Raw genomic sequence first — 55,745 nt, 5'->3', positions numbered from 1 at the left:
CGTTGACGCAATTCGGGCCATACGCCTGAGGGGCTGCGTCTGGATCGTCACCTTTCCCCGGTGACGGTCCCCTGCGTTTGCGCAACGGACCTCCATCCCCGCGATGGCCGGTCCGTTTTTTTATGCCCGGCGTATCGTTTTTGTAGGAGCGGACTCCGTCCGCGATGTGCCATCGGCCAGCTCTGAGTGGACGGGAGTCGATCGCGGACGGAGTCCGCTCCTACGCAAAGGCTGCTATCTGGCAATCCACAGCAGGCACAGGGAGAGCGTCACCAACGAACCCAGGGTAGACACCAGAATGCTCCGCGACACCACCGCGGCCTCGCGCTGGTAATACTCGGCGAGCATGAACGGCCCGGTGCCGGTGGGCAGCGCGCTGAGCAGCAGCGCCGAGTCCGCCCACAGCGGCGGCAGGTCGAAGACCTGGTAGGCCAGGAACCCGGTGAGCAGCGGCTGACCGACCAGCTTGATCACCACCAGCGGCCAGGCGCCGACCTGTTCGCCCTCCTGCTTCTGCGCCAGGAACAGGCCCAGCGACACCAGCGCGCAGGGCGTGGTGGCCGCGGCGAGCATGTCGAGGAAGTGCAGCAGGGGCTCCGGCAGGCCGACGCCGGACGCGGCCCACAGGCCGCCTATGATGGGCGAGACCACCAGCGGGTTCTTGCCCAGCGCCTTGGTCACCACCCACACGGCACGGCCGATGTGTTTCTCGGTTTGCAGGCCCACCTCGATGAACACCACGGCGATGGCGAACAGCACGCAGACCACCAGCAGCGAGGCGATCAGCGCCGGCTCCAGGCCGTCCTGGCCGAACACCAGCAGGCACAGTGGAATACCCATGTAGCCGGTGTTGGCGTAGGACGCGCTGAGCCCGTCGATGCTCGCCGCCGGCAAGGCGCGGCCCTGCACCAAGCGCCAGGCGAGGGTGGCGAAGAACACCAGCAGGCAGCCGCCGGTGAAGGCGGCGAGGAAGCCCGGCTGCCAGATTTCCGCCCAGGTCGCGGTGGCGGTGACCTTGAACAGCAGCGCCGGCAGGCACAGCCAGACCACCAGCCTGTTGATCTCCGAAGCCGCCTGCGGTCCGAGGCGATTGCTGCGCCGGCACAGCCAGCCGACCAGGATCAGCGCGAAGATCGGCAGGACGACGGACAGGACGTGGGGCATGACGGCAGAACCGGACTACAGGACAGCTGGCGAGCATAGGGGCCGAGGCCGCCACAGTCCAATGCGACCTCGGTCGGGGTTCAGACGCGCCCGGTGACCGGAATGCACGCGCCGGTAATGGCCGCCGCCGCATCCGAGGCGAGGAACAGCAAGGTGGCCGCCAGTTGATCCGGCCTTACCCAACGGTCGAATTCGGCGGTGGGCATGTCGGCGCGGTTCTGCGGAGTGTCGATGATGCTGGGCATCAGGGCGTTGACGGTGATGCGCGCGTCCTTGAGTTCTTCCGCCAGCGCTTCGGTCAGGCGCATGACGCCGGCCTTGGACGCCGCATAGGCGCCCATGCCCAGGGCCGCGCGGCTGGCGGCCGCGGCGGCGATATTGAGGATGCGTCCATGCCCGCGCGCCTTCAGGTGCGCCAGCGCGGCCTGGCTGGAAACCACCGCGGTGCGCAGGTTGATGCGGTACATCAGGTCCCAGGTGTCGATGTCGCCATCGCCCAGGGTTTCCCAGTGGAAGCCGCCGGCCACGTTGATCAGCGCGTCCAGGCCGCCGAAATGCTCGTTGACCTGCTCCAGCGCGGCGCGGGCGGCGGCCGGATCGGTGAGGTCGATGCCGCCGACGGACAGCGCGCCGGCCTGTGGATAACGCGGGCCAACGGCGCGGTCGAGCAGGGCGACCTTCCAGCCGGCATCGGCGAACGCCTGGCCGACCACGCTGCCCAGATGGCCGAAGCCGCCGGTGATGGCGACGATCCTGTTCATGCTGCTACCTCGTGACGGTGGGAGAGGCGTTCTTATAGGGGTAGCAGGGGTTGCGGGAAAGGTCGCGGGCGCCAGACGGGGGGACGGATCGGGACGGCAGGAAAAAACCCTCTCCCGAAGGGAAAGGGTCAGGGCCGGCTCTATTTCACCAGCCGCGCATCCAGGCTGTTCTGCGCCAGCCGCTGCGCCTGCGCCTGAGTCATGCCCAGGTGCTTGTGCAGCGCGTGGAAATTCTCGGTGACGTAGCCGCCGAAGTAGGCCGGGTCGTCCGAGTTCACCGTCACCTTCACGCCGCGCTCGAGCATGTCGAGGATGTTGTGCTCGCGCATGTGGTCGAACACGCAGAGCTTGATGTTGGACAGCGGGCAGACGGTCAGCGGGATCTGCTCGTCGATGATGCGCTGCATCAGCCGCTCATCCTCGATGGCCCGCACGCCGTGGTCGATGCGCTCGATCTTGAGCAGGTCCAGGGCCTCCCAGATGTATTCGGGGGGGCCTTCCTCGCCAGCGTGAGCGACGGTCAGGAAGCCTTCGCTGCGGGCGCGGTCGAACACGCGCTGGAACTTGCTCGGCGGGTGGCCGACCTCGGAGCTGTCCAGGCCGACGGCGATGAAGGCGTCGCGGAACGGCATGGCCTGCTCGAGGGTCTTGAACGCCTCTTCCTCGGACAGGTGGCGCAGGAAGCTGAGGATCAGGCCATGGCTGATGCCCAGTTGCTTCTCCCCGTCTTTCAGCGCGCCCTGGATGCCACGCAGCACCACCTCGAAGGGCACGCCGCGGTCGGTGTGGGTCTGCGGGTCGAAGAAGGGCTCGACGTGGATGACGTTCTGCGCCTTGCACTTCTGCAGGTACGCCCAGGTCAGGTCGTAGAAGTCCTGCTCGGTGCGCAGCACATCGGCGCCGGCGTAGTAGAGGTCGAGGAATTCCTGCAGGTTGTTGAAGGCATAGGCCCTGCGCAGGCTCTCGACATCGCCCCAGGGCAGGGCGACCCTGTTGCGCTCGGCCAGCGCGAAAAGCAGCTCGGGTTCCAGCGAACCCTCCAGGTGCAGGTGCAGTTCGGCCTTGGGCAGGGCATTGAGCCAGTCGTACATGGTGAGGTCTCGTTATCAGGCGGTCGGGGAAATTATCGCACGACCGGGCGCAGCTGCTGGCAAAGATGCCGTGATCCGACGGCCGCTGGTGCGCCTTCTGAGCATTGCCTAAGATGGCGCATTCGCTTTTACCGGAAATGGATAGCCCTCGATGCTACGCGCGCTCAAAGAAGAAAAATTCCTCCTCCTCGCCTTGCTGGTAGCGCTCGCGGTCTACCCGCTGGAGCACAGCCTGCTGAGCGGCGGCAAGCTGCTCGCGGGGATCACCGCCAGCGCTTTGCTGGCGGTGATCATCGGCGTCTCGCTGCGGGTGGCGCACCACGCCGAAATCCTCGCCGAGAAGGTCGGCGAGCCCTACGGCACCATGATCCTGACCCTGGCGGCGGTGCTGGTGGAGGTGGTGATCCTGGCGATCATGATGGGCCACAACCATTCCCCGACCCTGGCCCGCGACACCATCTACGCCGCGGTGATGCTGGACATGAACGGCATCCTCGGCCTCGCCGCGCTGCTGGGGGGCCTCAAGCACGGCGAGCAGTCGTACAACGACGACTCGGGCAAGACCTACGTGACCATGATCCTCACCGCCGTGGGCATCTCCATGGTGGTGCCGGAGCTGATCCCGGCCGAACAGTGGAAGCTCTACTCCTTCTTCACCATCGGCTGCATGGTCATGCTCTATGCCCTGTTCCTGCGCATGCAGACAGGCCAGCACAGCTACTTCTTCAGCTACAACTACGCCACCCACGGCGAGCATGCGGAAGGCCACGAGGCCGCCGGCAGCAGCAAGCAGTCCATGGGCCTGCTGGTAGTTGGCGTGGTGCTGATCGGCGCGCTGGCCGAAGTCATGTCCAAGGCCCTGGACGTCGGCCTGGAAGGCAGCGGCGTACCCCCCATCGTGCCGGCGCTGCTGGTGGCGGCGATCTCCGCCAGCCCGGAAATCCTCACCGCCCTGCGCGCGGCGATGGCCAACCGCATGCAACCGGTGGTCAACATCGCCCTGGGCGCCTCGCTGTCCACCGTGATCCTTACCGTCCCGGTGATCGAGGCCCTGGCGCTGTTCAAGGGCCAGCCGATCCAGATGGCGATGACGCCGCTGCAGACTGGCATGATGTTCATCACCCTGATGGTCGCCGGCTACAACCTGCATGACGGCAAGACCAACGCCATCGAAGGCATGACCCACTTCGTGCTGTTCGCCACCTTCCTGATGCTGTCGTTCATGGGACTCTGACCATGCTCAAGATCTACCTCGCCGGCCCCGACGTGTTCCGCCCCGATGCTTTCGCGCAGGGCGAGCGGCTCAAGGCCCTATGCGCCGAGTTGGAGCTGCAGGGCCTCTACCCGCTCGATCACTCGGTGCCCGAAGGCATCGCCAATCCGCCGGAGCAGGCGTTGTGGATCTACCAGGCCAACCTCAACCTGATTGCCGAGGCGGACGCGGTATTGGCCAACCTCAACCCCTTCCGCGGCGCCGAGCCGGACAGCGGCACGGCCTTCGAGCTGGGCTATGCCGCCGCGCTGGGCAAGCCGCTGTATGGCTATATCGAGGAAGGCGGCAACTGCGCCGAGCGCCTGCCCTGTGAATGGCGGGGCGAGGAACCGGGCCGCGACCGCGACGGCAACCAGATCGAAAGCTTCGGCCTGCCGCTGAACCTGATGCTCGGCGTGCCGGTGCGCATCGCCGTGGGTGGACCCAGGGAAGCGCTGGAACTGGTGCGGGAAGAAATGCTCTCCTAAGAGCGGATGCCGTCCGCGATGAGGCGCCACAGGGAAGAAGGCCAGCCATTGGCCTGCAGGAGCGAGCCTGCTCGCGAACCGTCCAAATGGCGGAGTCGCCGGAAAGCCGTTGGCGAGCAAGGGCTGCGCCCCTCGATCCTTCAAGAAGCACTCCGCCGGAAATAGAAAACGCGCCCACGGGCGCGTCTTTCATTGGCTCGCCGCCTTCAGCGGCGACGGCCCTCGAGCTTGAAGAAGAACACCTTGGTCGCCTGTCGCGCGACGATCCGGCCCCCGCTGACGCGGGGCTCGAAGCGCCATTTTTCCATGGCGTCGCGCACGGCGTTGTCGAACATGCGCGGCGGCGTGGACTCCAGCACCTGGATGTCAGCGATGCGGCCATCGCTGGTGATGGTGAACAGCACCTTCACTCGGCCCTCGATGGAACGGTTCAGCGCCATGCGCGGGTAGACCGGCGGGTCCATGCGCAGCGGCTTGATGTCGCTGTCGTTCAGGCTGCCGGTGGGCAGGCCGGCGGGGCCTTGCGAGCCGGTCGGTGCGGCCTGGGCGCCCTGGGTGAACTGGCCAACGGTCGGCGCAGCGGGCGGCGGCGGTGCAGCCGGGGTCGGCGGCGCGGCGGCTTCCTCGGCAGGCTCTGGATCCGGCTCCGGCTTGGGTTTCGGCTTGGGCTTGGGCGATACCTTGGGCACGGCCTTCTCGACCGGCTTGGGTTTGGGCTTGGGCTTCTCCACCGGCTTGGGCGGCTCGACCGGTTTCGGTGGCTCGGGCTCCGGCGGCGGAGGGGTAGGCGCGGCGGCGGGCGGCTGCTGCACGTCGGGCTTGGGCGGCAGGGTAACGACGCTGACCTGCATGGCCTTGGGCATTTCGCCGGCCCCCAGATTCAGCTCAGCCGGGGTGGGCATCACCCAGACCAGCGCGGCGACAATGGCCACATGCATGGCGATCGCCAGGCCGGACGACTTCCACCAGCCACCGGGAGGCGGCGGCTGTTCGCCGTCATCCACCCCTTCGACCGGGGCGGCGTAGGGAATCAGGACCTCTTCGGGAATCACTTCCTCGTCGCGTCGGGGGCCGGCACAACTGACCAGCCGCAGGTTGGCCTCATTGGCGCGCTGGGCGTTCACGCTGGGCAAATGGACGCCGTCATCCGCCGTGGCGGAAGTGAACAGCTGTTCCTCAGCGTCCAAGGCGGGACTCGCGTCCGCCGCTTGGCGCGGTTGGGGTAACGACATGAGAAAGCCTGCGGGAAGAGTTCACGAAGCAATATCTTCTGATAATTATTATCATTCACTCGCCCCGGGAGGGCAACCTTATCTGTCAGCCGGGTGCGATGGCGCAGCGCAAAAGGCCGTCCTGCAAGGCCTGGGGATCAAGCTCGGCGGCCAGGATCAGCTCTATCCGGCTGTCCTTGCGCCAGGCGCTGGGCGTCCAGGGCGCCGGATCGACGGTACGGTTGCAGGCCAGCCAGGCGTCCTCGGCGTGCAGCACCGCCTTGGCCCGCAACAGCCCGGGAAGCCCGGCCAGCCAGGCGTCCAGCTCGGACGTACGGAAGCGCCAGTCGCGGTGGAAGCGCCAGCCGACCGCCTGTCTTCCCTCTTCGACGCGCACCTGGCGTAGCGGCGATTCGCGGCGCAACAGCATCGCAGGTTCGCCAGACGAGGCGCCCTGCGGCAAATCAGCGCCCACCGCTTCAAACGGCACACTCGGCAACTCGCCCAGCGGCAGACGGCCCTGGCTTGTCCAGCGCAACGGCACCTTGGGCAACTGCGCCACCAGGACCGCACGCGCTGCGTCATCCACGGCTTCGGACTTGTTCATCAACAGCAACGCCGCCTCGCCCAGCGCCAGCTGCTGCGCTTCGGGTAAAGGCTGACCGGCGGCCAGCGCGGCAGCATCGAGCACCATCACCATCGGCTGCACGGCCAGCACACCCTGCCAGGGCACGGCGCGCAGTTGCGCCAGCAACTGCGCGGGGTGACCGAGGCCGGATGGCTCGATGAACAGCCGCTGCGGCCTGGCCTTGCGCAACAGCCGGCCCAGGCCGACCTGGAACGGAGCGCCGTTCACGCAGCACAGGCAGCCGCCGGCGACTTCGCCCAGGGCGATGCCGTCTTCGTCGCGGGTCAACAGCGCCGCATCGAGGCCTACCTGACCGAATTCGTTGATCAACACGGCCCAGCGTTCCCCCGCCGGGCGTTGCGCCAGCAAGTCCTGCAGCAGGCTGGTCTTGCCCGCCCCGAGGGGGCCGGCGATGAGATGAGTCGGGATCTGCTTCAACATTCGCCCATGGTGCCGCCTGACGCTCGCCGGGAAAAGCGCTAGAGTCGCGGCTTCTTCACGCCACCCCCGGATCGACCATGCGCCAGCTGCTGCTCCTCGCCCTCGCCTGCCTGCCCCTGCTCGCCCACGGCGAGGCCTGCGTGGTGCACACCCAGGGCAAGGACGTCGACGTGAAGGTCTGCCAGCAGAACCGCACCATCCCGGAAAAGCTCTTCCGCGAGGGCTTCTGCCAGCCGCAGCTGAAAGACCAGAAGGTCGAGGTGACCTACGCGCAGAGCTGCCCCAGCGGCGCCTTCGGCGTCTGCGAGAATGCACAGGTACAAGGCGTGCCGTACCGCCAGGACATCCACTACTACGGCGTGGCCAGCGACGCACGCATCCTCCAGCCATTCTGCGAGAGCCAGAGCAACGGCCACTGGCGCAAACCGCAATAGCGGTCATCGCCCTGTCACACGGCTCGGGCTTACTGTCGGCGGGTACCTCACACCCTCCCGGCACCCCACGCCGGACATGATCTTGGTGAATTGGGCCGCTCTCCCCGGGTGGCCCATTTTTTTGCCCGCACACGGTATTTCCCGCTTGCGTAGGAGCGGACTCCGTCCGCGATTGCTCACAGCCACTGCGCATTCCAGAAGGGATAATCCCCAACTCGCCTGACCAGTCCCGCTCGTATCGGGTTGACGACAATGTAGCGCGCCGCCGGCAGCACCTCTTTTTCATTGCGTAACGCGTGATCGTGGAAAGCGGCAGTCCACACCGGCGTCCGTCTTCCAGACTGCCGATTCAACTGGCGTGCGCTGACAGCCTTCAATCGTCCCACACTGGTTTCCAAACGCTCGCCCTCACCCAGTTGCAGTAACCAATGCGCATGGTCAGGCATCAACACCCACGCAAGCAGATGATTTTCGCCGAGGCACAATCGACTTTCGAAACACCGGGCTACGCAGCAGGCATTCGAAAAATCTGCAAATAGCGGCTCCCGACACAATGCGGTGACGGTCAACAGATAGATCTGGCCGACAATGGATACCCTCCCTCTTCGCAGGGCCTGGTGGCCTGCGAGCCAGGAAGGTTCTCTGGGTCTGCTCATGGCTCAGCCTCCGAGCGGAGACGTGACTATCGCGGACGGAGTCCGCTCCTACACAAAGGTCGGGTCCGTAGCAGGTGTAGGCAGATTCAGATGAACATCAGGCGCTGGCCTCCCAGGGTTCGAAGGGATCGGGCAGGCGCTTCCAGCCCGTGGTGCCGGCGGCCATTTCATCGTCGTCCAGCAGGCAATGGTCCAGTTCGCCGAACAGTCGCGCAAAGTCCAGGTTCTGACCGATGAATACCAGCTCCTGGCGGCAATCGCCGCTGTCCTCGCGCCAGTGGCGTAACACGCCCTGCAGCTCGGTGGTGTCCTGCGGCCAATGCTCGCGTGGGACGAAGCGCCACCAGCGCCCGGCCAGGCCGTGGCGCATCAGGCCGCCGGCCTGCGACCAGCTGCCCGCCTCGCGGTAGCGGCTGGCGAGCCAGAAGAATCCCTTGGAACGCAGCAGCCGTCCGTTGCTCCAGGGCTGGGCGAGGAAGTCGTGGAAGCGCTGCGGGTGAAAGGGCCGGCGCGCCCGGTAGACGTCCGAGGAGATGCCATAGGCCTCGGTCTCCGGCAGGTGCTCGCCGCGCAGCTCCTTGAGCCAGCCCGGCGCCCGCTCGGCGCGCTGGAAGTCGAAGCGGCCGGTGTCGAGGATGGTCGCCAGCGGCACCTGGCCCATGACCATGGGCTGGATGTCGGCGTCGGGGTTGAGCCGGCGCAGGATCGCCAGCAGTTCCTCGCGCTCGGCGCTGGCGATCAGGTCGATCTTGCTCACCAGGATCACGTCAGCGAACTCCACCTGCTCCACCAGCAGGTCGCTGAGCGAGCGCTCGTCGTCCTCGCCGAGGGTTTCGCCGCGCTCGGCGAGGCTGTCGGCGCCCTGGTAGTCGGCGAGGAAGTTCACACCGTCGACCACCGTGACCAAGGTATCCAGCCGCGCCAGGTCCGACAGGCTGCGGCCCTGCTCGTCGCGAAAGGTGAAGGTCTCGGCCACCGGCAGCGGTTCGGAGATGCCGGTGGACTCGATCAGCAGGTAGTCGAAGCGGCCTTCGCCGGCGAGGCGGCTCACCTCTTCCAGCAGGTCTTCGCGCAGGGTGCAGCAGATGCAGCCGTTGCTCATCTCCACCAGGCGCTCCTGGCCCCGGTTGAGGCTGACATCGCGCTGTACCTCGCGGCCGTCGATGTTGATTTCGCTCATGTCGTTGACGATGACCGCGACCTTGAGGTTTTCGCGGTTCTTCAGCACGTGGTTGAGCAGCGTGCTCTTGCCGGCGCCGAGGAAGCCGGACAGGACGGTAACGGGAAGTGGGGCGTTCACGGTGGGCTTCTCCAGGAAATTCAGGCTTCGCGGACGTGCAGTTCGCGCCGTTCCTGGCGCTCCTTGGCCTCGATGCACAGCGAGGCGGTGGGGCGCAGCAGCAGGCGGCGCAAGCCGATCGGTTCGCCGGTTTCCTCGCACCAGCCGTAATCGCCCCGGGCCAGGCGCTCCAGCGCCTGGTCGATCTTGTCGAGCAGCTTCTTCTCACGTTCCAGCAGGCGCAGTTGCCACTGGCGCGACTCCTCGCGACTGGCGACATCGGCTTCGTCGCTGGCCCGCTCGGGGTCCTGCAGTGCCTGGAATTCTTCTTCGATGCGGACCTGCAGCTCGTCGCGCTGGTCCAGCAGCAATGCGCGGAAATAGCCCTGTTGCGCCTCGCTCATGTAGGCCTCGCCGGGCTGGGCGAGCAGTTCCTGTTCGGTCATGACCGTCTCCGGAAGGGAGTGATCTTTTATGTTATATTATAACAATGCACACTCGACAATAGCCTGCCGACGTGCGATATCGACGCTTCGCTCCACCCGCCTGCCGAGACCCTCAATGCTGCGCCGCACCCTGCTTCTCTGCCTGTTCGCTCCCTTCGCCCATGGCAGCGGTACCGCGCCGCTGCCGTTTCCCGGCGAAAAGCCGGCGCGCTGCGCCTGGTCAGCCTCGGTGCTGGCCTGCATGGACGATTCAGGGAATCTCTACAGCGTCGCCACCCAGGGCCACGACACCTACCTGCGTGGCTTCGAGGCGAGCAGCGGACGGCGCTGGGCGCAGACCGGCACGCGCTACGGCAGCCTGACCTTCTTCAGCGGCGTAACCAGCGATGGCCAGGTGTGGGTTGGTACCAGCCGCGGTATCGGCTGGACCAACATCAGCCGCTTCAGCAGTTCCTCGGGCGACAGCGCGCGCCTGACCTGCGGCCGGGTCAGCGGCTGCAAGCAGCAGCCTCGCTAAAGACCATTGCGGGATCGCCGGGAAGCAAATACGTTATATTATAACAATTGCCGATCGTGACCCGCCCATGACCTCCCTGCTCCCGGACATCGCCTGCCAATCCACCCGCCTGCCCATTCCGCTCGATTGGGTCGGCATGCAAGGCATCGCCGCGCCGCTGCGTATCGCGGGCGAGCGCGTTGCCGCGTATGCCGATGCCGGCGTCAGCCTCGACGAAGCGGAGGCGCGCGGCATCCACATGTCACGGCTGTACCTGGCGCTGGAGGCACTGGCGGAAGCGGAGCTTTCACCCACCCTGCTGCGTGACCTGCTCAAGCAATTTCTCCGCAGCCACGCGCAGCTCTCCCGCCGCGCCAGCCTGGCACTGCGTTTCGAACTGATGCTGCGACGACCGGCACTGGTCAGCCCGCTGAGCGGTTGGAAGCGCTATCCCTGCGAGATCCATGTGCAGCTTGAGGACGATGCGCTGCAGCTGGAGTTGCGTCTGAGCCTGCCCTATTCCTCGACCTGCCCGTGCTCGGCGGCACTCGCTCGCCAGTTGATCCAGGAGCGCTTCGACAGCGACTTCGCCGGCCGACCACTGAAGGCCAGCGAGGTCCGCGCCTGGCTCGGCAGCCCGCAGGGCATAGTCGCCACGCCGCACAGCCAGCGCAGCGAGGCACAGCTGAAGGTGCAACTCGGTCCGACCGCGCGGGCATTCGCCTTCAGCGAGCTGATCGACCAAGCCGAAGAAGCCCTCGGCACCGCCGTGCAGACGGCGGTGAAACGCGCCGACGAACAGGCCTTCGCCCTGGCCAACGGGCAGAACCTGATGTTCTGCGAGGACGCCGCACGCCGGCTGCACCGGGCGCTGCTGCAGCGCGAAGAAGTGTCAGGTTTCGAGGTGCGCGTGGTGCATGCGGAAAGCCTGCACGCCCACGATGCGGTAGCGGTGAGTCGCTGGAGGCGCGACTAGGCGCCGAGGTCGAGCGCCAGGCGAATCTGGTCGCGACACTGGATGCCATTCTCGTAGATCGGCTCGGGATAATGCCGCACGAAGTGATCCGTCTCGATGCCAACGATGCGGAAGCCCAGGCGCTGGTACAGGCCGAGTTGGGCCAGGCTGGAGTTGCCGGTGGCGATGGTCAGGCGCTGCAAGCCGGCCTCGCGCGCCTGCTCGATGGCCGCCAGCAGCAGACGCCGGCCCAGGCCGCGCTCTTGCCATTCGTCCTCCACCGCGAGGCTGGTGATCTCGGCGACGCCAGGCTCGCGGGGCGTCAGCGTCAGTACGCCACGGACGGAGTCCGCCTCGTTCAACGCCAGCAGGCGGGAGTCAGGCAGGTAGCTCTCGATCTGTTCGCGGCTGGGATCGGCCTTGAGCAACAGCGACCAGGGCGCCTGCTCGGGCGAGAGTTCGACAAGGGACAGGTCCGGGAAGAAATTCACCATGATTCGTCTACCAAAGAGTCAGTGGGGAAAGGGGGTTTAGCCTCCCGAGCCCCTCGATGCAAGCCTTTTGCTCCACGCCGGAAATGCATCGGGCCCGGCAAGCCGGGCCCGATGGCAGTCCCTGAACAGGCTCAGGTGTAGAGGTCGCGGCGGCTCCAGGGCACCTCGTGGCCGCCGTCGGCGTGCGGCTTGCTGGCGAGGATCTGGTGCAGGTTGATCCAGCCTTTCTTGAAGCCATAGGCGCAACCGGCGAGGTAAAGCCGCCAGATGCGCAGGGCCTGCTCGGGCACCAGTTTGGCTGCCTCGGCCAATTTCGCCTCGAGATTGGCACTCCAGAAATCCAGGGTGCGCGCGTAATGCAGTCGAAGGCCTTCGACATCGACGACTTCGAGCCCCGTCTCGCTCATCCGCGCGACAGCCAGAGACAGGTGCGGCAGCTCGCCATGGGGGAACACGTAGCGGTCGATGAAGTCCCCGGCGCCGCGCCCGACCGGCCGCCCCTCCGTATCGCTGGAGGTGATGCCGTGGTTCATCACCAGCCCGCCCGGACGGACGGCTTCGTACAGATGCTGGAAATAGAGGCCGAGGTTGGCATGGCCGACATGCTCGAACATGCCGACGCTGACCACCTTGTCGTAGCGGCCATCGCGCGGCAGGTCCCGATAGTCCAGCAACTCCAGCGTCACCTTGCCTTCCAGGCCGTCGGCCTTGACCCGCTCGCGGCCCAGCTTGAGCTGCTCTTCGCTCAAGGTGATGCCGTGCACCTGCGCGCCGAATTCACGGGCGGCCAGGCGCGCCAGCCCGCCCCAGCCGCAGCCGACATCGAGCAGCTTCTCACCCGGTTTCAGGCGCAGCTTGCGGCACAGGTGGCGCAGCTTGGCCAGCTGGGCCGTGGCGAGGTCTTCGTTGCCGGTCTCGTAGTAGGCGCAGGAGTAGACCATCTCCGGGTCGAGCCAGAGCTGGTAAAACGCGTTGGACAGGTCGTAGTGGTAATGGATGGCTTCGGCGTCCGTCGCCTTGTCGTGACTTTCGCGCACATAATCGGCGTCGCCGTCGTCATCGCCCAGCGCCGCACTCAAGGCGTCGGCGGTAGCGATCACTTCGCCGATCGGCCCCTCGATGTCCATGCGGTTCTCGACGTAGGCACGACCGAGCATATCGAGGCTGGGATGGGTGATCTCGGTCAGCAACGTGGGATCGCGAACCACGAGAGTTACCTGCGGGTCGGGGCCCAGGTCGAACGCCTGGGCCTCGCCGATGCGGATGCGCAGCGGCAACTGCAGGGACAGCAACTCAGAGGGCAGATTGGCTTTCATGCAAACCTCCTGGTCACAGGGCTGAAAAACTATAGACCAGCTACTCCATAGTCTTCCCCTATGGCCCGGTCCGCAAAAAACTATCGGGCTCCGGCCCGCCGATACCTCTGCAGTGGAGTCCGGCGAACCCCAGGGCGTTCCAAAAAAGAATGCGCCGAACGATAGCTCGCTACGCAAGCGTAGCAGTCGCTGTGTCGATCATCATTGCCAGCCCTGAGATAGAGCCTTTCCCGGTCAGCAAGGATGACACCGGCGTGACAGTTCGTCGCTCCATTGCACTACACTGACGCCCCTCCGCATGCATTCCGGCCGGAGGACCTCTGCCGTCCAAGGGGGCTGTCTTGACTACCTTCTCCGCGCCGCGTCCAGCGGTCCGCACCGTGCTGGTGGGACTGATGCTGGCGATCTTCCTCGGTGCGCTCGACCAGACCATCGTCGCCGTGTCCCTGCCGGCGATTTCCGCAGGCTTCGGCGATTTCGACCTGCTGGCCTGGGTCATCTCCGGCTACATGGTGGCGATGACCATCTCCATGCCGATCTACGGCAAGCTCGGCGACCTCTACGGCCGCCGCGTGCTGATGCTCTTCGCCATCGGCCTGTTCACCTTCGCCTCGCTGCTCTGCGGCGCGGCCCAGAGCATGGAGCAGCTGGTGCTCGCCCGCGTCCTGCAGGGCATCGGCGCCGGCGGCATGATGTCGGTGAGCCAGGCGATCATCGGCGATATCGTCCCGCCGCGCGAACGCGGCCGCTACCAGGGCTATTTCAGCAGCATGTACGCGGTGGCGAGCATCGCCGGCCCGGTGCTGGGCGGGCTGCTCACCGAGTACCTGTCGTGGCGCTGGGTGTTCCTGATCAACCTGCCGGTGGGCCTGGTCGCCCTCGCGGTGTCGCGCCAGACCCTGCGCGGCCTGCCAGTGCCGGGGCGCAAGCCGGTGATCGACTACCTCGGCACGATGCTGATGATCGCCGGCCTGGGCAGCCTGCTGCTGGCGATCACGGAGGTTGGCCAGGGCGCGCGCTGGAACGACCCACAGATGCTCGCGCTGTTCACTGCCGCGCTGCTGCTGATCGCCTTGTTCGTCATGCAGGAGCGGCGCGCGCCGGAACCGCTGGTGCCGATGCACCTGTTCGGCATTCGCGCCGCCACGCTGAGCTGGCTGATCAGTTTCTTCGCCAGCTTCCAGGTGATCTCGCTGTCGGTGCTGGTGCCGCTGCGCTTCCAGTCGGTGACCGGCGCCGGCGCAGACAGCGCCGCGCTGCACCTGCTGCCGCTGGCCATGGGCGTGCCGATCGGCGCGTACTGTTGCGGCCGGTTGACGGCGATCATCGGCCGCTACAAGCCGCAGATCGTCGGTGGCGCGCTGCTGATGCCGCTGGCGATTGCGGGCCTGGCGCTGACGCCACCGAGCGCGTACTGGCTCTCGGGCATCTGCATGCTGCTCACCGGCATCGCCGCCGGCACGCAGTTCCCCACCAGCCTGGTGGCGGCGCAAAGTGCGGTGGAGATGAAGCACCTGGGCGTAGCCACCAGCAACATCACCTTGTTCCGCTCACTGGGCGGCGCGGTGGGGATTGCCCTGATGTCCGCGCTGCTGCTGGCAATGCTGCAACCATTGGCGGGCGAGGCGGATCACGGGTTGTCGGCCAGCGCGCTGCTGGCCAGCCTGAGCGGCGAGGGCCATGAGGAACAGCGGCAGGCGTTGGACGGGGTCTTCGGGCACCTGTTCCTGGTCAACGCCGGCTTCGGCGCCCTGGCCCTGCTGATTGCGTTGTCGCTGCCCGACCATGCCTTGCGTGGCCGGGGCAACGACTAGCGAAGTGCGCGGGGTCAGTCCTCGTCGTTGAGGTAGCTGACCTTGCGCAGGTCCGGCAGCAGCAGGCAGACCAGCAGCGCCACACCGCACATGGCCGAGACGTAGAGGTAGAACACCTCTTCCATGCCCATGCTCTTCAGGCCCAGCGCGGCGTATTCGGCCGAGCCGCCGAAGATCGCGTTGCCCACCGCGTAGGAGAGGCCCACACCTAGCGCGCGAATCTGCGGCGGGAACATCTCCGCCTTGATCAGGCCGCTGATCGAGGTGTACAGGCTGACGATGGCCATTGCCAGGATGATCAGGCCGAACGCGGCATATGGGCTGCTGACGGTCTTCAGCGCCGTGAGAATCGGCCAGGTGCACAGCATCCCCAGAGCGCCGAACCAGAGCATCGAGGTCTTGCGCCCGATGCGGTCGGACAGCGCGCCGAACAGCGGCTGCATGCACATGTAGCAGAACAGCGCGAAGGTCATGACGCCGCTGGCCACCTTCGGGTCCATCCCGGCGGTGTTCACCAGGTATTTCTGCATGTAGGTGGTGAAGGTGTAGAAGATCAGCGAGCCGCCGGCGGTGAAGCCGAGCACGGTGAAGAAGGCGCGCTTGTGGTGGGCGAACAGTTCGGTGAGCGTGCCCGACTCCTTGCGCTTGAGGTTGGATTCCTTGGCCGTCTCGTTCAGCGAGCGGCGCAGGTAGAAGGCAATCACCGCGGTGATGGCGCCGACCACGAAGGGAATCCGCCAGCCCCACTCGCGCAGCTCCTCGGTGGTCAGCAGCTGCTGCAGGATCACCACCACCAGCACGGCCAGCAACTGGCCGCCGATCAGGGTCACGTACTGGAACGAAGCGAAGAAGCCGCGCTGGCCCTTCAGCGCCACTTCGCTCATGTAGGTCGCGCTGGTGCCGTACTCGCCGCCCACTGAGAGGCCCTGGAACAGCCGCGCAAGCAGCAGCAGCGCGGGCGCCGCCACGCCGATGGTGGCGTAGGTCGGCATGACTGCGATTGCCAGCGAACCGCCGCACATCATCAGCACCGAAATCATCATCGCGGTCTTGCGGCCCTTCTTGTCGGCGATGCGGCCGAACAGCCAGCCACCGATCGGGCGCATCAGGAAGCCTGCAGCGAACACCCCGGCGGTGTTGAGCAACTGCACCGTCGGATCGTCCGACGGAAAGAAGGCATGGGCGAAGTACAGCGCGGTGAAGGCGTAGACGTAGAAGTCGAACCACTCCACCAGGTTGCCCGACGAGGCGCCGACGATGGCCAGGATGCGCGAGCGGCGCTCGTGGGCGGAATACTGCGGTGCGGCAGGTGTGTTCATGGGGATTCTCTTGTCAGTTATCGCTCTTGCGGGTCCTTGCGACGTCGATGTCCATGGACGGAAATCCCTCTGCCGCCCCGTATCTGCATCTGACCCCAACGACGGGATTTTTCGCCGACACATTCGGAAACAGTATAGACACCTCCGATAGCCGGCTAACGAATTCCGCGGATTTCCCCCGCCTTTCGGTTCGAATATCGGACAGTTGTGAACGAGCGTTTGTCGTTTCCGATTGACCGGCCAGTAGCCAGCTTCTATCGTTGGCCCGCTCCCGGCCCTGCGGGAGACTTGTCAGGTACCCCTCGCAGGGCAGGAGCCCGACCTTGTCCACAAGACAAGGTCGATTTCCATTCCCCTCGTGTAGCGGCTCAAGCCGCCTGGCCTCGGTGCCCCGTCCACACCCCCGGACGTGCAGGCACCGGGGGAATGTTGATCCCCTTCCCTTTGAACCCCGTGTCCCATAAACGAAAAAAGGCCCCCGAAGGGACCTCTTTGTCGTCACGCCTGAGCGCGCCTGTTCCAGCCTCTAATGCTCATTCCACCGTCACGGATTTCGCGAGATTACGCGGCTGGTCGACGTCAGTGCCCTTGAGCACGGCAACGTAGTAGGACAGCAGCTGCAGCGGCACGGTGTAGAGGATAGGCGCAAGGCAATCGTGGATCGCCGGCATGCCCACCACATGGGTGCCTTCGCCATTGGCGATGCCGCTGCCGCCTTCGGCGAAGACCACCAGTTCGCCGCCACGGGCGCGGACCTCCTGCAGGTTGGACTTGAGCTTCTCCAGCAGTTCGTTGTTCGGCGCCACGGTGACTACCGGCATGTCGGCGTCGACCAGCGCCAGCGGGCCGTGCTTGAGCTCGCCGGCCGGATACGCCTCGGCGTGGATGTAGGAGATTTCCTTGAGCTTCAGCGCGCCTTCCATCGCCACCGGGTACTGCGCGCCACGGCCCAGGAACAGGGTGTGGTGCTTCTCGGCGAACAGCTCGCTGACCTTCTCCACCACCTTGTCCATTGCCAGGGCTTCTTCCAGGTGCGTCGGCAGGCGGCGCAGCTCGTTCACCAGCTCCGCCTCCACACCGTCGCCCAGGCGCTTCTGCACCTGGCCGATGCCGAGGGTCAGCAGCAGCAGGGCGACCAACTGGGTGGTGAAGGCCTTGGTGGACGCCACGCCGATTTCCGGGCCGGCATTGGTCAGCAGGGTCATGTCCGACTCGCGCACCAGCGAGCTGGTGGCGACGTTGCAGATCGCCAGGCTGGAGAGGAAGCCCAGCTCCTTGGCGTAGCGCAGCGCGGCCAGGGTATCGGCAGTCTCGCCGGACTGGGAAATGGTGACGAACAGCGAGTCCGGGTGCACCGCGACCTTGCGGTAGCGGAATTCGCTGGCGACCTCGACCTGGCAGGGAATGCCGGTCAGGCTCTCCAGCCAGTAACGGGCGACCATGCCGGCGTGGTAGCTGGTGCCGCAGGCGACGATCTGCACGGTGCGCACCTTGGCCAGCAGCTCGCGGGCCTGCGGGCCGAAGTTGTCCACCAGCACCTGCCCGCTGCCCAGGCGGCCTTCGAGGGTGCGCTGCACCACCGCCGGCTGCTCGTGGATCTCCTTGAGCATGAAGTGGCGGTAGCCACCCTTGTCGGCTGCCTCGGCGCCTTCGTGGTAGCGCACTTCCTCTCGCTGCACCGGGTTGCCGTTAACGTCCCACAGTTGCAGGCCGTCGCGGCGGATTTCAGCAATGTCGCCCTCTTCCAGATAGATGAAGCGGTCGGTGACCTGGCGCAGCGCCAACTGGTCGGAGGCGAGGAAGTTCTCGCCGTGGCCCAGGCCCACCACCAGCGGGCTGCCACTGCGGGCGGCGAGGATACGATCGGGCTGCTTGCTGCTGATCACCGCCAGGCCATAGGCGCCGTGCAGTTCCTTGACCACAGCCTTGAGCGCGACGGTCAGGTCGCCCAGTTCGCCCAGGCGCAGGTGCAGCAGGTGGGCGATGACCTCGGTGTCGGTCTGCGAGGTGAAGACGTAGCCACGCGCCTTGAGCATTTCGCGCAGGGGTTCGAAGTTCTCGATGATGCCGTTGTGCACCACCGCCACTTCGCCATGGGAGAAGTGCGGGTGGGCGTTGGCCTCGGTGGGCGCGCCGTGGGTCGCCCAGCGGGTATGGGCAATGCCCAGACGGCCGAGCAGCGGCTGCTCCTCGATGGCCAGTTCGAGGCTGGAAACCTTGCCTGCGCGACGCCGGCGATCCAGCGCGCCGCTGTTATCGATCACCGCCACACCGGCGCTGTCGTAACCGCGGTACTCCAGGCGCTTGAGGCCTTCGACGAGGATCGGGGTGATATTGCGCTCGGCGATGGCGCCTACGATTCCACACATGGCTTGGGTCTCCTGTCAGTCTTCGCAGCGCGCGCGGATCACTTTCACGCCGCGCGTCTGGATCAGTTCGAACGCTTCATCGCTCAGGCGTTCGTCGGTAATCAGGGTCTGGACGCTGCTCCAGGGCAGCTCCAGGTTGGGAATGCGCCGGCCCAGCTTGTCGGCCTCGGCCATGACGATCACCTCGCGGGCGACCTCGGCCATGACCCGGCTCAGGCCCAGCAGTTCGTTGAAGGTCGTGGTACCGCGCTCGATGTCCAGCCCGGTGGCGCCGATGAACAACTGATCGAAATCGTAGGAGCGCAGCACCTGTTCGGCCACCTGGCCCTGGAACGACTCAGAGTGCGGGTCCCAGGTGCCGCCGGTCATCAGCAGTACCGGCTCGCGCTCCAGTTCGCGCAGGGCATTGGCCACGCTCAGGGAGTTGGTCATCACCACCAGGCCGGGCTTGCGGCCCAGTTCCGGGATCAGCGCGGCGGTGGTGCTGCCGCTGTCGATGATGATCCGCGCGTGCTCGCGGATGCAGGCAGCCGCGGCGCGGCCGATGGCCTGCTTGTAGCGCGACAGCGGCTGGCTCGGCTCGGCGATCAGTTCATGGGGCATCGGCACCGCTCCACCGTAGCGGCGCAGCAGCAGGCCGTTGCCTTCCAGGGCAGCCAGGTCCTTGCGGATGGTCACCTCGGAGGTGGCGAAGCGGCGCGCGAGATCGTCCACGCTGACCTCGCCCTGTTCGGCAAGCAGCGCCAGGATGTCATGGCGGCGTTGGGGAGTATTGCGTTTCGACATGAACGATTAAGTTTCGATTAGAAAGATAAGCGTGCGAATCAAAACTCAAGTTCTTTCGTTCGTCAAGAATTTCCGGGACGAAAGGAAGCGAGCTTCTGTATGAGCGGACTTCGTCCGCGAGGCTGCCGGCAGCGGCGTGGGTCGCGAGCAGGCCTGCTCCTACAGGAAGCGCCGTGGGCTCAATCGACTTCGAGGCGATTGCGCCCACCGCGCTTGGCGCGGTACAGCGCCTGGTCGGCACGCTCGAACACCGCTTCGGCGCGTTCGCCGTCGCGGAAGGCGGTCAGTCCCGCCGAGCAGGTGATGCTCAGGCGCTCGCCCTTGAAGTGGAACGGGCAGGCCTCGATGGCACCGCGCAGCACGTCGAGCAGTTGCTGCCCGCCCGCCAGCGGTGTGGCCGGCAGCAGCACGACGAACTCTTCGCCGCCGTAGCGGGCGATGAAGTCGGTCTTGCGCACACGCTTGGCCAGTTCGTTGGCGATGATCTTCAGTACCTTGTCGCCGGCCAGGTGGCCGAAGTCGTCGTTGATGCGTTTGAAATGGTCGACATCGATCACCGCCAGCAGCAGGTCGCCGCCGTGGCGCTGCCAGCGCGAAACTTCCAGCTCCAGGCGCTCGGTGAGGGCGGCGCGGTTGGGCAGGCCGGTCAAGGGGTCGGTCATGGCCTTCTGGCGCTGGTCCTCGATGTTCGCCTGGAAAGTGCGGGCTTCCTCTTCCATGCTGGCGACGCGGGTCACCAGCGACTGGATGCGCTCGCCCACTTCGCGTTCACGGACCTCGCGCTCCTCGCGGAAGCGGTCCATGGTGCCGACCAGACCCTGCAGGCGCGACTCGACGTTGCGCTTGAGGCCCTCCAGGTCGGTGGCCTCCAGCACGCTTTCCTTCAGGCCGCTGACCTGCTCGCGCAGGGTGTCGTCCAGCGCGCGCGCGCTGGAACGGGTGCCGCTATGGTTTTCCTGCACCGCCTGCAGGCCGTCGAGAAAGGCCCCCAGGCGGTCGTTGAGCTGATGCAGGTAGCCTTCGAACTCGCGCTGACCGCTGTCGTTGAGTGAGAGGACCAGCACGCCGAGATCGTCCAGCACCGGCACCAGTTCGTACCAGTTGAGGCTGCCATGGATGCGCGAACGCAGGGCCTCGGCCTGGATCTGCTGGGCGGCCGGCAGGTGCATTTCATCAAGCAGCCGCAGCAGGCTCGCCTCGATGTGCGGCGCCACGGCGCTGTAACCGGGCTCCGGGCGCGGCGGCAGGGCGTAGGGATCATTCGCCTGCTGCGCGTCCTCGCGCGTACCGAACAGGCCGGGCGGGAGCGGCAGGCTGTCCAGCAGCGCCGGTTCATCGCGGCCGGCCGGTTCTACGGTCGAAGCCAGGCCGGGCACCGTCGTTGGCGATTCTGCAGGCGCGACCGGCGAAGGCTCAGCAACGGGCTTTGCAGTCACGGCCGGGACCACCGCTTCCGCCGGGGTCGCGATGGGCGCAGCCACCGCTTCAACCGCAGCGGACTCGGCCAGTGCGGGTGCGGCTGACGGCGATGAGACAGGCGACGGCTCCGCTTCCGGTTCCGCGCCGAGCGCGGCAGCCGCCGCAGCGGCAGGCTTGGCGCGCGGCGCTTCGGGCGCTTGCGCGTCATCACTGTCTCGGCTGCCGAACAACCGCTGGAGGAAGCCGGGGCGCTGCTCGCCGCCGCCATCGCCAAAATGGTCCAGCACCTGGCGCTGCAGGCGGCTCAGCTCGCTCAGCAGCGCCGGCAGCTCCCGGGAGGTGCTGGCGCGACTGGGGATGTCCTTGGCCAGGCGCTTGAGCGGCTTGCGCACATCACCCGGCATGTCCACGGTCAACAACTGCTGGGAAAGCTGACTCAAGGCGGCAATGTTCTGTTCGACGCGCTGCTGGCGGCGCTGCTCGGAGTCGAGTACGGCCTTCTCCAGCTGCGGGATCAGGCGCGACAGGCCGGCGTCCATGTCGTCGCGGCGCAGCACCTCGCGCAGCTCCTTCATGCAGGCATCCACCACCTTGTCGCTGCCTTCGGCAGCCAGGCTGCTGCGCACCAGGCCGCGGCGCAGCAGGTCGAGGCGGGCATCCCAGCGGCGCTCGAGCTTTTCCTGCTGCTCGAGGTTATCCAGGTATTTCTGCTTCCAGCGTTGGTCGTCGTCGCGACTCATTCAGGGGCCTCGCCGCGCAAGGCGAGCGACGAGGACGAACGCAGGGCATCCGGCAGGCGGATTTCCACGGCCACCGGCAGGTGGTCGGAAATCGGATGCGGGAGGACACTGACGCGCTCCAGCGCCAGCTCGGAACTGAGCAGTATGTGGTCCAGGCAGCGCTGCGGGCGCCAGCTGGGGAAAGTAGCCTCGACCTGCGGGGCGATCAGCTGGAGGTCGCGCAGCGGCGAGCTTTCCAGCAGGTCGGTGGCATGGGTGTTCATGTCACCCATCAGCACATGGTGGCGGTAGTCCTGCAGCAGTTCGCGGATGTAGGCCAGCTGCCGGGTGCGGGTCCGCGCGCCGAGTGCCAGGTGCATCATCACCACGGCCAGCGCGTCCTTGCCTTCGCCGAAGCGCATCAGGATCGCGCCGCGTCCGGGCGGGCCGGGCAGCGGATGGTCTTCCAGGGCGGTGGGCTGCAGACGGCTGAGCAGGCCGTTGCTGTGCTGGGCAATGCGCCCGAGATTGCGGTTGAGCTGCTGGTACCAGTAAGGGAAGGCACCGAGCTGGGCCAGGTGTTCGACCTGGTTGATGTTGCCGGAGCGGATGCTGCCGCCGTCGGCTTCCTGCAAGGCGACCACGTCGTAGTCGTGGAGCAGCTCGCCGATGCGCTGCAGGTTGCTGGCGCGTCCGGCGGCCGGCAGCAGGTGCTGCCAGCCGCGGGTCAGGTAGTGGCGGTACCTTTCGGTACTGATACCCACCTGGATATTGAAGCTGAGCAGGCGTAGCCGGCCGTCGTCGGGCAGGCCGGCGGGTGTGCCATGGGCGGCGTTCACCCGCGGGACACAGGCCCCTGCGACACGATCACGAGTCCGCCGGCGCAGCATCGTCGTCGGACCTTACTGAGCGGCCTTGGCGCTGGCGCGTTCCTTGGCGATCAGCTGGTCAGCCAGCTGCAGCGCCTCGTCCGGGCCACCGGCCGAGCCGATGTCGAAACGGTACTTGCCATTGACCACCAGGGTCGGCACGCCGCTGATCTGGTAGGCCATCGCCAGCTTCTTGGCCTTCTCGATCTGGCCCTTGATGGCGAAGGAGTTGTAGGTGCTGAGGAACTTGGCCTTGTCCACGCCCTGTTCGGCGACGAAGTCAGCCATTTCTTCCGGGGTGGTCAGGGCTTTCGGGTTGTTGTGCAGTTTCTCGAAGATCGAGTGGTGCACCTTGTTCTCCACACCCATGGATTCCAGGGTCAGGAACAGCTGGCCGTGGATGTTCCAGAGGCCGCCGAACATGGCCGGAAGGCGCACGAAGTGAACGTCGGCCGGCAGCTTCTCAATCCACGGGTTGATGGTCGGTTCGAACGCGTAGCAGTGCGGGCAACCGTACCAGAACAGCTCCACCACCTCGATCTTGCCGGGCTGCGAGACCGGGACGGCCTGGTTCAGCTCGGTGTAGTTCTTGCCCGCTTCGAAGTCGGCGGCGTTCGCGTTGACGGCGAACAGGCCGGCGAAGGCAAGAGCGGCGGTGAAAATCAGGTTACGCATGGTTCACTCCTTGGCTGAGCGGAACCGCCACGCTGTGCGAGGCGGGATGAAGCGGTTTGACCGTAGGGGCCAGACACGGTTCGAAGCATTGTAGTGGGGGCGGATGCAAAAAAGGGCAGCCGAAGCCACCCTTTTTTTCGAAGCAGTTTTCGTTCCGGCGTTTGCGCCGGAGGCTGCTTAGTGCAGGCCTTCGATGTAGCTGGAGATCGCGGCGATGTCCTTGTTGGACAGCTTGGCGGCGATGCTGCGCATGATCATGGCGTCGCCGTCGTTGGTGCGCTCGCCTTCGCGGAAGGCGGTCAGCTGCTTGGCAGTGTAAGCCGCGTGCTGGCCACCCAGGTGCGGGAAGCCGGCTTCGGCGTTGCCCTGGCCAGCCGGGTTGTGGCAACCGGTGCAGGCCGGCATGCCTTCGGCGAGCTTGCCGCCACGGAACAGGGCTTCGCCCTGGGCGACCAGCTTGGGATCGGCGGCGCCGACGCTGCCGTTCTGGCTGGAGAAGTAGGCGGCGATGTCTGCCAGGTCCTGATCGCTCAGGTTGGTCAGCAGGCCGGTCATTTCCAGCACGGTACGCTTGCCGTCCTTGATGTCGTGCATCTGCTTGAGCAGGTAACGCTCACCCTGCCCGGCCAGTTTCGGGAAGTTGGGCGCCATGCTGTTGCCATCGGCGCCGTGGCAGGCCCCACAGACAGCAGCTTTCGCCTGACCGGCCTTGGCATCGCCAGCGGCGTGCGCCACACCGACAAGACCCAGGGTCAACAGCAGACTCACGATCAATTTGTTCATCAGCTAATCCAATAACGGCTAAGGGTGAAAGAGTAAGGCCTGGGAGTTACTTCGACATCCACTGGATAATTGTCTGGTAATCCTCGGCGCTGCAGTCGGTGCACAGGCCGCGAGGCGGCATCGCGTTGAAACCGTTGGTCACGTGTTGCACCAGCGTGTCCATGCCCTTGTCCAGGCGTGGCTTCCAGGCGGCGGCGTCGCCCTTCTTCGGCGCCACTGGCAACTGACCATTGTGGCAGGCGCCACAGGCTCTGTTGAAAACGGCTTCCGGATCTTGGGCCGCCAGGGCGCTGGATGCCAGCGCGGCAACGATGGCTGCGAACAGCAGTTTCTTCATGATTATCCTCATCGCAGGGAACATCCGCGTTCTTGTTTGCGCGGACTCCAACGTTCCCGTGTGGCTCGACCCTGGGGGATAAAGCGCACACAAAATCCGCGGCATTATATACTTCCGATGCCCAAACGGAAACGAAACCGCCCCCCGCGACACCGCGTCGCACCCGCTGCGAAGTCACTCATGTCCTCGAAGAACGCTACGAAAAACCCGATTCTCGGCCTCTGCCAACAGGCCACTTTCCTTATTTCCGCCGCCAAGGTGAACCAGTGCCCGGAAGACTCCGGCCTGGAAGTCGCCTTCGCCGGCCGCTCCAACGCGGGCAAGTCCAGCGCGCTGAATGCGCTGACCCACGCGAACCTCGCGCGCACCTCCAAGACCCCCGGCCGCACCCAGCTGCTGAACTTCTTCCGCCTGGATGACGAACGCCGCCTGGTCGACCTGCCCGGCTACGGCTACGCCAAGGTGCCGATTCCGCTGAAGCTGCACTGGCAGCAGCACCTGGAAGCTTATCTCTCCAGCCGCAATGCGCTAGCCGGCGTGGTGCTGCTGATGGATATCCGCCACCCGCTGACCGATTTCGACCGCCTGATGCTCGACTGGGCCCAGGCCAGCCAGCTGCCGATCCACGTGCTGCTGACCAAGGCCGACAAGCTGGCCTATGGCGCGGCGAAGAATGCGCTGCTCAAGACCCGCAAGGAAATCCTCGACGGCTGGGGCGATGTCGCCACCCTGCAGTTGTTCTCGGCACCCAAGCGCCAGGGCGTGGAAGAGGCGCAGCTGGTCCTGGCCGGCTGGCTGGGTCTGCTGGACGAGGAAGAAGAGGAGGCCGCCGAGGAGGCCTGAGGCCAAATCGCAGGCAAAAAAAACCCCGAGCTTCGTATGGGGAGGGGGAAGTTCGGGGTTTAAGTCCGGACCGCTAGGGCGGGGTCCAGTAATCTGCCAACACTAAACACTGCAAAGGAGCATCGAAGGGCTTCACCAGCCATTCACGAGTTCTGACTCGGCTCTTCGCGGGAAAGTTCAGCGGGTCACGGAAGATTTTTTCAGGCTCACGCCAAAGGACCCGAACAATCGTGCCAGGAGGCCCGGCACGCGGGCCCTCTGACCGTTCGTCCGGTCGTCAGTGCGCCTCGTCCCAGTTCGCCCCGACGCCCGCTTCGACGACCAGCGGTACGTCCAGCTGCGCCGCGCCGCTCATCAGCGGGCGGATGGCGTCACGGACCTGATCGACCAGGTCCTCGCGCACTTCCAGCACCAGTTCGTCGTGCACCTGGAGGATGACGCGGGCATCGATGCCGCTGTCCTGCAGCCAGTTATCCACAGCCACCATGGCGCGCTTCATGATGTCCGCGGCCGTACCCTGCATCGGTGCGTTGATCGCGGTGCGCTCCGCCGCCTTGCGCATGGCGCCGTTCTTCGAGGCAATCTCCGGGAGGTACAGGCGACGGCCGAACAGCGTCTCGACGAAGCCCTGCTCGGAAGCCTGGGCGCGGGTGCGCTCCATGTACGCCAGCACGCCCGGGTAGCGGGCGAAGTAGCGATCGATGTAGGCCTGGGCCTCCTTGCGGTCGACACCGATCTGCTTGGCGAGGCCGAAGGCGCTCATGCCGTAGATCAGGCCGAAGTTGATCGCCTTGGCGCTGCGGCGCTGGTCGCCCGTCACCTCGTCCAGCGGCACGCCGAAGACTTCGGCGGCGGTGGCACGGTGCACGTCGCGGTCGTGGCGGAAGGCGTCCAGCAGGCCTTCGTCCTTGGCCAGGTGAGCCATGATGCGCAGTTCGATCTGCGAGTAGTCCGCCGCCAGCAGCTTGTAGCCCTTGGGCGCGACAAAGGCCTGGCGGATGCGACGACCCTCGGCGGTACGGATCGGGATGTTCTGCAGGTTCGGGTCGCTGGAGGACAGCCGACCGGTTGCGGCCACCGCCTGGTGGTAACTGGTGTGAATGCGTCCGGTGCGCGGATTGATCTGCTCCGGCAGCTTGTCGGTGTAGGTGCTCTTGAGCTTGCTCATGGAGCGATACTGCATGATCACTTTGGGCAGCTCGTAGTCCTGCTCGGCCAACTCGGCAAGAACGTTCTCGGCCGTGGACGGCTGGCCAGTGGCGGTCTTGGAGAGCACCGGCAGGCCCAGCTTTTCATAAAGGATGGCGCCCAGTTGCTTGGGCGAGCCGAGGTTGAACTCCTCACCCGCCAGGTCATAGGCCTGGCGTTGCAACTCGACCATCTTCTCGCCCAGCTCGACGCTCTGCTTGCCGAGCAGGTTGGCATCGACCAGCGCGCCGTTGCGCTCGATACGCGCCAGCACCGGTACCAGCGGCATCTCGATCTCGGTGAGGACCCTGGCCAGCGACGGGATGGCCTCCAGCTTCTGCCACAGGGTCTGGTGCAGGCGCAGGGTAACGTCGGCATCCTCGGCGGCGTAGGGGCCGGCCTGTTCCAGGGCGATCTGGTCGAAGGTCAGCTGCTTGGCGCCCTTGCCGGCAATGTCCTCGTAACGGATGGTGCCGTGGCCGAGGTATTTCAGCGCCAGGCTGTCCATGTCGTGGCGGGTCGCGGTGGAGTCCAGCACGTAGGACTCGAGCATGGTGTCGAAGGCGATCCCCTGCACGGCGATGGGCGTCGAGGCGTTGGCCAGGACGTTCATGTCGTATTTGGCGTGCTGGCCGATCTTGCGCTTGTTCGGGTCTTCCAGCAGCGGCTTGAGCGCGCGCAGCACGGTGTCGCGGTCCAGCTGGGCGGGCACGCCCATATAGCTGTGGGCCAGAGGCACGTAGGCGGCCTCGCCTTCCTGCACGGCGAAGGAGACCCCCACCACCTGCGCCTGCTGGGCGTCGATGCTGGTGGTCTCGGTGTCGAAGGCGATCAGCTCGGCGGCTTCCAGCTTCTTCAGCCAGACATCGAATTCCGCCTGCTCAAGAACGGTGTCGTACTTCGCAGTGGCCTGGATGGACACGGTCTCGGCATCGCCGCCGCCCTCCTCCTTGGCCTCGCGCAGCAGGTCGTCCAGCCAGTTCTTGAATTCCAGTTCGCGATACAGGCCGATCAGCGCCTCGCGCTGCGGCTCGCCGGGGTGCAGCGCGTCAACTTCGACGTCCAGCTCGACGTCGGTCTTGATGGTCGCCAGTTCATAGGAGAGGAAGGCCATCGCGCGATGTTCCTCCAGCTTGGCCGGCAGGCCCTTGGCGCCGCGGATCGGCAGTTCGGGGACCTTGTCGAGGCTGGCATACAGCACGTCCAGGCCGCCGCCGACGCCCACCAGCAGGCCGAGCGCGGTCTTCTCGCCGACGCCGGGCACGCCGGGAATGTTGTCCACCTTGTCGCCCATCAGCGCGAGGTAATCGATGATCAGCTCAGGACCGACACCGAATTTCTCTTTTACGCCATCGGGGTCGAGCACGCTTCCGGTCATGGTGTTGACCAAAGTAATGTGCCCGTCGACCAGCTGCGCCATGTCCTTGTCGCCGGTGGAGATCACCACCGCGCGCCCCTGCGCCGCGCTGCGTCGGGCCAGGGTGCCGATCACGTCGTCCGCCTCTACGCCGTCCACGCACAAGAGCGGCAGGCCCAGCGCCCGCACGCTGGCGTGCAGCGGCTCGACCTGTACGCGCAGGTCATCCGGCATCGACGGGCGGTTGGCCTTGTACTCGGCAAACAACGCGTCGCGGAAGGTCGGCCCCTTGGCATCGAAGACCACCGCGAAGGGGCTGTCCGGGTATTGCTTGCGCAGGCTCTTGAGCATGTTCAGCACGCCCTTCACCGCGCCGGTGGGCATGCCGGTGGAGGTCATCAGCGGCGGCAGGGCATGGAAGGCGCGATACAGGTAGGACGAGCCGTCCACGAGGACGAGGGGTGCTTGGCTCATGAGGGGAATCAACCTTTTCAGAAGGGCTCGGGCTAAAATGTCCGTAGCCAATTCGACAAAGGGACAAGGTTATCATGCGTACGTTGAACCGCCTGTTGCTCGCCGCGCTGCTGGGCCTTGGCACGACCACCGTGTTGGCGGCGGACGATGCCCCGACGCCGGAACCGGATGTGACCATCCGCCAGGAAGGCGACAAGACCATCCAGGAATACCGCGTGAACGGCTTTCTCTATGCCATCAAGGTCATCCCCAAGCATGGCAAGCCGTACTTCCTGGTGCGCCAGGACGGCAGCGATGGCAATTTCATCCGCTCGGACCAGCCCGACAAGCTGATCCCGCAGTGGCAGATCTTCAGCTGGTAAACCCTCCCCTCCACGACGCTCCAGAGGATTGAGCATGTCGGTATTCACCCCTCTGGAACGTCCGGTCCTGGAAGATTTCCTCGCCCCCTACGGCCTCGGCCGCCTGCGCGACTTTCGCGGCATCGCCGAAGGTTCGGAGAACAGCAATTTCTTCGTCAGCCTCGAGCGCGGCGAATTCGTCCTGACCCTGGTGGAGCGCGGGCCGGTGCAGGAGATGCCGTTCTTCATCGAACTGCTGGACGTGCTGCACGAGGCCAACCTGCCGGTGCCCTATGCCTTGCGCACCAAGGATGGCGAGGCGTTGCGCCAGCTCGAAGGCAAGCCGGCGCTGCTGCAACCGCGCCTGGCCGGCCGCCACGAACGCTCGCCGAACAACCATCACTGCCAGGAAGTCGGCGACCTGCTGGCGCGCCTGCACCTCGCCACCCGCGAGCGGATCATCGAGCGTCCCAGCGACCGTGGCCTGAGCTGGATGCTGCATGAAGGCGAGGCGATGCAATCGCACCTGTCCGGCAACGCCGCGACCCTGCTGGGCGATGCCCTGGAGGAAATCGCCCGCCTGCTCGCCGAACAACCGGCCCTGCCCCGCGCCAACCTGCACGCCGACCTGTTCCGCGACAACGTGCTGTTCGACGGCCCGCACCTGGCGGGGGTGATCGACTTCTACAACGCCAGCTCCGGCTGGATGCTCTACGACCTGGCGATCACCGTGAACGACTGGTGCTCGACGGACGACGGCGCCCTCGATGGGCCGCGCGCCCGCGCCCTGCTGGCGGCCTATGCGGCCAAGCGGCCGTTCACCGCACTGGAGGCCGAGCTGTGGCCGGAGATGCTGCGGGTGGCGTGCGTGCGTTTCTGGCTGTCACGACTGATTGCGGCCGAGGCGTTTGCCGGGCAGGACGTGCTGATCCACGACCCGAGCGAATTCGAGCAGCGCCTGGCGCAGCGGCAGAGCGTGGGGATTCATCTGCCGTTCGCGTTGTGAAACCGGATTTGATCGCGACGCGGGATCTGTAGGGGCGAGCTTGTCGCTTCTACAAAAGAGCAACCCCGTGTGATGCGTGATTGAAGATCTGAATCGGAGCTGGCATCCCTGCCGGTGTTCCTTTGCTCAAGTTCAGCCCCGGCCTGGCCATCCATGGCCAGGCGTTCGCGGGGCGCCGCATGCGTCGCAGAGCCTCCCGCTCACCCGCACTTGCTATGCCCGCAGTTCAGACAGGTGGCGCAGCCATCCATCTGCACCACCGCCATGGTGTTGCACTTGCCGCACAACTGGGCGCCGGCGGGGAAGCCTTCGCCGGGTTCGGCCTTGTTGGTGCCCTGGGCGGCTTCGTAGGCGGCGCGCTTTTCGGCGAGGTACAGGCGCTGCTCCTCGTCCAGCTGCGGGCCTTCCATCAGGCCGATGGCGACCAGGTGACGCTCCACCACCGCGCCGATCTCGGCCACGATCGACGGCATATAGATGCCGCCGCGCTTGAGATAGCCGCCGCGCGGGTCGAACACCGCTTTCATCTCTTCCACCAGGAAGGTGCAGTCACCGCCCTTGCGGAACACCGCGGACATGATCCGGGTGAGCGCGACGATCCACTGGAAGTGGTCCATGTTCTTCGAATTGATGAAGATCTCGAAGGGCCGGCGCTGCTCGTACGGGGTGTCCGGGTTGAGCACCACGTCGTTGATGGTCACGTACAGCGCATGCTCGAACAGCGGCGACTTGATCTTGTAGGTGGCGCCCACCAGCAGCTCGGGGCGCTGCAGGGTTTCGTCCATCTTCACCACGGCGGCGGCCGCGGCGGCTTCCACGCGGGCCTTTTCCTCGGCCACGTCCACCACCTGGAAGCCTTTGATCTTCTGGTTGATCTTGACGCTCATAGCATTCTCCAGGGGTATCAGTACTTGCCGTAATAGCCTTCTTTCAGGGCGTCGAAGAGGTTGGCGGCGGTATGGATCTCGCCGTCGTACTCCACTTCCTCGTTGCCCTTGAGTTCCACCACGCTGCCATCTTCCAGTTCGAAGCGGTACAGCGTCTTCTCCAGGTCCGATTCCTTCACCAGCACGCCCTGGAAGGCCGCCGGGTTGAAGCGGAAGGTGGTGCAGCCTTTCAGGCCCTGGCGCCACGCGTAGAGGTAGATGTCCTTGAAGTCCTCGAACGGGTAGTCGGTGGGGACGTTGGCGGTCTTGGAGATCGACGAGTCGATCCACTTCTGCGCGGCGGCCTGGATGTCCACGTGCTGCTGCGGGGTGATGTCGTCGGCGGTGATGAAGTAGTCCGGCAGGCGGTGCTTCTCTTCCTCGGCGCCGGGTACGGCGTGGTTGTCCACCTGGTCGCGGTAGGCCAGCAGCTCGTAGCTGAAGACCGAGATCTTCTCCTTGGTCTTGCGCCCCGCGCGGATCAGGTTGCGCGAATAATGGTGGGCGAAGCTCGGCTCGATGCCGTTGGAGGCGTTGTTGGCCAGGCTCAGGCTGATGGTGCCGGTGGGCGCGATGGAGCTGTGGTGGGTGAAGCGCGCGCCGTGCTCGGCCAGTTCCTCGATCAGCTGCGGTGCATGCTCGGCGACACGCTGCATGTAGCGCGAGTACTTGGCATGCAGCACACGGCCCGCGACCTTGTCGCCGACCTTGATGCCGTCGGCCTTCATTTCCGGGCGCTTGCGCAGCATCTCGGCGGTGACTTCGTATTCCTTTACCAGGGCCGGCGCCGGACCTTTCTCGCGGGACAGCTCCAGCGCCACTTCCCAACCCACCAGGGCCATCTCGCGCGCCACTTCCTCGGTGAACACGCAGGCTTCCGCGCTGCCATAGCGCAGCTTGAGCAGGGTCAGCGCCGAGCCCAGGCCGAGGAAGCCCATGCCGTGGCGGCGTTTGCCGAGGATTTCCGCGCGCTGCTGTTCCAGCGGCAGGCCGTTGATCTCCACCACGTTGTCGAGCATGCGGGTGAACACCCGGACCACTTCGCGGTAGCGCTCCCAGTCGAAGCGTGCGTTGTCACCGAAGGCGTCGACCACGAAGCTGGTCAGGTTCACCGAGCCCAACAGGCAGGAACCGTAGGGCGGCAACGGCTGCTCGCCGCAGGGATTGGTGGCGCGGATCGCCTCGCACCACCAGTTGTTGTTCATCTCGTTGACCCGGTCGATGAGGATGAAGCCGGGCTCGGCGTAGTCATAGGTGGACACCATGATCATGTCCCACAGGTGCCGCGCCTTGACCCGCCCGTAGACCTTGCAGGCCACGCGGCCATCGTCGCCCACCAGGTAGTCGTCGTGCAGCGGCCAGTCGCGCCAGACCACTTCCTCGGGGTTCTTCAGGTCGACTTCGTCGCGTTCCTTCTGGTGGATCGGGAACACCAGCGGCCAGTCCTCGTCGTTCTCCACGGCGTTCATGAAGCCGTCGGTGATCAGCAGGCTGAGGTTGAACTGGCGCAGGCGGCCGTCTTCGCGCTTGGCGCGGATGAACTCGCGCACGTCCGGATGGCTGACGTCGAAAGTGCCCATCTGCGCGCCGCGCCGCCCACCGGCGGAGCTGACGGTGAAGCACATCTTGTCGTAGATATCCATGAACGACAGCGGCCCGCTGGTATGCGCGCCGGCACCGGAGACGTAGGCGCCGCGCGGGCGCAGGGTACTGAATTCGTAGCCGATGCCGCAGCCGGCCTTGAGCGTCAGCCCGGCCTCGTGGACCTTCTCCAGGATGTCGTCCATGGAGTCGCGGATGATCCCGGAGACGGTGCAGTTGATGGTCGAGGTGGCCGGCTTGTGCCCCTGGGCGCCGGCGTTGGAAATGATCCGTCCGGCCGGGATGGCACCGTTGCGCAGGGCCCAGAGGAAGCGCTCGTACCAGTGCTCGCGCAGGGCCTTGTTGGCCTCGACGTCGGCCAGGGCGCGGGCGACGCGCTGCCAGGTCTCGTCGACGCTGCCGTCGATGGGGTCTCCGCTCTTCTGCTTGAGGCGGTACTTGCTATCCCAGATGTCCTGCGAGGCAGGCTGCAGGGCGAGAACTCCTGAGTTGGCGCCGCGTTGGCGCGCATCGGTCTTGGCCATCCGGGAAATAACCTCCTGTCGGTTGGGTGGCAGGGCGCAATGGAGCGCGAGTAGACCCAATATGTAGGCATGAAAGACTGATCAGCATCAATATCTAGTGCCAGCCAGGCCCACCCTCAGACGATAGACGGTTGAACGGAAGCCGCAGGAAAAGAGCCATGCAGCCGACGACTGGCGAGGCGTTGGTCGCGAAAAGGAAGGAAATTTCAGGCGAGAGCGGTGCGACGATCAGGCGCGGCGATGGGCTTTCGCAGGAGGGGACTTCGTCCGCGATGTTGTCCGGCGCGAGGCGAACCTATCGCGGACGAAGTCCGTTCCTAGGCTCGGGGTTCAGAAACGCAGGACGGTTTAAGCGGAACGCCTTATCCGCCCTCCGAGGCCCGGCGGCGGATAACGCCCGAGGCGTTATTCGCCCACAATCCGGGAAACTCCGGCAGCAGCCCGATTCAGAGCTTCTCCAGGCACCCTGCGAACTCATCCGCCAGGTTGCCCAGCAGCTTCTCGTAACCCTGGGCATCCACCTTCACGCCCACGCCCAGGTCATCCAGCTCGGCCAGGCGCACCGGCAGGCCCTGGCTCAGGGTGTCGGCCAGGCGCGGGCGGATCGGCGGTTCGCTGAAGATGCAGGACGGGCCGGCCTTCTGCAGTTGCGCGCGCATGGCGGCCACGTGACGGGCGCCCGGCTGCACATCGGCGGACACGGCGAAGGCGCCGGCATGGCGCAGCCCATAGGCCTCCTCGAAGTAGTCGAAGGCCTCGTGGAAGACGAAGAATGGCTTGCCCTTGAGCGGGTCGATGCGCTGCTTCAGGCGGGCATCCAGGGTCTCCATGCGCTCATCGAAGGCCTTCAGGTTGGCCTGGTAGCGGCTGGCGTTGGCCGGGTCGGAGATGGCCAGGTCCTCCGCCATGCGCGCCGCGATCACCTGCGCATTGCCCGGCAAAAGCCACAAATGTGCGTCGATCATGCCGGGGCGGTGATCATGGTCGTGGCCCAGGTCATCGTGGTCATCGTCATGGTCCGGGTGGTTGGACTCGCTGAAGTTGGCGAACTTGCGCAGGTGCATGCCGGCCTGGTCCTGCAGGGCGACGCTCGGGCCCTTGCGGCTGTCCAGCACCTTGGGCAGGAAGTTCTCCAGGTCCGGGCCGACCCAGTAGAACAACTGCGCATCCCGCACACGGCGGATATCGGACGGGCGCAGCGAGTAGCTGTGCGGCGAGGCGCCCGGCGGCAGCAGCACGTCAGGCGTGCCCTCGCCGTCCTGGATGGCGGCGGCGATCAGTTGCAGTGGCTTGATGCTGGTCAGCACGCTGACCTCGGCACGCACGGGGAGGCTGAGCAGCAGCGCGCAGGCAGCGGTCAGCAGGGCGACGGGACGGAAGGACACGGCGGCACTCACACAGGGGAGACATGAAAGAGTAATATAATAACGTCTCTGACCCCGAGCGTCGCCGCGCATGTACAAGATCGCCCCCAAGACTCCCCTCGCCTGCCGTCCGCACGACCACGCCCACTGCGTGGCCAGCGCCCTGGCCGACGCCGATGCGCTGTGCGCGCGCCAGGGCGTGCGCCTGACCGAACTGCGCCGGCGCGTGCTGGAGCTGGTCTGGGCGAGCCACAAGCCGCTGGGCGCCTACGACATCCTCGCCGTATTGAGCGAGGAAGACGGCCGCAAGGCGGCGCCGCCAACGGTCTACCGCGCGCTGGATTTCCTCCTGGAAAACGGCCTGGTGCACCGCATCGCCTCGCTCAACGCCTTCATCGGCTGCGCCCACCCGGAGCACGCCCACGAAGGCCAGTTCCTGATCTGCCGTGCCTGCCATACCGCCATCGAGCTGGAGCAGCCGGCCATCAGCGAGGCCATCGTCAACGGCGCCAAGGGCGTCGGCTTCGCAGTGGAAACCCAGACCGTCGAGATCGTCGGCCTCTGCGGCGCCTGCGCCCCCGGCCAGCGGGAGGCGTGATGAGCGACGCCCTGATCCGCCTGCAAGGCGTCGGTGTCAGCTATGCCGGCCAGGCGGTGTTGCAGAACGTCGACCTGACCATCGCTCCCGGCGAGATCGTCACCCTGATCGGCCCCAACGGCGCCGGCAAGACGACCCTGGTGCGCAGCGTGCTCGGCCTGCTCAAGCCCGACACCGGCAGCGTCTGGCGGGCGCCCAAGCTGTCCATCGGCTACATGCCGCAGAAGCTCCACGTCGACCCGACCCTGCCGCTGACCGTCTTCCGTTTCCTGCGTCTCGTTCCCGGTGTGCAGCGCTCCCACGCGCTTGATGCACTGAAGGAGGTCGGTGCCGCCCACGTCATCGACAAGCCCTTGCAGAGCGTTTCCGGTGGTGAGCTACAGCGCGTGCTGCTGGCCCGCGCCCTGCTGCGCAAGCCGGAACTGCTGGTGCTCGACGAACCCGTGCAGGGCGTCGACGTCGCCGGGCAAGCCGAGCTGTACCGCCTGATCGGGCGCCTGCGCGACCGCCTCGGCTGCGGCGTGCTGATGGTTTCCCACGACCTGCACCTGGTGATGAGCGCCACCGACAAGGTGGTCTGCCTGAACCGCCACGTCTGCTGTTCCGGGCACCCGGCACAGGTCAGCGGCGACCCGGCCTTCGTCGAGCTGTTCGGCCAGGACGCCCGCAGCCTCGCGGTCTATCACCACCACCACGACCACTCCCACGACCTGCACGGCGAGGTGGTGAAACCCGCTTTCCCCGCCGGCACCCGCTTCACTCCGGTCCACCAGCACGGCCCCGACTGCAACCATGGCTGATTTCCTGCTCAACGCCCTCCTCGCCGGGCTGGCCCTGGCGGTGGTTGCCGGGCCCCTGGGTTCGTTCGTCGTCTGGCGACGCATGGCCTACTTTGGCGACACCCTGTCCCACGCCGCCCTGCTCGGCGTGGCCCTCGGCTTCCTGCTGGACGTCAGCCCGACACTGGCCGTGACCGTCGGCTGCGTACTGCTCGCCGTGCTGCTGGTCACCCTGCAGCAGCGCCAGCCACTGGCCGCCGATACCCTGCTCGGCATCCTCGCCCACAGCACACTGTCGCTGGGCCTGGTGACCCTGAGCTTCATGAAGGAAGTGCGCGTCGACCTGATGGCCTACCTGTTCGGCGACCTGCTCGCGGTCAGCCAGACCGACCTCCTGTGGATTGTCGCCGGCAGCGCCCTGGTGCTGGGGCTGATCTGCTGGCTGTGGCGGCCGCTGCTGGCGATCACCGTGCACGAGGAACTGGCGCGGGTCGAAGGCCTGCCGGTCACCGCTATCCGCCTGGCGCTGATGCTGCTGATCGCCATCGTCATCGCCGTGGCCATGAAGATCGTCGGCGTGCTGCTGATCACTTCGCTGCTGATCATCCCCGCCGCCGCCGCCCAGCGGCATGCGCGCAGCCCTGAACAAATGGCCTTCGGCGCGAGTCTGATCGGCCTGGTGGCGGTGTGCGCCGGGCTCTCGCTGTCCTGGTTCAAGGACACCCCCGCCGGTCCCTCCATAGTCGTCAGTGCGGCGGCCCTGTTCCTGCTGAGTTTTGTCCTGCCGCGCCGGACGGTGTAGAATTTGGCGATTTTTTGATCAAAAGAGACCCTGACGCATGAAGTCGTTCGTCATCCGCCTGTTCGCGCTGATGGCCATGGCGCTGGCCCTCGCGGCCTGCCAGAGCACCGCGACCACCCCTGCCCCCGGCAGCGCTTTCGAGACCGAGCTGGCCGCCGGCCGTCTGGAATCCGCGCAGCTCGCGCTGGGTTCCGAACAGGAAGACGCCACCCAGCTCGCCGAGCGCCGCAAGCGCCTGGCCGACGCGTACCTGGAGCGCAGCCGCGCAGCCCTGGCCCAGGGCGACGTCAACGGCGCCACCACCGCCCTGACCCGCGCCCGCTCGCTGATGCCCCGCGCGCCCGGCGTGGCCGCCGACGTGAGCGGCCTGCAGAAACCCGCCGCGCCAGCAGCCCCGGCCGCTCAGCCGACCTGCACGCCGTAAGCCCACGGGCGCCCGTTCGCGGCGCCCGTTATTTCCTTTTGTTCCGTGCTTAGCTGAACAAAGATTAATCAGCCATAAAAAAGCAGGTTAAAATGCGCAGTTTTGGCTGACCGCCTACGCTCGTTGCCTACGCCTGTTCATCCGACGGCTCCGGCAGCGAGCGGCGCCTCCCCGTACCCACAAGGTTCGCTAAGTGATCGAATTCCACGACGTCCACAAGACCTATCGCGTCGCCGGACGCGATATCCCGGCCCTGCAGCCGACCCGCCTGTCCATCGAGGGCGGCCAGGTGTTCGGCCTGATCGGCCATTCCGGCGCCGGTAAAAGTACCCTGCTGCGCCTGATCAACCGCCTGGAAGAGCCCAGCGGCGGACGCATCGTCATCGATGGCGAAGACATCACCGCCCTGGACGCCGACGGCCTGCGCCGCTTCCGCCAGCGCGTCGGGATGATCTTCCAGCACTTCAACCTGCTGGCCTCCAAGACCGTCGCCGACAACATCGCCATGCCGATGAAGCTCGCCGGCACCTTCAGCGCCGCCGAGATCACCGCGCGGGTGGACGAACTGCTCGAGCGCGTCGGCCTCAAGGACCACGCCCGCAAATACCCCGCGCAGCTCTCCGGCGGCCAGAAGCAGCGCGTCGGCATCGCCCGTGCTCTGGCCTGCCGACCGACCATCCTGCTCTGCGACGAAGCCACCAGCGCCCTCGACCCGCAGACCACCGGCCAGGTCCTGCAATTGCTGGCCCAGATCAACCGCGAGCTGAAGCTGACCATCGTCCTGATCACCCACGAGATGGACGTGATCCGCCGCGTCTGCGACCAGGTGGCGGTGATGGATGCCGGGCGCATCGTCGAGCAGGGCGAGGTCGCCGACGTGTTCCTCCATCCGCAGCACGACACCACCCGCCGCTTCGTCTTCGAGGCCGAGCGCGTCGACGAGGACGAGCAGCACGATGACTTCGCCCACGTGCCGGGCCGCATCCTGCGCCTGACCTTCCGTGGCGAGGCGACCTACGCGCCGCTGCTGGGCACCGTCGCGCGCCAGACCGGCGTGGACTACAGCATCCTTGCCGGGCGCATTGACCGCATCAAGGACCAGCCCTACGGCCAGCTCACCCTGTCCCTGGTGGGCGGTGACATCGAAGCCGCCCTGGCGCAGCTCAACGCTGCCGACGTCCATGTGGAGGTGCTGCGCGCATGAACGACTTCTTCGTGAACATCGACTGGTCGGAAATCCTCCAGGCCAGCCTCGACACCTTCTGGATGCTCGGCGGTTCGCTGCTGTTCACCGTCATCCTCGGCCTGCCGCTGGGCGTACTGCTGTTCCTCACCGGGCCCAAGCAGATGTTCGCCAACCGCGGCATCTACGGCGTGCTGGCGTTCATCGTCAACGTGCTGCGTTCGCTGCCGTTCATCATCCTGCTGATCGTGCTGATCCCGCTGACGGTGATCCTGGTGGGTACCTCGCTGGGCGTCGCCGGGGCCATCCCGCCGCTGGTGGTCGGTGCCACGCCGTTCTTCGCGCGACTGGTGGAAACCGCCCTGCGCGAGGTGGACAAGGGCATCATCGAAGCCACCCAGGCGATGGGCGCCAGCACCCGCCAGATCATCTGGAACGCCCTGCTGCCCGAAGCCCGTCCGGGCATCATCGCCGCCATCACCGTCACCGCCATCACCCTGGTGTCCTACACCGCGATGGCCGGCGTGGTCGGCGCCGGCGGCCTCGGCGACCTGGCGATCCGCTACGGCTACCAACGCTTCCAGGACGACGTGATGCTGCTCACCGTGGTGATGCTGGTGGTCCTCGTCCAGATCCTGCAGACCGTCGGCGACAAGCTGGTGGTCCACTACTCCCGCAAATAACCACAAGGCCCGCCGGACGCGGGCCGACCAAGGAGCCAAGCATGAAGAAACTGTTCGCCGCGTTCGCTGCCGCCGCCGTCATCGGCGCCCCGCTGGCCCAGGCCGCCGACAGCCTGACCGTTGCCGCCACCCCGGTGCCGCACGCCGAGATCCTCAACTTCGTCAAACCCATCCTGGCCAAGGAAGGTGTCGAGCTGAAAGTGAAGGAATTCACCGACTACGTGCAGCCCAACACCCAGGTCGCCGAGAAGCGCCTGGACGCCAACTTCTTCCAGCACCAGCCGTACCTGGATGAGTTCAACAAGACCAAGGGCACCAGCCTGATCGCCGTCACCGGCGTGCACATCGAGCCGCTGGGCGCCTACTCCACCAAGTTCAAGAAGCTCGAAGAGCTGCCCTCCGGCGCCACCGTGGTGATCCCCAACGACGCCACCAACGGCGGCCGCGCGCTGCTGCTGCTGGACAAGGCCGGGGTGATCAAGCTGAAGGACAACAAGTCCATCACCGCCACCCCGAAGGACATCGTCGAGAACCCGAAGAACATCAAGGTGCGTGAACTGGAAGCGGCCACCCTGCCGCGCGTGCTGACCCAGGTCGACCTCGCCCTGATCAACACCAACTACGCCCTGGAAGCCAAGCTGAACCCCACCAAGGACGCGCTGGCCATCGAAGGCGCCGACTCGCCCTACGTGAACATCCTGGTTGCCCGCCCGGACAACAAGGACAGCGCCGCCATGCAGAAGCTGGCCGCCGCCCTCCACAGTCCCGAGGTGAAGCAGTTCATCCTCGAGAAGTACAAGGGCGCCGTCGTCCCGGCCTTCTGATCGCCGCGAAGCTGACGCCCAAGAAAAGCCCGGTCGAATGACCGGGCTTTTTCGTTTCAACAACCTGGAAAGCCGCGCGCCAGGGCGCCTGCCCAAAAAATCGCCAACCTTCCCTGCATATTTTCCATGCCAGGAAGGCATCGGTTTTTTGCGAATTCACGCAAAGCCCCGAACGGCGTGGCCTACAGCGATTCGTTAAAAACACATAGCACTGAAAGTTATTTAAATAAGAGAAACAATCACTTCAAGAGCTAAGACGCTCCGCCAATCATGCAGGTCCGTTCCAAGCGCGCCTCAGAGCCGCGCAGACCTGCAAGGAGATCGTTCATGGCTCAAACCCAGCATGCCCTCGCGCCGGATGCTTTCCTGCGCCACGTGCCCGGCGGCGACCTGGTCGATCTCGGCCGCCCGCTGCGCCAGGCACTGGAGCTGGGCCGCCACGTGCCGGCAAAAGCCCGTGCGCTGAGCCGCCGCGAAGCCGTCCTGCTCGGTCTGTTCGCCCTGACGTTGCACGGCGCGGTGGTCTATTGGCTGAGCCAGCAGCCCACCCCGCAGTTGCCGGAAGTGCCGCCGCAGGTGCCGCCGATGACCATCGAATTCACCGCACCCACTCCGCCCGTGGTCGAACCGCCACCGCCCGAGCCGATTCCCGAGCCGGTGGTGCAGGAGCCGCCGCCCCCGGTAGTGGACGAGAACGCGGTGAAACCGCCACCGCCCAAGCCCATCTCTAAACCCAAGCCGAAACCGGTCGCCAAGCCCAAGCCCGTGCCCGTGCCCAAGCCGGTGGAGCAGCCCACGCCGCCCAAGGCCGAAACCCCGCCGCCGCAACCGGCACCACCCGCTCCGCCAGCGCCGGCTCCGGCCCCGCTGACGCCGCCCTCGGCCAACGCCGGCTACCTGAAGAACCCGGCGCCGGAATACCCGCCACTGGCCCAGCGCCGTGGTTGGGAAGGCACCGTGCTGCTGCGCGTGCATGTCCTCGCCAGCGGCAGCCCGAGCGAGATCCAGGTGCAGAAGAGCAGCGGCCGCGACGCCCTCGACGATGCCGCGGTGCGCGCGGTGAAACGCTGGAGCTTCGTCCCCGCCAAGCGCGGCGACGTAGCCCAGGACGGCTGGGTCAGCGTACCCATCGATTTCAAATTGCATTGATTCAACTTGCCCCGATCAGCCGCACGAGAAACGCGGAAGGAGAACACCCATGAGTCTGCCCCTGAACCCCCTGGAATCCGTCGAAGGCGCAGTCATCTGGCTGCTGGTCGGCTTCTCCGTCGTCACCTGGGCCCTGGCCCTGGTGAAAGGCGTCCAGTTCACCCGCCAGAAGTCCCAGGACAAGCGCTTCCAGAAGCAGTTCTGGAGCGCCACCAGCCTCGAATCGGCCGGTGACCAGGCCGCCGGCAAGCCCGGCGCCGGCGCGCGTGTCGCCCAGGCCGGTTTCGCCGCCATCCAGGTCCAGGACAATGGTCAGCCGGACCTGGCCCAATCGATCAACCACCAGGACCGCCTCGAGCGTGCCCTGCGCCAGCAGATCCAGCGCGAGCGCCGCTCCCTGGAATCGGGCCTGGCGGTGCTCGCCTCGATCGGTTCCACCTCGCCCTTCATCGGCCTGTTCGGCACCGTGTGGGGCATCATGGAAGCGCTCAAGGGCATCAGCGCAGCCGGTTCAGCGAGCCTGGAAACCGTCGCCGGCCCGATCGGCAGCGCGCTGATCGCCACCGGCGTGGGTATCGCCGTCGCCGTACCGGCGGTGCTGGTCTACAACTACTTCCTCCGCCGCCTGAAGCTCACCGCGGCCGACCTCGACGACTTCGCCCACGACTTCTACAGCCTCGCGCAGAAGAGCGCCTTCCGCGTCGTCACCCTGCCCACCGCCGCGCGCAAACCGGCTGCCGGCGCCAGCGTGAAGGAGGCGAGCTGACATGGCCTTCTCGACCCAGGACAGCGACGAGGTTCTCTCCGAGATCAACGTGACCCCGCTGGTGGACGTGATGCTGGTGCTGCTGGTGGTGTTCATCGTCACCGCGCCGCTGCTGACCAACGCCATTCCGATCAACCTGCCCAAGACCGAGGCGGTCGCCCCGCCGGAGCAGAAGGACCCGCTGGTGGTGAGCATCGACGGCGCCGGCAAGTGGTTCATCAACAAGGACGAAATTCAGCCAGAACTCCTGCAGGGCAACCTGCAGGCCGCCAAGGCGAAAGACGCCGAGGTGCGCGTGCAGCTGCAGGCCGACGAGAACGTGAACTACGGCCAGGTGGCCAAGGCCATGGCCTCCATCGAGAAGGCGGGGATTACCAAGCTGGCGGTGATCACCGCGCGCTGAGGCACCTGTAAGACACCTGAAACAGAGCGGGTGTAGAAAGGGACCTCCACAACGTACCGAGCTTCAAGGCCGCTCTCCCAATACTCAGGCAGGGGTGAGCGGCCTTTTTTTATCCGCACACTACGCGCCCCCACGCCGATATTTCCCGCTCCTGCGCCCAGTCGGCACACAGGCGTGAAGCAGCCGTTCGTCGTCATCCCCGCTCCGGCAATAAACCTATGCCTTTCAGGCCCTTCCGTGGCCGCCGCAGTTCTACTAAGTTGATGACAGTCAGGAGACCTGAGGGGTACCGCATGACATCGTCTCCCGCTTCGGAAGGCCCGTTCTATCCGCCGACACTGGGGGTGCCGGAACGCTTCACACCACAACAGCTGCGCGCCTCGCTCGACATCACCATGAGCGAACACGGCGCCGGTCCCGTGTGGCTGTTCGCCTACGGCTCGCTGATCTGGCGCCCGGAATTCCCGGTGGCCGAGGCGCGCCGTGCGAGGGTGCATGGCTACCACCGCGGGCTGTACCTGTGGTCCCTCACCCACCGCGGCACCCCGGAAGCGCCGGGCCTGGTGCTCGGCCTGGATCGTGGCGGCTCCTGCGCCGGCTTCGCCTTCCGCCTGCCCGACGACAACCTCGACGCCAACCTCTATGCGCTCTGGGAACGGGAGATGCCCTACGCCTCCTACCGCCCGGAATGGCTGAATTGCCGCCTCGACGATGGCACCCGCGTGCGCGCCCTGGGCTTCGTCCTCGAACGCCACCTGCCCAGCTACGCCGGCTCCCTGCCGGACAACATCGTCGAGCACGTCCTGGCCAGCGCCCAGGGCCACTTCGGCACCACCCGCGACTATGTCGAGCAGACTGCCAAGGCGCTGCGCGAATACGCCATGCCCGACCTCAACCTGGAAGGCATACTGGCGCGCTGCTGCCCGCTGCGCCGGGTGCAGGACTAAGCGCTTATAGCCGTTTGCTTAGTTGTGATACTGCATAAGCAAAGAATTTCTTATTCCTTAACGTATATTAAAACCCTCCCTAGAATGTCTTCCCATGACGATTCGAGAGGGCCGATCCATGCGCAATGAACGCATCCGCTACCTGATCGTGCCGGGCTGGCACGGTTCCGACGACGCCCACTGGCAGAGCCACTGGCAGCGCGCCCTGCCGAACGCCGCGCGGGTGCAGCAGCAGGACTGGATCACCCCGCAGCACAACGACTGGGTCGCCGAACTGGACCGCGAGATCCGCCGCGAACCGGGCCACGTGGTGCTGATCGCCCACAGCCTGGGTTGCGTCACCGTCGCCTCCTGGGCGGCTCGCGCCGACCGCCGCCCCCTGGCACAGGTCGCCGGTGCCCTGCTGGTCGCCCCGGCCGACGTGGAGCGGGAAACCTGCCACGAAGCCCTGCGCAACTTTGCCCCCATCGCCACGCAGACGCTGCCCTTTCCCGCCGTGCTGGTGGGGTCGGACAACGACGCCGCCTGCAGCCCGCAGCGCGCGCTGATCCTCGGCCGTGCCTGGGGCAGCGAGACGGTGATCCTGCCCTCCGCCGGGCACATCAACGTGAAATCCGGCCACGGCGCCTGGGAATCGGGCTACCGTCATCTGTATCGCCTGCAGTACCTGATCGACCAGCAATCGCGCCAGCGCGCCTGATCCAACCCACAGCGGCGTTCGGTGTGACGTCCGCGCCTATCCCAACGCGGCGCGGATTCGGCTAGGGTGAGGCATAGCCCCACGCCGGAGACCGCCATGCCACCGTTGCACGACCTGTCCGCCGTCGAACTGCTGGCCCTGTATCGCTCGCACCAGCTGTCCCCCGTCGAGTACCTGGAGCACCTGATCGCCCATATCGACCGCTGGGAGCCGCAGCTCTGCGCGCTCTTCGCCTTCGACCCGCAGCGGGCGATGGAGCAGGCGCGACGCTCCGAGGCGCGGTGGATTCGCTGCGCGCCCTGCGGCGAGCTGGATGGCGTGCCGGTGACCATCAAGGAGCTGATCGCCACCCGTGGCGACCCGATTCCCCAGGGCAGCGCCGCCACCGTGCTGCAACCTTCCGCCGGCGATGCACCACCCGCCGCGCGGATGTTCGAGGCCGGCGCGATCCTGCTGGGCAAGACCACGGTGCCGGACTTCGGCATGCTGTCCTCCGGGCTCTCCAGCTTCCACGAACTGGCGCGCAACCCCTGGGACCTGCGCATGAATCCCGGCGGCTCCAGCGCCGGCGCCGCCTCGGCCGCCGCCGCTGGCTACGGGCCGCTGCACATCGGTACCGACATCGGCGGCTCGGTGCGCCTGCCGGCGGGCTGGTGCGGCCTGGTCGGTTTCAAGCCGAGCTTCGGGCGCATTCCCATCGACCCTTACTACACCGGGCGCTGCGCCGGCCCCATGACCCGTACCCTGGATGATGCGGCGTTGATGATGAAGCACCTGGCCCGCCCGGACTGGCGCGACGCCACGTCCCTGCCGCCGGCGGACCTGGACTGGCACATCGAGCCGTTGGATGTGCAGGGCCTGCGCATCGGCCTGCAACTCGATCCGGGTTGCGGCCTGCAACCGGAGCCGGAAGTCCGTGCCGCCGTCGAGGCGGTTGCCCGGCGCTTCGCCAACGCAGGCGCGGAGATAGTCGAAGTGCAACCGATCCTCGACCGCGAGCTGCTCGACGGCCTCGACAAGTTCTGGCGCGCACGCCTCTGGGCCGAGCTGGAAAACCTGCCGCGCGAGCGCCAGGCCAAGGTCCTGCCCTACATCTACCAATGGGCCGAAGGCGGCGCCTCGGTCAGCGGGGCCGACGCGGTGCGCGGCTACAACCGCACTTTCGACATGCGTCGACGGGCAGCCGAGCAGTTCCACGAAGTAGACTTCCTGCTCTCGCCGACCAACCAGGTCGCCGCTTTCCCGGCCGAATGGGCCTCGCCCACCAACGACCCGGCGCTGCCCTTCGAGCACATCGGCTTCACCGTACCCTGGAACATGTCCGAGCAACCGGCACTCTCGATCAACTGCGGGTTCACCAGCGCGGGCATGCCCATCGGCCTGCAGATCGTTGGCCCGCGCTTCGCCGACATCGATGTGCTGCGCTTGGGAAAAGCCTACGAACACTGGCGCGGCCCCATTCACAACTGGCCACAGCCGCCGGGAGCCAACTAGGCTCAAGCCCACCGCCGACCACAAGGACTCGATCGCGCGCCCATGCAGTACTCCGCCTACATCGCCCATTTCCTGGTGGTCATCCAGCTGCTGGGGATCATCGCGGCCCTCCACGCCGTGCTCAGCGTGCGCACCGCCCAGGGCGCCATCGCCTGGGCGACCTCACTGGTGTTCATGCCGCTGCTGACGCTGGTGCCTTACCTCGTCTTCGGCCGCAGCCGCTTCGACGCCTATATCGGCGCGCGCCGGCAGGCCAACGAGGAAATGCATGTGGCTGCCGCCGAGCTGGACTGGCGGCCCTGGGTGGAGGAGGCCCTCGCCGCCCGCCAGTACCACGCCTACAAATCGCTCAAGGCCATGGTTGGCCTGGCGCGCATGCCGACGCTGGCGAACAACAAGGTTCGCCTGCTGGTGAACGGCAAGGCCTCCTTCGACGCGATGTTCGAGGCGATCGCCAGCGCGCGGAAAGTCATCCTGGTGCAGTTCTTCATCATCCGCGACGACGCCCTCGGCCAGCGCCTCGCGCAACTGCTGATGGAGCGCGCCGCCAACGGCGTGGATGTGTTCCTGCTGTATGACGGCATCGGCAGCCATGCCTTGTCGCGGCGCTACGTCGAACGCCTGCGCCAGGGTGGCGTGCAGGTGCACGCCTTCAGCACCGGCAGCGGGATGATCAACCGTTTCCAGGTGAACTTCCGCAACCACCGCAAGATCGTGGTGGTCGATGGCGTGCGCGGCTTCGTCGGCGGGCACAACGTCGGCGTCGAATACCTGGGCGAGAAACCACCGCTGGCGCCCTGGCGCGACACCCACATCGAACTGCACGGCCCCGCCGTGGCATGCCTGCAGGAATGCTTCGCCGAAGACTGGTTCTGGGCCACCCACGCGCTGCCGACGCTGATCCTGCCCGATGGCTACGACGACGCCGGGATGCTCTGCCAGGTGGTGCCCAGCGGCCCGGCGGACACCCAGGAAACCTGCTCGCTGTTCTTCGTCGAGTCGATCAACGCGGCGGTGGAGCGGGTGTGGATCACCACGCCGTACTTCGTCCCGGACGAAGCCGTCGCCGCCGCCCTGCGCCTGGCGGTGCTGCGCGGCGTCGACGTGCGCATCCTGCTGCCCTCGCGGCCGGACCACAAGACGGTCTACGCCGCATCCAGCCTTTATGCCCTGGACGCCGTGCGCGCCGGCGTACGGGTGTTCCGCTACCAGCCGGGGTTCCTGCACCAGAAGGTGGTGCTGATCGACCACGACAGCGCCGCTGTGGGTAGCGCCAACCTGGACAACCGCTCCTTCCGCCTGAACTTCGAGATCATGGTGATCACCGTCGACGAAGGCTTCGCCCGCGACGTGGAAAGCATGCTGGAAGAGGACTTCGCCCAGTCGGTGGAGATGACCCTGGACGACCGCAAGCGCGTGCATCGCCTGCAGCAACTGGGCATGCGGGTGGCGCGGCTGGTGTCGCCGATTCTCTGAAGGTTTGGAGTAGGGTTTTGCCCTCTCCCTAGCCCTCTCCCTGAAGGGAGAGGGCTAGGGAGAGGGTGCCTGCCCACACGCCAGAAGCGACAGGCATACGCTGCCCAAAAGAAAACGCCCGGTACACTCGCGTGAACCGGGCGTTTCTTTTCTCTAGCGCGAGGTCATCAGGCTGGCGCGGAGGTGCGGATCAGGTGGTCGAAGGCGGAGAGCGACGCCTTGGCGCCTTCGCCGACCGCGATCACGATCTGCTTGTACGGAACGGTGGTCACGTCACCGGCGGCGAAGATGCCCGGCAGCGAAGTCTCGCCGCGAGCGTCGACGATGATCTCGCCACGCGAGGTCAGCTCGATGGTGCCCTTGAGCCATTCGCTGTTGGGCAGCAGGCCGATCTGCACGAAGATGCCTTCCAGGTCGATGGACTTGAACTCTTCCGAGTTGCGGTCCTTGTAGACCAGGCCGGTGACCTTCTGGCCATCGCCTTTCACTTCGCTGGTCAGCGCACTGGTGATCACGTCCACGTTCGGCAGGCTGAACAGCTTGCGTTGCAGTACGGCATCGGCGCGCAGCTTGCTGTCGAACTCCAGCAGGGTCACGTGAGACACGATGCCGGCCAGGTCGATAGCTGCCTCGACCCCGGAGTTGCCGCCGCCGATCACCGCCACACGCTTGCCCTTGAACAGCGGGCCGTCGCAGTGCGGGCAGAAGCACACACCCTTGGCCTTGTATTCCTTCTCGCCCGGCACACCCATTTCGCGCCAGCGGGCGCCGGTGGCGAGGATCACGGACTTGGCCTTCAGGCTGCCGCCGCCCTCGAACTGCACTTCGTGCAGGCCGCCGGCAGTCTTCGCCGGAATCAGGGCGCTGGCGCGCTGCAGGTTCATGATGTCGACGTCGTAGTGCTTGACGTGCTCTTCCAGCTGACGTGCCAGTTTCGGGCCTTCGGTCTCGGTCACCGAGATGAAGTTCTCGATGGCCATGGTGTCCAGCACCTGGCCGCCGAAGCGCTCGGCCGCCACGCCGGTGCGGATGCCCTTGCGAGCGGCGTAGATGGCCGCCGCGGCGCCGGCCGGGCCGCCGCCGACGACGAGCACGTCGAACTCTTCTTTCGCCGACAGCTTCTCGGCTTCGCGGGCAGCGGCGCCGGTGTCGATCTTGGCGAGGATTTCTTCCACGCCCATGCGGCCCTGGCCGAACACTTCACCGTTGAGGTAGATGCTCGGTACCGCCATCACCTGGCGGCGCTCGACTTCCTCCTGGAACAGCGCGCCATCGATAGCGACGTGGCGGATGTTCGGGTTGAGCACGGCCATCAGGTTCAGCGCCTGGACGACGTCCGGGCAGTTCTGGCAGGACAACGAGAAGTAGGTTTCGAACTCGAAGGAACCCTGGATGCCCTTGATCTGCTCGATCACGTCGGCTTCGAGCTTGGACGGATGGCCGCCGACCTGCAGCAGCGCCAGCACCAGGGAGGTGAATTCGTGGCCCATGGGGATGCCGGCGAAAGCCAGGCCGATGTTCGCCCCGGGGCGGTTCAGCGCGAAGGACGGCTTGCGGGCGTCGCTGCCATCTTCACGCAGGGTGATCTTGTCGGTCAGGCCGACGATTTCGTGCAGCAGCTCGCTCATCTCGCGGGATTTGTCGCTGTCATCGAGGGACGCGACGATCTCGAACGGCTGCTGGACCTTTTCCAGGTAGGCCTTCAACTGGGTTTTAAGCGTGGCGTCCAACATGATTCAAATCCTCGGAATTTGAGCAAAGGGGTTCCCCGGCAGGCTATTGAGCCCACCCTACGCACGCTTTTGGCTTTGGTAGGGAGGATGCCGGTAGGCATCCTCGGGGTGTTGCAAAACGGTGGGGAAGCGAGTCGAGCGAGTGCCCGGAGGTGGCGCGGCGGGAGCCGCCGCGCAACCGCTTCCCGGTCGCTCTTAGATCTTGCCGACCAGGTCCAGGGACGGAGCCAGGGTCTTCTCGCCTTCTTTCCACTTGGCCGGGCAGACTTCGCCCGGGTGAGCGGCGGTGTACTGGGCAGCTTTGAGCTTGCGCAGGGTCTCGCCGACGTCACGAGCGATCTCGTTGGAGTGGATTTCGACGGTCTTGATGATGCCTTCCGGGTTGATCACGAAGGTGCCGCGCAGGGCCAGGCCTTCTTCCGGAATGTGCACGCCGAAGGCGTTGGTCAGCTGGTGGGTCGGGTCGCCGATCAGCGGGAACTGGGCTTTGCCAACGGCCGGGGAAGTTTCGTGCCACACCTTGTGGGAGAAGTGGGTATCGGTGGTCACGATGTAGACCTCGGTACCGGCCTTCTGGAACTCGGCGTAGTTGTTGGCGGCGTCTTCGATCTCGGTCGGGCAGTTGAAGGTGAAGGCTGCCGGCATGAAGATCAGAACGGACCACTTGCCCTTGAGGGATTCTTCGGTGACTTCGATGAACTTGCCGTTATGGAAAGCGTTGACCTTGAACGGTTGAACGGGGGTGTTGATCAGGGACATTAGGCAATTCCTCAATGAGAGTTTGTCGTTTAATCGAGTGGTCGATCGGTTGAAATTCGACAGGGGCAAGATTATCGCCTGATGACAGAAAAGGCCCATTGATTTAGGGCATCACGAATATTGAGTATCTCTATCGAGATATCTATAAAAGGAAGAAGTTTCCTATCAAGCGGAGCGCGCCATCCTGCGCATGGAAAACGCCTTCGAGGCCTCTGCCCCGGGGCTTGTCGACCTTTTCCCCAACCCACTGGAAGGCGCAGGACTTCCACCTTCGCCCGAAATGGCCGCCAGGACAACGCCAGTTGCGACGTACGGCGCTGAAAGGATTGTCGGCTCCGTCGATTTTCCTGCCTCAGTGGTCAAGGCTGCCCGCCCGCCTATGCTTGTGCCAGAGAGCCCATTGCCACGCGGCTCTCGCCGTCTACGGACAGCCTTCGCGGGGCGGCGCGACCGCACGCATGACGACGAGGACTCCCGATGATCCAGTTCCTGCTCGGCGACGAAACGGTCCAGGCCGACGGCTTCGCGCCCGAGACCAGTCTCCTCGACTTTCTGCGCATCCACCGCGCGCGCACCGGCACCAAGGAGGGCTGCGCCTCGGGCGACTGCGGCGCCTGCACCGTGGTGCTCGCCGAGCCGGTGGGCGAGGCGCTGCGCTATCGGGCGGTGAACGCCTGCATCACGCTGCTGGGCGCGGTCCACGGGCGCCAGGTGCTGACCGTGGAGCACCTCGGCGAGCCCGGTGCCCTGCACCCGGTACAGCGGGCGATGGTGGACTGCCACGCCTCGCAGTGCGGCTTCTGCACGCCGGGCATCGTCATGTCGCTGTTCGCCTGGCGCCACTCGCCGCCGCCGCATGACCGCGAGACGGCGCTCACTGCGCTCTCCGGCAACCTGTGCCGCTGCACCGGCTACCGACCGATCCTCGACGCCGCCACGCAGATCGCCGGACAGCCCTGCCACGACCACTTCGAGCAGAACACTGCCCTGACCGTGGCCCGTCTGCAGGAGATATCCACAGCCGGCTCGCTGCGCGATGGCGAGGCGCAGGCCTGGCTACCCGGTTCGCTGGCTGAACTGGACGAACTGCTAGAAAGTCGTCCGCAGGCACGATTGATCGCCGGCGGCACCGACCTGGCGCTGGAAGCCACGCAGAATCTCAAGGCCTTTCCGGCGCTGATCCACCTCGACCGCGTGAGCGAGTTGCAGCGCCTGGAAGTCCATGCCGAACACCTGCTGATCGGCGCAGCGAGGAGCTATACCGACTGCCTCGAAGCGCTGCAGGAATTCCCCGGCGTGGCCGCCCTGCTGGAACGCCTCGGCTCGTTGCAGATCCGCCAGCGCGGCACCCTGGGCGGCAACCTCGCCAACGCCTCGCCCATCGGCGACATGCCGCCGGTGCTGATGGCTCTGGACGCCCAGCTGCGCCTGCGCAAGGCGGGAAACGTACGCGAGGCTCCCATCGATGGCTTCTTCACCGGCTACCGCCAGACTGTGCTGCAACCCGGCGAGTACATCGAAGGCGTGCTGGTTCCACGTCTTCGCAGCCACCAACGGTTCCGCGTCGACAAGGTATCCAAGCGCCGCGACGACGATATTTCCGCCGTTTGCCTGGCCCTGCGCCTGGACCTCGACGAGGCCGGCATAGTCACCGACGCGCGCCTGGCCTGCGGAGGCATGGCCGCCACGCCGCGGCGCGCAGCAAACACCGAAGCGGCGCTGCGCGGCAGGCCCTTCGACGCCGCCGCCGTGGCTGCCGCACAAGCGGCGATCCCGCAGGATTTCCAGCCCATCGACGACCTGCGCGCCAGCGCCGCCTATCGCCTGAAGGTGGCGCAGAACCTGTTGCAGCGCGCACTACTGGAATGGACCCAAAGCCCTGCGGAGGTGCGCCATGCGTAGCCTGCCACCGCTGGCCAGCAACGGCGTCGCGGTCGCCATCCACAGCGCGGGCAAGCCCCGCGAGCACGATAGCGCCGCGCTGCACGTGAGCGGCGCAGCACGCTATGTGGACGACCTGAAGGAACCGCGCGAACTGCTGCACGCCGCCGTCGGCGTCACCGAGGTTGCCTGCGGCGCCGTGCTCTCCCTCGACCTCGACGCCGTGCGCAGCGCGCCCGGCGTGGTGGCCGTGCTGACCCTGGACGATGTGCCCGGCCACACCGATATCGGCCCGGTCTTTCCCGGCGACCCGCTACTGGCCGGCGAGCGGGTGAAGTACCACGGGCAGGCGTTGTTCGCCGTCGCCGCGCAAAGCCTGATCCAGGCGCGGCGGGCGTTGCGCCTGGCCAAGGTCGGGTACGCGACGGAAGACCCGCTGATCGATCCACTCAGAGCCAAGGCCCAGGAACGCTTCGTGCGCCCGCCGCACCACATGCGCCGGGGCGATGCCGAGGCCGCGCTGGCCAGTGCACCGCACGTGCTGGAGGCCCGCCAGTTCATCGGCGGCCAGGAGCATTTCTACCTCGAAGGCCAGGCCTCGATGGCGCTGCCCAGCGATGACGGCGGCATGCTGGTGCACACTTCCAGCCAGCACCCCAGCGAAGTGCAGAAACTGGTCGCCGAGGTGCTGGCAATCCCGCTGGCCAAGGTCACCGTGGAAGTGCGGCGCATGGGCGGTGGCTTCGGTGGCAAGGAGACCCAGGCCGCACCCTTCGCCTGCCTCGCCGCGCTGCTGGCGCACAAGACCGGCCGTGCCGTGAAGCTGCGCCTGCCGCGTGCCGAGGACATGCGCCTGACCGGCAAACGCCACCCCTTCCACAACCGCTACCGCGTCGGCTTCGACGACGAGGGCCGGCTGCTCGCCGCACAGCTCGAACTGGTGGGTGACTGCGGCCATTCGCCGGACCTTTCCGACGCCATCGTCGACCGCGCGATGTTCCACGCCGACAACGCCTACTTCATCCCCGACGTGGCCATCTCCGGCTACCGCAGCTTCACCAACATCGTCTCGCACACGGCCTTCCGCGGCTTCGGCGGGCCGCAGGGCATGATGATCATCGAGCGCGCCATGGACGACATCGCCCGCGCCGTGGGCAAGGACCCGCTGGAGGTGCGCAAGCTCAACCTCTACGGAGGAATGGGCAGGGAACTGACGCCCTACCACCAGAAGGTCGAGCACAACCTGCTGGGAGAACTGATTGCGCGGCTGGAGCAAAGCAGCGACTACGCCACGCGTCGTTCAGCGATCCATGAATTCAACGCGCAAAGCCCGGTGCTGAAGCAGGGCCTGGCGCTGACGCCGGTGAAGTTCGGCATCTCCTTCACCGCGCAGCACCTCAACCAGGCCGGTGCGCTGGTCCACCTCTACACCGACGGCAGCATCCAGCTGAACCACGGCGGCACCGAAATGGGCCAAGGCCTGAATACCAAGGTCGCGCAGATTGTCGCCGAGGAGTTCCAGGTGCCGCTGGAGCGTGTGGTGATCACCGCCACGCGCACCGACAAGGTGCCCAACACCTCGCCCACCGCCGCCTCCAGCGGCACCGACCTGAACGGCATGGCCGCCCGCGATGCGGCGCGCACGCTGAAGAAGCGCCTGGTCGACTTCCTCGCCGAACGCGATGGCGTGAAGCCGCAGGAGATACGCTTCGAGCACGGCGGCGTGACGGTCGGGGCACAGCACCTGGGCTTCGCCGAGGTTATCCAGGCCGCCTATTTCGCGCGTATCCAGCTCTCCGCCACCGGTTTCTACCGCACGCCGAAAATCTTCTACGACCGTGAAAAGGGCCAGGGCCACCCGTTCTTCTACTTCGCGTATGGCGCGGCCGTGTCGGAGGTGGAAGTGGACACGCTGACCGGCGAATACCGTGTGCGGCGGGTGGACATCCTCCACGACGTCGGCCGCAGCGTGAACCCGGCCATCGACATCGGCCAGATCGAAGGCGGCTTCGTCCAGGGCATGGGTTGGCTGACCACCGAGGAGTTGCGCTGGGACGACACGGGCAAGCTGCTCACGGTGGGACCGGCGACCTACAAGATTCCGGCAGTGAGCGACGCACCGGAAGACTTCCGCGTGGCGCTGTTCGAGCGCCCCAACGAGGAGGACAGCGTGTACCTGTCCAAGGCCGTGGGCGAGCCGCCCTTCATGCTGGCGATCTCGGTGTGGTCGGCGCTGCGCGACGCCATCGCCAGCCTCGCGGATTACCGGCTGAGCCCCGACCTGGATACGCCGGCGACGCCGGAGCGGGTACTCTGGGCCTGTGAGGCAATGCGCCAGGAGGACCGAGCATGACCCGCAACTGGATGGGCGCCATCGCCCGCCTGCGCGACAGCGCCGAACCCTACGTGCTGGTCACCGTCATCGGCGTGCAGGGCTCCACGCCCCGCGAATCGGGCAGCAAGATGCTGGTCACCGCGGGGGAAGCCTTCGACACCATCGGCGGTGGCCATCTGGAATTCGCCGCCATCGAGCATGCGCGCCAGTTGCTGTTGGCGGGCAAGGACCAACAGGCGCTGGAGCACTTTCCCTTGGGCGCGCGTCTGGGTCAATGCTGTGGCGGACGCGCCAGCCTGCTGTTCGAATGCTTCGCCGCACGCGGCCCGCAGGTGGTGCTGTTCGGCGCCGGCCATGTGGGCCGTGCGCTCGCGCCGCTGCTGGCGGGGCTGCCACTGCGCCTGGAATGGGTGGACAGTCGTGCGGCCCAGTTTCCGCAGTCCGTTCCCGACGGTGTACGCATGCGTTTGCTGGAGGAGCCGGAAGATGCCGTGCACGAGGCGCCGCCGGGTAGCTACTTCCTGGTCATGACCCACAACCACCCGCTGGACTACGCCATCGCCGAGGCGGTACTCAAGCGCGGCGACGCCGGCTTCCTCGGCATGATCGGCTCGCGCACCAAGGCCCGGCGCTTCCAGATGAGGCTGGAGCAGCACGGTTACCCACAGGAGGTGATCGCGCAGATGCATTGCCCCATCGGCCTGTCCGAAGTGCCCGGCAAACGCCCCCTGGAAGTGGCCATCTCGGTGGCCGCCCAGGTCATCGCCCGTTACCACCAGGACGCCCCCGCCCGGCAGACGCGCGAAGGGGTGGAGTGGGCCGAGCTGTGCAGTGAAGGCTCGTGCAGCGACACACCGGAAATTTAAAAACCTGACCAGTGGGACAACAGTTTTTCCTGCCGCCGCCGATACACTCAACGACCCCGTCTCTTCGCCCGCCTCTGTCGGGCGTTTCGTTGTGCGTTCGGAGGAAAACAAGAAAATGCGCCTGCGAAGTATCCAGACCCAACTCATCCTCAGCATGGGCGCTGCCCTGCTCATCAGCCTGCTCATCGTCCTGGGCCTGTACGCCGTGCTGGTCAACCGCCTGAGCGAACGCTACCTGCTCGAGCAGGCGCTGCCGGCAAGCATCCAGGCGATCGCCAATGACTTCGAGAAACGCCTGACCGGCCCCATCACCGCAGCAGCCGGCATCGCCGACAACACGCTGGTGCAGGATTGGCTGGCCGCCGGTGAAAGCCCGGAGAAACTGGCCGAATTCACCCGCTACCTGGGTGGCATCCGCGCCTCGCAGAAGGCCTTTTCCGCCTTGATCACCTCCAACGCCAGCGGCGCCTATTACAGCGACAAGGGCAAGGAGCGCACGCTCAGCCGCAGCGATCCGAAGGACGGCTGGTATTTCCAGTTCATCGACAGCGGCAAGCCACGCATGTGGAACATCGACATCGACGGCAGCACTGGCGAACTGGCGTTGTTCATCGACCAGCGCGTGGAGCAGGGCGGCAAGCTGCTGGGCATCGCCGGCCTGGGCCTGGAGATGCGCGAACTGTCGACGCTGATCCGCGACTTCCGCTTCGGCCAATCCGGCCGCGTGTACCTGGTGAAGAACGACGGCCAGGTACAGATCCATCCCGACGCCTCGCTGCCCAAGGGGCGCAATCTTGGCGACCTGATCGGCGCCGGCGCCGCGAGCGCGCTGCTCGGCCAGCAGGGCTTCCACAGCGCCCGCTTCCAGCGCGACGGCGAGGATTACCTGGCCGCCAGCCTGCCGCTGCATGACCTGGGCTGGACCCTGGTGAGCGAGGTGCCGGAAGCGGAAATCTACGCCGACGCCCGCGAGGCGCTGGCCTTCTCCGGCCTTGCCGGGTCCCTGGTCGCCCTGCTCTGCCTGGCGCTGGTGGTGCTGATGGCGCGCAACCTGGCCCGGCCGATCCGCCAGGTCACCGGCGCGCTGCTGGAGATCGGCGGCGGTGGCGGCGACCTCACACGCCGCCTGGACGACAGCCGCGCCGACGAACTGGGCGACCTGGCGCGCGGCTTCAACCGCTTCCTCGAGGGCCAGCGCGCACTGATCGGCGCCGTGCTCGGCACCAGCCAGCAACTGCTGCGCACCGTCGGCGAAGTGGCGCAGGTGGTGGACAACACCGCCGACCGCGCCGGCCGCCAGCAGGAAATGACCGACATGGTCGCCACGGCGGTGAACGAGATGGGCAGCACGGTTCAGGAAATCGCGCGTAACGCCGAACAGGCGGCCAGCGCCTCGCAGCAGGCCCGCGAAGAGGCCGGCGAAGCACGGCGCGTGGTGGGCGGCTCGCTGCAGGTCGGCCAGCGCATGTCCGGGGAGATCGGCGAAGCGGCCGGCGCCGTGAGTGAGCTGGCCGGGCAGGTGGCAAGCATCGACCAGGTGCTGGCGGTGATCCGCGGCGTCTCCGAGCAGACCAACCTGCTTGCCCTCAACGCCGCCATCGAGGCGGCGCGCGCCGGTGAACTGGGCCGGGGCTTCGCCGTGGTGGCGGACGAGGTGCGGACGCTGGCCAGTCGCACCCAGGGCTCCACCGACGAAATCCTCGCGATCATCCAGCGCCTCAAAGACGGCGCCGAAGCAGCCGTGCGCTCAATGCATTCCAGCCAGCAGACCACCGGGCAAAGCCTGGCTGCCAGCGAGCAGGCCGGCGCCTCGCTGGGCGCCATTGCCGACCAGGTGGAGCGCATCAGCGATATCAACCACCAGGTCGCCACGGCCACCGAGGAACAATCGGCGGTCACCGAGGAGATCAACCGCAATGTGCAGGGCATTGCCGACCTCGCCCACGCCACCACCCGCGAAGTGCAGCACGGCCGCGAGCAGTGCCGCGAGTTGCGCAACCTGGCCGATGACCTGGCGCGGCAGATGGCGCAGTTCCGCCTTTGATCAGCTCTGGCACCGGCGTTTCGCCGGTGCCTTGTCCCCAGAGTTACCCACAGGCTTCCCAAGCGAAGCGGC

Annotated in this window: 51 protein-coding genes; 27 read left to right on the top strand and 24 right to left on the bottom strand. The window is 66.3% G+C overall.

Going from position 1 to position 55,745, the window contains the following annotated elements; all coding sequences use genetic code 11:
* Positions 1–234: 234 nt before the first annotated feature.
* From MJ122_RS14970 to MJ122_RS14960, 3 genes are all read right to left on the bottom strand, one after another.
* Positions 235–1,164 carry an AEC family transporter gene (locus tag MJ122_RS14970; protein WP_239744680.1) on the bottom strand — a complete coding sequence of 310 codons (930 nt, stop codon included), beginning with the start codon at positions 1,162–1,164 and terminating at the stop codon, positions 235–237.
* Positions 1,165–1,244: 80 nt separating this feature from the next.
* Entirely contained in the window at positions 1,245–1,925 is a 681-nt protein-coding gene (locus tag MJ122_RS14965) for an SDR family NAD(P)-dependent oxidoreductase (protein WP_239744679.1), read from the bottom strand.
* Between the two features lie 140 nt (positions 1,926–2,065).
* On the bottom strand, positions 2,066–3,016 hold the full coding sequence (locus MJ122_RS14960) for an adenosine deaminase (protein ID WP_239744678.1): 951 nt from the start codon (positions 3,014–3,016) through the stop codon (positions 2,066–2,068).
* A gap of 151 nt (positions 3,017–3,167) precedes the next feature.
* On the opposite strand from MJ122_RS14960, the gene MJ122_RS14955 reads away from it, so the two are divergent.
* Together MJ122_RS14955 and MJ122_RS14950 are read left to right on the top strand one after the other, a co-directional pair.
* On the top strand, positions 3,168–4,250 hold the full coding sequence (locus MJ122_RS14955; protein WP_088415797.1) for a calcium:proton antiporter: 1,083 nt from the start codon (positions 3,168–3,170) through the stop codon (positions 4,248–4,250).
* Positions 4,251–4,252: 2 nt separating this feature from the next.
* Positions 4,253–4,756, top strand: coding sequence for a nucleoside 2-deoxyribosyltransferase (locus MJ122_RS14950; protein ID WP_239744677.1), 504 nt, complete (start codon positions 4,253–4,255; stop codon positions 4,754–4,756).
* 206 nt (positions 4,757–4,962) lie between these two features.
* Here MJ122_RS14950 and MJ122_RS14945 read toward each other — a convergent pair whose 3' ends face one another.
* Together MJ122_RS14945 and MJ122_RS14940 are read right to left on the bottom strand one after the other, a co-directional pair.
* Positions 4,963–5,988, bottom strand: coding sequence for an energy transducer TonB (locus tag MJ122_RS14945; RefSeq protein ID WP_239744676.1), 1,026 nt, complete (start codon positions 5,986–5,988; stop codon positions 4,963–4,965).
* 85 nt (positions 5,989–6,073) lie between these two features.
* The gene (locus MJ122_RS14940) at positions 6,074–7,036 is read right to left on the bottom strand and encodes a CobW-like GTP-binding protein (protein WP_239744675.1); all 963 of its coding nucleotides are present in this window, start codon (positions 7,034–7,036) and stop codon (positions 6,074–6,076) included.
* A 77-nt stretch (positions 7,037–7,113) separates the two neighbouring features.
* Between MJ122_RS14940 and MJ122_RS14935 the strand changes: the two genes are divergently transcribed.
* On the top strand, positions 7,114–7,470 hold the full coding sequence (locus MJ122_RS14935) for an NADH:ubiquinone oxidoreductase (protein WP_239744674.1): 357 nt from the start codon (positions 7,114–7,116) through the stop codon (positions 7,468–7,470).
* A 176-nt stretch (positions 7,471–7,646) separates the two neighbouring features.
* Here the strand turns inward: MJ122_RS14935 and MJ122_RS14930 are convergent, their stop codons facing one another.
* The 3 genes from MJ122_RS14930 to dksA all read right to left on the bottom strand — a co-directional run bounded on the left by MJ122_RS14930 (position 7,647) and on the right by dksA (position 9,851).
* Positions 7,647–8,126 carry a transposase gene (locus MJ122_RS14930; protein WP_239744673.1) on the bottom strand — a complete coding sequence of 160 codons (480 nt, stop codon included), beginning with the start codon at positions 8,124–8,126 and terminating at the stop codon, positions 7,647–7,649.
* Between the two features lie 97 nt (positions 8,127–8,223).
* Positions 8,224–9,426: a zinc metallochaperone GTPase ZigA gene (zigA, locus tag MJ122_RS14925; protein WP_239744672.1), complete on the bottom strand. Its 1,203-nt coding sequence runs from the start codon at positions 9,424–9,426 to the stop codon at positions 8,224–8,226.
* 20 nt (positions 9,427–9,446) lie between these two features.
* Positions 9,447–9,851: an RNA polymerase-binding protein DksA gene (dksA, locus tag MJ122_RS14920; protein ID WP_138519880.1), complete on the bottom strand. Its 405-nt coding sequence runs from the start codon at positions 9,849–9,851 to the stop codon at positions 9,447–9,449.
* Positions 9,852–9,966: 115 nt separating this feature from the next.
* Here dksA and MJ122_RS14915 point away from each other — a divergent pair, with 115 nt between their 5' ends.
* Positions 9,967–10,368 (top strand): hypothetical protein, encoded by a 402-nt coding sequence (locus MJ122_RS14915; protein ID WP_239744671.1) that lies wholly within the window; start codon positions 9,967–9,969, stop codon positions 10,366–10,368.
* 67 nt (positions 10,369–10,435) lie between these two features.
* Positions 10,436–11,323, top strand: a complete 888-nt coding sequence (gene folE2, locus MJ122_RS14910; RefSeq protein ID WP_138519882.1) for a GTP cyclohydrolase FolE2 — start codon at positions 10,436–10,438, stop codon at positions 11,321–11,323.
* On the opposite strand, the gene MJ122_RS14905 is transcribed toward folE2, so the two are convergent.
* A complete protein-coding gene (locus MJ122_RS14905) occupies positions 11,320–11,796 on the bottom strand; it encodes a GNAT family N-acetyltransferase (RefSeq protein WP_239744670.1) in 477 nt (158 codons plus the stop codon). The two genes, folE2 and MJ122_RS14905, sit on opposite strands and share 4 nt — an antisense overlap.
* A gap of 131 nt (positions 11,797–11,927) precedes the next feature.
* The gene (cfaB, locus tag MJ122_RS14900; RefSeq protein ID WP_088415786.1) at positions 11,928–13,112 is read right to left on the bottom strand and encodes a C17 cyclopropane fatty acid synthase CfaB; all 1,185 of its coding nucleotides are present in this window, start codon (positions 13,110–13,112) and stop codon (positions 11,928–11,930) included.
* 341 nt (positions 13,113–13,453) lie between these two features.
* Here cfaB and MJ122_RS14895 point away from each other — a divergent pair, with 341 nt between their 5' ends.
* The gene (locus MJ122_RS14895) at positions 13,454–14,926 is read left to right on the top strand and encodes an MDR family MFS transporter (RefSeq protein WP_275590703.1); all 1,473 of its coding nucleotides are present in this window, start codon (positions 13,454–13,456) and stop codon (positions 14,924–14,926) included.
* Positions 14,927–14,940: 14 nt separating this feature from the next.
* Here the strand turns inward: MJ122_RS14895 and MJ122_RS14890 are convergent, their stop codons facing one another.
* The 8 genes from MJ122_RS14890 to MJ122_RS14855 all read right to left on the bottom strand — a co-directional run bounded on the left by MJ122_RS14890 (position 14,941) and on the right by MJ122_RS14855 (position 24,202).
* Positions 14,941–16,245, bottom strand: coding sequence for an MFS family transporter (locus MJ122_RS14890; protein ID WP_088415784.1), 1,305 nt, complete (start codon positions 16,243–16,245; stop codon positions 14,941–14,943).
* 533 nt (positions 16,246–16,778) lie between these two features.
* On the bottom strand, positions 16,779–18,614 hold the full coding sequence (glmS, locus tag MJ122_RS14885; protein ID WP_239744669.1) for a glutamine--fructose-6-phosphate transaminase (isomerizing): 1,836 nt from the start codon (positions 18,612–18,614) through the stop codon (positions 16,779–16,781).
* A 15-nt stretch (positions 18,615–18,629) separates the two neighbouring features.
* Positions 18,630–19,400, bottom strand: coding sequence for a DeoR family transcriptional regulator (locus MJ122_RS14880; RefSeq protein ID WP_017521249.1), 771 nt, complete (start codon positions 19,398–19,400; stop codon positions 18,630–18,632).
* A 179-nt stretch (positions 19,401–19,579) separates the two neighbouring features.
* Positions 19,580–21,559 carry a GGDEF domain-containing protein gene (locus MJ122_RS14875; protein WP_239744668.1) on the bottom strand — a complete coding sequence of 660 codons (1,980 nt, stop codon included), beginning with the start codon at positions 21,557–21,559 and terminating at the stop codon, positions 19,580–19,582.
* On the bottom strand, positions 21,556–22,428 hold the full coding sequence (locus MJ122_RS14870) for an endonuclease/exonuclease/phosphatase family protein (protein ID WP_088415781.1): 873 nt from the start codon (positions 22,426–22,428) through the stop codon (positions 21,556–21,558). Before MJ122_RS14870 ends, MJ122_RS14875 begins: the two co-directional genes overlap by 4 nt.
* A 12-nt stretch (positions 22,429–22,440) precedes the next feature.
* Entirely contained in the window at positions 22,441–23,082 is a 642-nt protein-coding gene (locus tag MJ122_RS14865) for a thiol:disulfide interchange protein DsbA/DsbL (protein ID WP_088415780.1), read from the bottom strand.
* Positions 23,083–23,259: 177 nt separating this feature from the next.
* A complete protein-coding gene (locus tag MJ122_RS14860; protein ID WP_017521245.1) occupies positions 23,260–23,865 on the bottom strand; it encodes a c-type cytochrome in 606 nt (201 codons plus the stop codon).
* A gap of 46 nt (positions 23,866–23,911) precedes the next feature.
* Positions 23,912–24,202, bottom strand: a complete 291-nt coding sequence (locus MJ122_RS14855; RefSeq protein WP_239744667.1) for a c-type cytochrome — start codon at positions 24,200–24,202, stop codon at positions 23,912–23,914.
* Positions 24,203–24,382: 180 nt separating this feature from the next.
* Here MJ122_RS14855 and yihA point away from each other — a divergent pair, with 180 nt between their 5' ends.
* Positions 24,383–25,045 carry a ribosome biogenesis GTP-binding protein YihA/YsxC gene (gene yihA, locus MJ122_RS14850; RefSeq protein ID WP_017521243.1) on the top strand — a complete coding sequence of 221 codons (663 nt, stop codon included), beginning with the start codon at positions 24,383–24,385 and terminating at the stop codon, positions 25,043–25,045.
* A gap of 277 nt (positions 25,046–25,322) precedes the next feature.
* On the opposite strand, the gene polA is transcribed toward yihA, so the two are convergent.
* Positions 25,323–28,064, bottom strand: a complete 2,742-nt coding sequence (polA, locus tag MJ122_RS14845) for a DNA polymerase I (protein ID WP_088415778.1) — start codon at positions 28,062–28,064, stop codon at positions 25,323–25,325.
* A gap of 74 nt (positions 28,065–28,138) precedes the next feature.
* Between polA and MJ122_RS14840 the strand changes: the two genes are divergently transcribed.
* Together MJ122_RS14840 and MJ122_RS14835 are read left to right on the top strand one after the other, a co-directional pair.
* Positions 28,139–28,426, top strand: coding sequence for a DUF2782 domain-containing protein (locus MJ122_RS14840; RefSeq protein WP_088415777.1), 288 nt, complete (start codon positions 28,139–28,141; stop codon positions 28,424–28,426).
* 34 nt (positions 28,427–28,460) lie between these two features.
* A complete protein-coding gene (locus tag MJ122_RS14835; RefSeq protein WP_239744666.1) occupies positions 28,461–29,411 on the top strand; it encodes a homoserine kinase in 951 nt (316 codons plus the stop codon).
* 200 nt (positions 29,412–29,611) lie between these two features.
* Here the strand turns inward: MJ122_RS14835 and MJ122_RS14830 are convergent, their stop codons facing one another.
* From MJ122_RS14830 to znuA, 3 genes are all read right to left on the bottom strand, one after another.
* A complete protein-coding gene (locus tag MJ122_RS14830) occupies positions 29,612–30,298 on the bottom strand; it encodes an NrdJb (RefSeq protein WP_017521239.1) in 687 nt (228 codons plus the stop codon).
* A gap of 17 nt (positions 30,299–30,315) precedes the next feature.
* Positions 30,316–32,463, bottom strand: coding sequence for an adenosylcobalamin-dependent ribonucleoside-diphosphate reductase (locus tag MJ122_RS14825; protein ID WP_239744665.1), 2,148 nt, complete (start codon positions 32,461–32,463; stop codon positions 30,316–30,318).
* A gap of 446 nt (positions 32,464–32,909) precedes the next feature.
* Complete coding sequence (znuA, locus tag MJ122_RS14820; RefSeq protein WP_239744664.1) at positions 32,910–33,848, bottom strand: zinc ABC transporter substrate-binding protein ZnuA; 939 nt, start codon at positions 33,846–33,848, stop codon at positions 32,910–32,912.
* Positions 33,849–33,918: 70 nt separating this feature from the next.
* Here znuA and zur point away from each other — a divergent pair, with 70 nt between their 5' ends.
* The 14 genes from zur (at position 33,919) to cls (ending at position 46,055) form a co-directional block, all read left to right on the top strand.
* Positions 33,919–34,425 carry a zinc uptake transcriptional repressor Zur gene (gene zur, locus MJ122_RS14815; RefSeq protein WP_088415773.1) on the top strand — a complete coding sequence of 169 codons (507 nt, stop codon included), beginning with the start codon at positions 33,919–33,921 and terminating at the stop codon, positions 34,423–34,425.
* The gene (gene znuC, locus MJ122_RS14810) at positions 34,425–35,225 is read left to right on the top strand and encodes a zinc ABC transporter ATP-binding protein ZnuC (protein ID WP_088415772.1); all 801 of its coding nucleotides are present in this window, start codon (positions 34,425–34,427) and stop codon (positions 35,223–35,225) included. The genes zur and znuC overlap by 1 nt, the downstream gene beginning before the upstream one ends.
* Positions 35,218–36,006 carry a zinc ABC transporter permease subunit ZnuB gene (znuB, locus tag MJ122_RS14805; RefSeq protein ID WP_017521234.1) on the top strand — a complete coding sequence of 263 codons (789 nt, stop codon included), beginning with the start codon at positions 35,218–35,220 and terminating at the stop codon, positions 36,004–36,006. The genes znuC and znuB overlap by 8 nt, the downstream gene beginning before the upstream one ends.
* Before the next feature lie 37 nt (positions 36,007–36,043).
* Entirely contained in the window at positions 36,044–36,430 is a 387-nt protein-coding gene (locus tag MJ122_RS14800; protein WP_088415770.1) for a hypothetical protein, read from the top strand.
* 193 nt (positions 36,431–36,623) lie between these two features.
* Positions 36,624–37,634 (top strand): methionine ABC transporter ATP-binding protein, encoded by a 1,011-nt coding sequence (locus tag MJ122_RS14795; protein ID WP_239744663.1) that lies wholly within the window; start codon positions 36,624–36,626, stop codon positions 37,632–37,634.
* Positions 37,631–38,296 (top strand): methionine ABC transporter permease, encoded by a 666-nt coding sequence (locus MJ122_RS14790; protein WP_088415768.1) that lies wholly within the window; start codon positions 37,631–37,633, stop codon positions 38,294–38,296. The genes MJ122_RS14795 and MJ122_RS14790 overlap by 4 nt, the downstream gene beginning before the upstream one ends.
* A gap of 41 nt (positions 38,297–38,337) precedes the next feature.
* Entirely contained in the window at positions 38,338–39,120 is a 783-nt protein-coding gene (locus MJ122_RS14785; protein ID WP_192294160.1) for a MetQ/NlpA family ABC transporter substrate-binding protein, read from the top strand.
* A gap of 327 nt (positions 39,121–39,447) precedes the next feature.
* Positions 39,448–40,269, top strand: a complete 822-nt coding sequence (locus MJ122_RS14780) for an energy transducer TonB (RefSeq protein ID WP_239744662.1) — start codon at positions 39,448–39,450, stop codon at positions 40,267–40,269.
* A gap of 49 nt (positions 40,270–40,318) precedes the next feature.
* Positions 40,319–41,035: a MotA/TolQ/ExbB proton channel family protein gene (locus tag MJ122_RS14775; protein WP_081518836.1), complete on the top strand. Its 717-nt coding sequence runs from the start codon at positions 40,319–40,321 to the stop codon at positions 41,033–41,035.
* A gap of 1 nt (position 41,036) precedes the next feature.
* Positions 41,037–41,438: a biopolymer transporter ExbD gene (locus MJ122_RS14770; protein ID WP_088415764.1), complete on the top strand. Its 402-nt coding sequence runs from the start codon at positions 41,037–41,039 to the stop codon at positions 41,436–41,438.
* 293 nt (positions 41,439–41,731) lie between these two features.
* A complete protein-coding gene (locus MJ122_RS14765) occupies positions 41,732–42,385 on the top strand; it encodes a gamma-glutamylcyclotransferase (protein WP_088415763.1) in 654 nt (217 codons plus the stop codon).
* A 118-nt stretch (positions 42,386–42,503) separates the two neighbouring features.
* Positions 42,504–43,085 carry an alpha/beta hydrolase gene (locus tag MJ122_RS14760; RefSeq protein WP_239744661.1) on the top strand — a complete coding sequence of 194 codons (582 nt, stop codon included), beginning with the start codon at positions 42,504–42,506 and terminating at the stop codon, positions 43,083–43,085.
* A gap of 96 nt (positions 43,086–43,181) precedes the next feature.
* Positions 43,182–44,579, top strand: coding sequence for an amidase (locus MJ122_RS14755; RefSeq protein ID WP_088415761.1), 1,398 nt, complete (start codon positions 43,182–43,184; stop codon positions 44,577–44,579).
* Between the two features lie 42 nt (positions 44,580–44,621).
* Positions 44,622–46,055 carry a cardiolipin synthase gene (gene cls / locus MJ122_RS14750; RefSeq protein WP_239744660.1) on the top strand — a complete coding sequence of 478 codons (1,434 nt, stop codon included), beginning with the start codon at positions 44,622–44,624 and terminating at the stop codon, positions 46,053–46,055.
* A gap of 167 nt (positions 46,056–46,222) precedes the next feature.
* Here the strand turns inward: cls and ahpF are convergent, their stop codons facing one another.
* Together ahpF and ahpC are read right to left on the bottom strand one after the other, a co-directional pair.
* Positions 46,223–47,788 (bottom strand): alkyl hydroperoxide reductase subunit F, encoded by a 1,566-nt coding sequence (gene ahpF / locus MJ122_RS14745; protein WP_088415759.1) that lies wholly within the window; start codon positions 47,786–47,788, stop codon positions 46,223–46,225.
* 195 nt (positions 47,789–47,983) lie between these two features.
* Positions 47,984–48,547, bottom strand: a complete 564-nt coding sequence (ahpC, locus tag MJ122_RS14740; RefSeq protein WP_017517843.1) for an alkyl hydroperoxide reductase subunit C — start codon at positions 48,545–48,547, stop codon at positions 47,984–47,986.
* Positions 48,548–49,024: 477 nt separating this feature from the next.
* On the opposite strand from ahpC, the gene xdhA reads away from it, so the two are divergent.
* The 4 genes from xdhA (at position 49,025) to MJ122_RS14720 (ending at position 55,673) form a co-directional block, all read left to right on the top strand.
* Entirely contained in the window at positions 49,025–50,449 is a 1,425-nt protein-coding gene (xdhA, locus tag MJ122_RS14735) for a xanthine dehydrogenase small subunit (RefSeq protein ID WP_239744659.1), read from the top strand.
* Positions 50,442–52,781, top strand: a complete 2,340-nt coding sequence (xdhB, locus tag MJ122_RS14730) for a xanthine dehydrogenase molybdopterin binding subunit (RefSeq protein ID WP_239744658.1) — start codon at positions 50,442–50,444, stop codon at positions 52,779–52,781. Before xdhA ends, xdhB begins: the two co-directional genes overlap by 8 nt.
* On the top strand, positions 52,778–53,629 hold the full coding sequence (xdhC, locus tag MJ122_RS14725; RefSeq protein ID WP_239744657.1) for a xanthine dehydrogenase accessory protein XdhC: 852 nt from the start codon (positions 52,778–52,780) through the stop codon (positions 53,627–53,629). The genes xdhB and xdhC overlap by 4 nt, the downstream gene beginning before the upstream one ends.
* Before the next feature lie 115 nt (positions 53,630–53,744).
* Positions 53,745–55,673 carry a methyl-accepting chemotaxis protein gene (locus tag MJ122_RS14720; protein WP_239744656.1) on the top strand — a complete coding sequence of 643 codons (1,929 nt, stop codon included), beginning with the start codon at positions 53,745–53,747 and terminating at the stop codon, positions 55,671–55,673.
* The last annotated feature ends 72 nt before the right edge of the window (positions 55,674–55,745 follow it).

The sequence above is a fragment of the Pseudomonas sp. DP-17 genome (genome assembly GCF_022380625.1).
In the GTDB taxonomy this organism is placed as follows: Bacteria; Pseudomonadota; Gammaproteobacteria; order Pseudomonadales; family Pseudomonadaceae; genus Pseudomonas; species Pseudomonas nitroreducens_A.
Note: the sequence above shows the minus strand (reverse complement) of the source record. Positions and strands in the feature narration are given on the sequence as shown.

What these genes read in the sequence shown, in the direction of transcription:
- MJ122_RS14870 (WP_088415781.1), bottom strand. Translation starts at nt 22,428, where the DNA reads ATGCTGCGCCGGCGGACTCGTGATCGTGTCGCAGGGGCCTGTGTCCCG.
- MJ122_RS14905 (WP_239744670.1), bottom strand. Translation starts at nt 11,796, where the DNA reads ATGGTGAATTTCTTCCCGGACCTGTCCCTTGTCGAACTCTCGCCCGAG.
- MJ122_RS14760 (WP_239744661.1), top strand. Translation starts at nt 42,504, where the DNA reads ATGCGCAATGAACGCATCCGCTACCTGATCGTGCCGGGCTGGCACGGT.
- glmS (WP_239744669.1), bottom strand. Translation starts at nt 18,614, where the DNA reads ATGTGTGGAATCGTAGGCGCCATCGCCGAGCGCAATATCACCCCGATC.
- MJ122_RS14840 (WP_088415777.1), top strand. Translation starts at nt 28,139, where the DNA reads ATGCGTACGTTGAACCGCCTGTTGCTCGCCGCGCTGCTGGGCCTTGGC.
- MJ122_RS14755 (WP_088415761.1), top strand. Translation starts at nt 43,182, where the DNA reads ATGCCACCGTTGCACGACCTGTCCGCCGTCGAACTGCTGGCCCTGTAT.
- MJ122_RS14950 (WP_239744677.1), top strand. Translation starts at nt 4,253, where the DNA reads ATGCTCAAGATCTACCTCGCCGGCCCCGACGTGTTCCGCCCCGATGCT.
- xdhA (WP_239744659.1), top strand. Translation starts at nt 49,025, where the DNA reads ATGATCCAGTTCCTGCTCGGCGACGAAACGGTCCAGGCCGACGGCTTC.
- folE2 (WP_138519882.1), top strand. Translation starts at nt 10,436, where the DNA reads ATGACCTCCCTGCTCCCGGACATCGCCTGCCAATCCACCCGCCTGCCC.
- polA (WP_088415778.1), bottom strand. Translation starts at nt 28,064, where the DNA reads ATGAGCCAAGCACCCCTCGTCCTCGTGGACGGCTCGTCCTACCTGTAT.
- znuB (WP_017521234.1), top strand. Translation starts at nt 35,218, where the DNA reads ATGGCTGATTTCCTGCTCAACGCCCTCCTCGCCGGGCTGGCCCTGGCG.
- cls (WP_239744660.1), top strand. Translation starts at nt 44,622, where the DNA reads ATGCAGTACTCCGCCTACATCGCCCATTTCCTGGTGGTCATCCAGCTG.
- xdhC (WP_239744657.1), top strand. Translation starts at nt 52,778, where the DNA reads ATGACCCGCAACTGGATGGGCGCCATCGCCCGCCTGCGCGACAGCGCC.
- MJ122_RS14865 (WP_088415780.1), bottom strand. Translation starts at nt 23,082, where the DNA reads ATGCGTAACCTGATTTTCACCGCCGCTCTTGCCTTCGCCGGCCTGTTC.
- yihA (WP_017521243.1), top strand. Translation starts at nt 24,383, where the DNA reads ATGTCCTCGAAGAACGCTACGAAAAACCCGATTCTCGGCCTCTGCCAA.
- znuC (WP_088415772.1), top strand. Translation starts at nt 34,425, where the DNA reads ATGAGCGACGCCCTGATCCGCCTGCAAGGCGTCGGTGTCAGCTATGCC.
- MJ122_RS14855 (WP_239744667.1), bottom strand. Translation starts at nt 24,202, where the DNA reads ATGAAGAAACTGCTGTTCGCAGCCATCGTTGCCGCGCTGGCATCCAGC.
- MJ122_RS14835 (WP_239744666.1), top strand. Translation starts at nt 28,461, where the DNA reads ATGTCGGTATTCACCCCTCTGGAACGTCCGGTCCTGGAAGATTTCCTC.
- MJ122_RS14785 (WP_192294160.1), top strand. Translation starts at nt 38,338, where the DNA reads ATGAAGAAACTGTTCGCCGCGTTCGCTGCCGCCGCCGTCATCGGCGCC.
- zur (WP_088415773.1), top strand. Translation starts at nt 33,919, where the DNA reads ATGTACAAGATCGCCCCCAAGACTCCCCTCGCCTGCCGTCCGCACGAC.
- MJ122_RS14770 (WP_088415764.1), top strand. Translation starts at nt 41,037, where the DNA reads ATGGCCTTCTCGACCCAGGACAGCGACGAGGTTCTCTCCGAGATCAAC.
- MJ122_RS14790 (WP_088415768.1), top strand. Translation starts at nt 37,631, where the DNA reads ATGAACGACTTCTTCGTGAACATCGACTGGTCGGAAATCCTCCAGGCC.
- MJ122_RS14780 (WP_239744662.1), top strand. Translation starts at nt 39,448, where the DNA reads ATGGCTCAAACCCAGCATGCCCTCGCGCCGGATGCTTTCCTGCGCCAC.
- MJ122_RS14720 (WP_239744656.1), top strand. Translation starts at nt 53,745, where the DNA reads ATGCGCCTGCGAAGTATCCAGACCCAACTCATCCTCAGCATGGGCGCT.
- MJ122_RS14935 (WP_239744674.1), top strand. Translation starts at nt 7,114, where the DNA reads ATGCGCCAGCTGCTGCTCCTCGCCCTCGCCTGCCTGCCCCTGCTCGCC.
- MJ122_RS14860 (WP_017521245.1), bottom strand. Translation starts at nt 23,865, where the DNA reads ATGAACAAATTGATCGTGAGTCTGCTGTTGACCCTGGGTCTTGTCGGT.
- MJ122_RS14930 (WP_239744673.1), bottom strand. Translation starts at nt 8,126, where the DNA reads ATGAGCAGACCCAGAGAACCTTCCTGGCTCGCAGGCCACCAGGCCCTG.
- MJ122_RS14825 (WP_239744665.1), bottom strand. Translation starts at nt 32,463, where the DNA reads ATGGCCAAGACCGATGCGCGCCAACGCGGCGCCAACTCAGGAGTTCTC.
- MJ122_RS14915 (WP_239744671.1), top strand. Translation starts at nt 9,967, where the DNA reads ATGCTGCGCCGCACCCTGCTTCTCTGCCTGTTCGCTCCCTTCGCCCAT.
- MJ122_RS14765 (WP_088415763.1), top strand. Translation starts at nt 41,732, where the DNA reads ATGACATCGTCTCCCGCTTCGGAAGGCCCGTTCTATCCGCCGACACTG.
- cfaB (WP_088415786.1), bottom strand. Translation starts at nt 13,112, where the DNA reads ATGAAAGCCAATCTGCCCTCTGAGTTGCTGTCCCTGCAGTTGCCGCTG.
- MJ122_RS14960 (WP_239744678.1), bottom strand. Translation starts at nt 3,016, where the DNA reads ATGTACGACTGGCTCAATGCCCTGCCCAAGGCCGAACTGCACCTGCAC.
- MJ122_RS14945 (WP_239744676.1), bottom strand. Translation starts at nt 5,988, where the DNA reads ATGTCGTTACCCCAACCGCGCCAAGCGGCGGACGCGAGTCCCGCCTTG.
- MJ122_RS14970 (WP_239744680.1), bottom strand. Translation starts at nt 1,164, where the DNA reads ATGCCCCACGTCCTGTCCGTCGTCCTGCCGATCTTCGCGCTGATCCTG.
- xdhB (WP_239744658.1), top strand. Translation starts at nt 50,442, where the DNA reads ATGCGTAGCCTGCCACCGCTGGCCAGCAACGGCGTCGCGGTCGCCATC.
- MJ122_RS14890 (WP_088415784.1), bottom strand. Translation starts at nt 16,245, where the DNA reads ATGAACACACCTGCCGCACCGCAGTATTCCGCCCACGAGCGCCGCTCG.
- MJ122_RS14955 (WP_088415797.1), top strand. Translation starts at nt 3,168, where the DNA reads ATGCTACGCGCGCTCAAAGAAGAAAAATTCCTCCTCCTCGCCTTGCTG.
- dksA (WP_138519880.1), bottom strand. Translation starts at nt 9,851, where the DNA reads ATGACCGAACAGGAACTGCTCGCCCAGCCCGGCGAGGCCTACATGAGC.
- MJ122_RS14880 (WP_017521249.1), bottom strand. Translation starts at nt 19,400, where the DNA reads ATGTCGAAACGCAATACTCCCCAACGCCGCCATGACATCCTGGCGCTG.
- MJ122_RS14830 (WP_017521239.1), bottom strand. Translation starts at nt 30,298, where the DNA reads ATGAGCGTCAAGATCAACCAGAAGATCAAAGGCTTCCAGGTGGTGGAC.
- MJ122_RS14775 (WP_081518836.1), top strand. Translation starts at nt 40,319, where the DNA reads ATGAGTCTGCCCCTGAACCCCCTGGAATCCGTCGAAGGCGCAGTCATC.
- ahpC (WP_017517843.1), bottom strand. Translation starts at nt 48,547, where the DNA reads ATGTCCCTGATCAACACCCCCGTTCAACCGTTCAAGGTCAACGCTTTC.
- MJ122_RS14800 (WP_088415770.1), top strand. Translation starts at nt 36,044, where the DNA reads ATGAAGTCGTTCGTCATCCGCCTGTTCGCGCTGATGGCCATGGCGCTG.
- MJ122_RS14875 (WP_239744668.1), bottom strand. Translation starts at nt 21,559, where the DNA reads ATGAGTCGCGACGACGACCAACGCTGGAAGCAGAAATACCTGGATAAC.
- ahpF (WP_088415759.1), bottom strand. Translation starts at nt 47,788, where the DNA reads ATGTTGGACGCCACGCTTAAAACCCAGTTGAAGGCCTACCTGGAAAAG.
- MJ122_RS14965 (WP_239744679.1), bottom strand. Translation starts at nt 1,925, where the DNA reads ATGAACAGGATCGTCGCCATCACCGGCGGCTTCGGCCATCTGGGCAGC.
- MJ122_RS14940 (WP_239744675.1), bottom strand. Translation starts at nt 7,036, where the DNA reads ATGTTGAAGCAGATCCCGACTCATCTCATCGCCGGCCCCCTCGGGGCG.